53 protein-coding genes and 1 tRNA gene (1 of these 54 running past the window's edge) are annotated in these 57,671 nt (G+C 63.2%); 27 read left to right on the top strand and 27 right to left on the bottom strand.

Annotation, left to right across the window (positions count from 1 at the left end):
• The 3 genes from JW929_05250 to mutY all read left to right on the top strand — a co-directional run.
• Window positions 1–1,246 carry the 3' portion of an SMC family ATPase gene (locus JW929_05250; protein MBN1438800.1) on the top strand. The gene continues 851 nt to the left of window position 1, outside the view, so 1,246 of the gene's 2,097 nt are visible here — the last part of the coding sequence; its start codon lies off the left edge, out of view; its stop codon occupies window positions 1,244–1,246.
• A 193-nt stretch (window positions 1,247–1,439) separates the two neighbouring features.
• On the top strand, window positions 1,440–2,111 hold the full coding sequence (locus JW929_05245) for a hypothetical protein (protein MBN1438799.1): 672 nt from the start codon (window positions 1,440–1,442) through the stop codon (window positions 2,109–2,111).
• 134 nt (window positions 2,112–2,245) lie between these two features.
• Entirely contained in the window at window positions 2,246–3,364 is a 1,119-nt protein-coding gene (gene mutY, locus JW929_05240) for an A/G-specific adenine glycosylase (protein MBN1438798.1), read from the top strand.
• Window positions 3,365–3,559: 195 nt separating this feature from the next.
• On the opposite strand, the gene JW929_05235 is transcribed toward mutY, so the two are convergent.
• On the bottom strand, window positions 3,560–4,621 hold the full coding sequence (locus JW929_05235; protein ID MBN1438797.1) for a hypothetical protein: 1,062 nt from the start codon (window positions 4,619–4,621) through the stop codon (window positions 3,560–3,562).
• Between the two features lie 276 nt (window positions 4,622–4,897).
• Between JW929_05235 and JW929_05230 the strand changes: the two genes are divergently transcribed.
• The 5 genes from JW929_05230 to JW929_05210 all read left to right on the top strand — a co-directional run bounded on the left by JW929_05230 (window position 4,898) and on the right by JW929_05210 (window position 13,006).
• Window positions 4,898–5,455 carry a sigma-70 family RNA polymerase sigma factor gene (locus tag JW929_05230; protein MBN1438796.1) on the top strand — a complete coding sequence of 186 codons (558 nt, stop codon included), beginning with the start codon at window positions 4,898–4,900 and terminating at the stop codon, window positions 5,453–5,455.
• Window positions 5,452–6,036 carry a zf-HC2 domain-containing protein gene (locus tag JW929_05225; protein ID MBN1438795.1) on the top strand — a complete coding sequence of 195 codons (585 nt, stop codon included), beginning with the start codon at window positions 5,452–5,454 and terminating at the stop codon, window positions 6,034–6,036. Before JW929_05230 ends, JW929_05225 begins: the two co-directional genes overlap by 4 nt.
• On the top strand, window positions 6,033–7,100 hold the full coding sequence (locus JW929_05220) for a hypothetical protein (GenBank protein MBN1438794.1): 1,068 nt from the start codon (window positions 6,033–6,035) through the stop codon (window positions 7,098–7,100). The genes JW929_05225 and JW929_05220 overlap by 4 nt, the downstream gene beginning before the upstream one ends.
• 460 nt (window positions 7,101–7,560) lie before the next feature.
• On the top strand, window positions 7,561–10,011 hold the full coding sequence (locus tag JW929_05215) for a CSLREA domain-containing protein (GenBank protein ID MBN1438793.1): 2,451 nt from the start codon (window positions 7,561–7,563) through the stop codon (window positions 10,009–10,011).
• Window positions 10,012–10,075: 64 nt separating this feature from the next.
• Window positions 10,076–13,006, top strand: a complete 2,931-nt coding sequence (locus tag JW929_05210; GenBank protein MBN1438792.1) for a CSLREA domain-containing protein — start codon at window positions 10,076–10,078, stop codon at window positions 13,004–13,006.
• A gap of 352 nt (window positions 13,007–13,358) precedes the next feature.
• On the opposite strand, the gene alr is transcribed toward JW929_05210, so the two are convergent.
• Entirely contained in the window at window positions 13,359–14,477 is a 1,119-nt protein-coding gene (alr, locus tag JW929_05205) for an alanine racemase (protein MBN1438791.1), read from the bottom strand.
• Window positions 14,478–14,790: 313 nt separating this feature from the next.
• On the opposite strand from alr, the gene JW929_05200 reads away from it, so the two are divergent.
• The 3 genes from JW929_05200 (at window position 14,791) to JW929_05190 (ending at window position 17,736) form a co-directional block, all read left to right on the top strand.
• Window positions 14,791–14,875 (top strand) — tRNA-Leu (locus tag JW929_05200).
• 78 nt (window positions 14,876–14,953) lie between these two features.
• The gene (locus JW929_05195; protein ID MBN1438790.1) at window positions 14,954–16,228 is read left to right on the top strand and encodes a hypothetical protein; all 1,275 of its coding nucleotides are present in this window, start codon (window positions 14,954–14,956) and stop codon (window positions 16,226–16,228) included.
• Window positions 16,229–16,476: 248 nt separating this feature from the next.
• Window positions 16,477–17,736 (top strand): hypothetical protein, encoded by a 1,260-nt coding sequence (locus JW929_05190; protein ID MBN1438789.1) that lies wholly within the window; start codon window positions 16,477–16,479, stop codon window positions 17,734–17,736.
• Between the two features lie 91 nt (window positions 17,737–17,827).
• On the opposite strand, the gene trxA is transcribed toward JW929_05190, so the two are convergent.
• The 5 genes from trxA to JW929_05165 all read right to left on the bottom strand — a co-directional run bounded on the left by trxA (window position 17,828) and on the right by JW929_05165 (window position 21,756).
• Window positions 17,828–18,655 (bottom strand): thioredoxin, encoded by an 828-nt coding sequence (gene trxA, locus JW929_05185; GenBank protein ID MBN1438788.1) that lies wholly within the window; start codon window positions 18,653–18,655, stop codon window positions 17,828–17,830.
• A 34-nt stretch (window positions 18,656–18,689) separates the two neighbouring features.
• Window positions 18,690–19,115 (bottom strand): hypothetical protein, encoded by a 426-nt coding sequence (locus JW929_05180; protein ID MBN1438787.1) that lies wholly within the window; start codon window positions 19,113–19,115, stop codon window positions 18,690–18,692.
• Between the two features lie 35 nt (window positions 19,116–19,150).
• On the bottom strand, window positions 19,151–19,777 hold the full coding sequence (locus tag JW929_05175) for an HAD family phosphatase (protein MBN1438786.1): 627 nt from the start codon (window positions 19,775–19,777) through the stop codon (window positions 19,151–19,153).
• A 93-nt stretch (window positions 19,778–19,870) separates the two neighbouring features.
• A complete protein-coding gene (locus JW929_05170; protein MBN1438785.1) occupies window positions 19,871–20,992 on the bottom strand; it encodes a L,D-transpeptidase family protein in 1,122 nt (373 codons plus the stop codon).
• Entirely contained in the window at window positions 20,989–21,756 is a 768-nt protein-coding gene (locus JW929_05165; GenBank protein MBN1438784.1) for an N-acetylmuramoyl-L-alanine amidase, read from the bottom strand. Before JW929_05165 ends, JW929_05170 begins: the two co-directional genes overlap by 4 nt.
• A 231-nt stretch (window positions 21,757–21,987) precedes the next feature.
• Between JW929_05165 and JW929_05160 the strand changes: the two genes are divergently transcribed.
• The 9 genes from JW929_05160 to prmA all read left to right on the top strand — a co-directional run bounded on the left by JW929_05160 (window position 21,988) and on the right by prmA (window position 34,360).
• The gene (locus JW929_05160; GenBank protein MBN1438783.1) at window positions 21,988–24,318 is read left to right on the top strand and encodes a hypothetical protein; all 2,331 of its coding nucleotides are present in this window, start codon (window positions 21,988–21,990) and stop codon (window positions 24,316–24,318) included.
• 197 nt (window positions 24,319–24,515) lie between these two features.
• Window positions 24,516–25,046: an NUDIX hydrolase gene (locus JW929_05155; protein MBN1438782.1), complete on the top strand. Its 531-nt coding sequence runs from the start codon at window positions 24,516–24,518 to the stop codon at window positions 25,044–25,046.
• Between the two features lie 252 nt (window positions 25,047–25,298).
• Window positions 25,299–26,963, top strand: a complete 1,665-nt coding sequence (locus tag JW929_05150) for a hypothetical protein (GenBank protein ID MBN1438781.1) — start codon at window positions 25,299–25,301, stop codon at window positions 26,961–26,963.
• 14 nt (window positions 26,964–26,977) lie between these two features.
• Entirely contained in the window at window positions 26,978–27,838 is an 861-nt protein-coding gene (locus JW929_05145; GenBank protein ID MBN1438780.1) for a response regulator transcription factor, read from the top strand.
• Window positions 27,839–28,551: 713 nt separating this feature from the next.
• Window positions 28,552–29,583, top strand: coding sequence for a heat-inducible transcription repressor HrcA (gene hrcA / locus JW929_05140; GenBank protein ID MBN1438779.1), 1,032 nt, complete (start codon window positions 28,552–28,554; stop codon window positions 29,581–29,583).
• Window positions 29,584–29,614: 31 nt separating this feature from the next.
• Window positions 29,615–30,187: a nucleotide exchange factor GrpE gene (locus JW929_05135; protein MBN1438778.1), complete on the top strand. Its 573-nt coding sequence runs from the start codon at window positions 29,615–29,617 to the stop codon at window positions 30,185–30,187.
• Between the two features lie 64 nt (window positions 30,188–30,251).
• A complete protein-coding gene (dnaK, locus tag JW929_05130; GenBank protein MBN1438777.1) occupies window positions 30,252–32,171 on the top strand; it encodes a molecular chaperone DnaK in 1,920 nt (639 codons plus the stop codon).
• Between the two features lie 118 nt (window positions 32,172–32,289).
• Entirely contained in the window at window positions 32,290–33,408 is a 1,119-nt protein-coding gene (gene dnaJ / locus JW929_05125) for a molecular chaperone DnaJ (protein MBN1438776.1), read from the top strand.
• Window positions 33,401–34,360, top strand: a complete 960-nt coding sequence (prmA, locus tag JW929_05120) for a 50S ribosomal protein L11 methyltransferase (protein MBN1438775.1) — start codon at window positions 33,401–33,403, stop codon at window positions 34,358–34,360. The genes dnaJ and prmA overlap by 8 nt, the downstream gene beginning before the upstream one ends.
• 448 nt (window positions 34,361–34,808) lie before the next feature.
• Here the strand turns inward: prmA and infA are convergent, their stop codons facing one another.
• From infA to JW929_05100, 4 genes are all read right to left on the bottom strand, one after another.
• Entirely contained in the window at window positions 34,809–35,078 is a 270-nt protein-coding gene (infA, locus tag JW929_05115) for a translation initiation factor IF-1 (protein MBN1438774.1), read from the bottom strand.
• A gap of 55 nt (window positions 35,079–35,133) precedes the next feature.
• Window positions 35,134–35,337, bottom strand: coding sequence for a 30S ribosomal protein S21 (gene rpsU, locus JW929_05110; GenBank protein MBN1438773.1), 204 nt, complete (start codon window positions 35,335–35,337; stop codon window positions 35,134–35,136).
• A 767-nt stretch (window positions 35,338–36,104) separates the two neighbouring features.
• Complete coding sequence (locus JW929_05105; protein ID MBN1438772.1) at window positions 36,105–36,452, bottom strand: DUF167 domain-containing protein; 348 nt, start codon at window positions 36,450–36,452, stop codon at window positions 36,105–36,107.
• A 9-nt stretch (window positions 36,453–36,461) separates the two neighbouring features.
• Window positions 36,462–36,704, bottom strand: coding sequence for a YggT family protein (locus JW929_05100; protein ID MBN1438771.1), 243 nt, complete (start codon window positions 36,702–36,704; stop codon window positions 36,462–36,464).
• 23 nt (window positions 36,705–36,727) lie between these two features.
• On the opposite strand from JW929_05100, the gene JW929_05095 reads away from it, so the two are divergent.
• Complete coding sequence (locus JW929_05095; protein MBN1438770.1) at window positions 36,728–37,264, top strand: hypothetical protein; 537 nt, start codon at window positions 36,728–36,730, stop codon at window positions 37,262–37,264.
• A 231-nt stretch (window positions 37,265–37,495) separates the two neighbouring features.
• On the opposite strand, the gene pgeF is transcribed toward JW929_05095, so the two are convergent.
• From pgeF to JW929_05070, 5 genes are read right to left on the bottom strand one after another with little or no spacing between them, the layout of a single operon-like run.
• Complete coding sequence (gene pgeF, locus JW929_05090) at window positions 37,496–38,275, bottom strand: peptidoglycan editing factor PgeF (protein ID MBN1438769.1); 780 nt, start codon at window positions 38,273–38,275, stop codon at window positions 37,496–37,498.
• A complete protein-coding gene (locus tag JW929_05085; protein MBN1438768.1) occupies window positions 38,272–39,198 on the bottom strand; it encodes a DUF2085 domain-containing protein in 927 nt (308 codons plus the stop codon). The genes pgeF and JW929_05085 overlap by 4 nt, the downstream gene beginning before the upstream one ends.
• On the bottom strand, window positions 39,195–39,770 hold the full coding sequence (locus tag JW929_05080; protein MBN1438767.1) for a TlpA family protein disulfide reductase: 576 nt from the start codon (window positions 39,768–39,770) through the stop codon (window positions 39,195–39,197). Before JW929_05080 ends, JW929_05085 begins: the two co-directional genes overlap by 4 nt.
• 15 nt (window positions 39,771–39,785) lie before the next feature.
• Window positions 39,786–40,505 carry a hypothetical protein gene (locus tag JW929_05075; protein ID MBN1438766.1) on the bottom strand — a complete coding sequence of 240 codons (720 nt, stop codon included), beginning with the start codon at window positions 40,503–40,505 and terminating at the stop codon, window positions 39,786–39,788.
• 12 nt (window positions 40,506–40,517) lie between these two features.
• On the bottom strand, window positions 40,518–41,600 hold the full coding sequence (locus tag JW929_05070) for a L,D-transpeptidase (GenBank protein MBN1438765.1): 1,083 nt from the start codon (window positions 41,598–41,600) through the stop codon (window positions 40,518–40,520).
• A gap of 136 nt (window positions 41,601–41,736) precedes the next feature.
• Between JW929_05070 and JW929_05065 the strand changes: the two genes are divergently transcribed.
• Both JW929_05065 and JW929_05060 read left to right on the top strand, forming a co-directional pair.
• Window positions 41,737–42,156: a YjbQ family protein gene (locus JW929_05065; protein ID MBN1438764.1), complete on the top strand. Its 420-nt coding sequence runs from the start codon at window positions 41,737–41,739 to the stop codon at window positions 42,154–42,156.
• 143 nt (window positions 42,157–42,299) lie between these two features.
• Window positions 42,300–43,865, top strand: coding sequence for a mechanosensitive ion channel (locus JW929_05060; protein MBN1438763.1), 1,566 nt, complete (start codon window positions 42,300–42,302; stop codon window positions 43,863–43,865).
• A 129-nt stretch (window positions 43,866–43,994) separates the two neighbouring features.
• On the opposite strand, the gene JW929_05055 is transcribed toward JW929_05060, so the two are convergent.
• From JW929_05055 to JW929_05010, 10 genes are all read right to left on the bottom strand, one after another.
• Window positions 43,995–44,513, bottom strand: coding sequence for a nitroreductase family deazaflavin-dependent oxidoreductase (locus tag JW929_05055; protein ID MBN1438762.1), 519 nt, complete (start codon window positions 44,511–44,513; stop codon window positions 43,995–43,997).
• Window positions 44,514–44,523: 10 nt separating this feature from the next.
• A complete protein-coding gene (locus tag JW929_05050; GenBank protein ID MBN1438761.1) occupies window positions 44,524–45,114 on the bottom strand; it encodes a hypothetical protein in 591 nt (196 codons plus the stop codon).
• Window positions 45,115–45,127: 13 nt separating this feature from the next.
• Window positions 45,128–45,373, bottom strand: a complete 246-nt coding sequence (locus tag JW929_05045; GenBank protein ID MBN1438760.1) for a hypothetical protein — start codon at window positions 45,371–45,373, stop codon at window positions 45,128–45,130.
• Complete coding sequence (locus JW929_05040; GenBank protein ID MBN1438759.1) at window positions 45,373–45,540, bottom strand: hypothetical protein; 168 nt, start codon at window positions 45,538–45,540, stop codon at window positions 45,373–45,375. The genes JW929_05045 and JW929_05040 overlap by 1 nt, the downstream gene beginning before the upstream one ends.
• Before the next feature lie 136 nt (window positions 45,541–45,676).
• Entirely contained in the window at window positions 45,677–46,444 is a 768-nt protein-coding gene (locus tag JW929_05035) for a hypothetical protein (GenBank protein MBN1438758.1), read from the bottom strand.
• Between the two features lie 29 nt (window positions 46,445–46,473).
• Window positions 46,474–47,007, bottom strand: a complete 534-nt coding sequence (locus JW929_05030; protein ID MBN1438757.1) for a DinB family protein — start codon at window positions 47,005–47,007, stop codon at window positions 46,474–46,476.
• Between the two features lies 1 nt (window position 47,008).
• On the bottom strand, window positions 47,009–47,629 hold the full coding sequence (locus tag JW929_05025) for a hypothetical protein (GenBank protein MBN1438756.1): 621 nt from the start codon (window positions 47,627–47,629) through the stop codon (window positions 47,009–47,011).
• Complete coding sequence (locus JW929_05020; GenBank protein MBN1438755.1) at window positions 47,626–48,225, bottom strand: TetR/AcrR family transcriptional regulator; 600 nt, start codon at window positions 48,223–48,225, stop codon at window positions 47,626–47,628. Before JW929_05020 ends, JW929_05025 begins: the two co-directional genes overlap by 4 nt.
• Window positions 48,226–48,393: 168 nt before the next feature.
• Window positions 48,394–49,185 carry a 2-oxoacid:ferredoxin oxidoreductase subunit beta gene (locus JW929_05015; GenBank protein ID MBN1438754.1) on the bottom strand — a complete coding sequence of 264 codons (792 nt, stop codon included), beginning with the start codon at window positions 49,183–49,185 and terminating at the stop codon, window positions 48,394–48,396.
• 65 nt (window positions 49,186–49,250) lie between these two features.
• Window positions 49,251–51,059 carry a 2-oxoacid:acceptor oxidoreductase subunit alpha gene (locus tag JW929_05010; protein ID MBN1438753.1) on the bottom strand — a complete coding sequence of 603 codons (1,809 nt, stop codon included), beginning with the start codon at window positions 51,057–51,059 and terminating at the stop codon, window positions 49,251–49,253.
• A gap of 268 nt (window positions 51,060–51,327) precedes the next feature.
• Between JW929_05010 and JW929_05005 the strand changes: the two genes are divergently transcribed.
• Together JW929_05005 and JW929_05000 are read left to right on the top strand one after the other, a co-directional pair.
• Window positions 51,328–51,945: a PH domain-containing protein gene (locus tag JW929_05005; protein ID MBN1438752.1), complete on the top strand. Its 618-nt coding sequence runs from the start codon at window positions 51,328–51,330 to the stop codon at window positions 51,943–51,945.
• Window positions 51,946–52,056: 111 nt separating this feature from the next.
• On the top strand, window positions 52,057–53,154 hold the full coding sequence (locus JW929_05000; GenBank protein MBN1438751.1) for a DUF4352 domain-containing protein: 1,098 nt from the start codon (window positions 52,057–52,059) through the stop codon (window positions 53,152–53,154).
• Window positions 53,155–53,406: 252 nt separating this feature from the next.
• Here the strand turns inward: JW929_05000 and amrS are convergent, their stop codons facing one another.
• Window positions 53,407–54,516, bottom strand: coding sequence for an AmmeMemoRadiSam system radical SAM enzyme (amrS, locus tag JW929_04995; GenBank protein ID MBN1438750.1), 1,110 nt, complete (start codon window positions 54,514–54,516; stop codon window positions 53,407–53,409).
• Window positions 54,517–54,764: 248 nt separating this feature from the next.
• On the opposite strand from amrS, the gene JW929_04990 reads away from it, so the two are divergent.
• Together JW929_04990 and JW929_04985 are read left to right on the top strand one after the other, a co-directional pair.
• A complete protein-coding gene (locus JW929_04990) occupies window positions 54,765–56,720 on the top strand; it encodes a formate--tetrahydrofolate ligase (protein MBN1438749.1) in 1,956 nt (651 codons plus the stop codon).
• 55 nt (window positions 56,721–56,775) lie between these two features.
• Complete coding sequence (locus tag JW929_04985) at window positions 56,776–57,621, top strand: alpha/beta hydrolase (protein ID MBN1438748.1); 846 nt, start codon at window positions 56,776–56,778, stop codon at window positions 57,619–57,621.
• Window positions 57,622–57,671: the final 50 nt, after the last annotated feature.

The following is a 57,671-nucleotide window of genomic DNA, read 5'->3' as shown; positions in this document are numbered from 1 at the left end:
GCTCGAGCGGCGGACCGCGGAAATCCGCGCCGAACGGGAAGCCCTTGCCCTCCGGCAGTCGGAACGGGAAAAAATCCAAACCCAGATCCGCGAACTCAGCGGCCTGATGGGGACCGTGCGCGGCGAAAACGACGCCCTGGCCCCGCAGACCGAACCCCTGAAGAAGCGCCTGGAGGCGCTGGAAACCGCCACCGCACCCGAATGCCCGACCTGCGGCCAACCGCTCACCCCCGCCCACCGCAAACGCGTGATCGAGGAGCTGTTGCGGGAGATCGAATCCCGCCGGGGGAAATACAAATCCAACGCGGCGCGGCTGAAGGACCTTGCCGCCGAATTGGACGCCCTGCAAAAGGATTCCGCGGCGCTGCAAACCGCACTGTTGAATTTGCCTGCGCTGGAGCGCCGGTTGGCGGAAGCGGAAGCCGCCTGGAAGGCGGCCAAGGATTCCCAGGCACGGCTCCCCGCCGCCCAGGAGCGGGTCGCGCGATGGCGCAAAACACACTTGGAGGAAGATGCTTCGCTAAACCAACTGCGGAAACAGCTGGGCGGCGCCGGAGAGGGCCTCACCGAAACCGAAGCCCTGCGCGGCCGGCTCGGGCAAGCCCGCTTGGCCAAACGGCTTGCCGACGAACGCGTGGGCGGGGCGCGCCAGACCCTGGCCGCGTTGGAAGAGATCGCCCGCCGGCGGGAGGCTGAAGGCATGGAGTTGGAAGGCCTCCGCCGGGCGCTTTCGATCCAAGAGGAACTGCGCGACGCGTTCGGCAAACGCGGGGTGCCGACGATGGTCATCGAGACGGTCGTCCCCGAACTCGAACTGGAGGCCAACCGCCTGCTGGCGGAAATGAGCAACGGACAGATGCGGCTGCGGATGGAAACCCGGCGCGAGACCAAAGCCGGCGATGCGCGCGACACGCTGGAATTGCAGATCTCGGACGAGCTCGGCACCCGCGCCTACGAGATGTATTCCGGCGGCGAGGCGTTCCGGATCAACTTCGCGGTCCGGATCGCCCTCTCCAAGCTGCTGGCTCGGCGCGCCGGCGCACAGCTGCGGGCCCTCTTCATCGACGAGGGCTTCGGTACGCAGGATGCCGCCGGCCGCGAACGCTTGGTGGCCGCGATCCAATCCGTTCAGAACGATTTCGACCGCATCCTCGTTATCACCCATCTCGACGAACTGCGTGATTCGTTCCCCGCCCGGATCGAGGTCACCAAGACCCCCTCCGGTTCGAACGTGCGGGTGGCGTAGAAACCGCCGTTGCCGGACGGAGGATACTCCGCTTGCGCGGATGCAGGCTCCGGGGCGCGGGGATCGCCTTCTCCGTTCCCGTATACAATCGGAAACGGTAGCGGGAATCCCTTTTTCCCCTTCGCGGCGGGGCGGATTCAAAAAACCCGGTTAAAATCACCAGCCTTCGATCCAAAAAAAGGAGGAAAGCCGCATGAAGCAGGCCGAACTGCGCAAACAGCTTCTCCCCTTCCCGTTCGCTTTGTTCCTCGCCGCACTCGCCTGCGGCCCCCAGGCCTCGCTAACGCCGGGCGAACTCGCCCGAACGACGACTCCCCATTCGGCGGAGGAAACGCCGATCGCAACGTCTCCCGCGGCGACGGCGACCTTCACCCCGCTCACCCCGACCGTTACGGCGACGGCCGTCCCGCCGACGGAAACCCCGACCCTCACTTCCAGCCCGACCCTCTCCCCCTGGTTGTTCGTCTACGGAACGTGGTCCGGATGCACCGATGACCCGCAGCCGAACGTCCCGTACCAGGCTCACCCCTGTGACGACGCCTGGGGGGATTTCGTCACGCTGTACCTGAAGCCGCATTGCGTGATTGGAGAGCATTGCGGCAACTTCGTCAAGGGCACGTTCGCCAGCGAGTTCATCCTTCTCAAGCTGACTCTGATCGGCATCCAGGGGTCGGTGGTGTGGATGCATGGGGAAGCCCCCGGGATGTATTCGTGGGCCACGACAGATGTGACGATCGAGCGGGCGGGGAACGACATCCGCATTGAGGAACAGGGGGGGCAAGAATACATTTTTAACCTCCCGCCCGGTTGCGACCCGATCATCAACTCGGAAACCAGCATCGGCTGTTACGAGCACATCCCGTGAATTCCTGATCCGGCGGATAGCGCCGTCCGACTTCCCGCCGATTCCCGTCACGATCCGCACGGCCCAATCCGGATCGGTGATCCGCGCCGGACTCGGGCGGGTAGGTGCCCGGCGGCGGCCGACGAAATGGCACGATGCCTGCTTCCTCGGGAAAACTGATCGCCTGGTCGCGCCGCCTTGACCGCGCTCTCCCCTGGCGGTGGGCGCGTGATCCGTACCGCATCTGGGTCAGCGAAATCATGCTGCAACAGACGCGGACCGAGACGGCCGCCCCGTTTTTCCGGCGCTTTGTGCGGACGTTCCCGACTGTCAAGGCTCTTGCGCAAAGCAACCCTCGAGAGGTGTTGAAAGCCTGGGAGGGGCTCGGGTATTACGCGCGCGCGAGGAATCTGCACCGGGCGGCGGTGTTGATTCTCAAGACTCGGGGAGGGCGCTTTCCCCGGACGGCGGCCGAGTGGGAAACGCTTCCGGGCGTCGGCCGCTATACCGCCGCGGCTATCGCCTCGCTTGCCCGCGATGAACCCGCCGCCGCGCTGGACTCCAACGCGCAACGGATCCTGGCCCGCCTGTTCGCCTATCGCCGCCGGCTCGGTGAAGGGCGCTCGCAAAAGGATTTGGCGGCGCTGTATGCGCACGCGCGGGGTTCGGCCGCGCCGGCCGCGTTCTTTCAAGCGCTGATGGATCTCGGCCAGCTTGTCTGCTTGCCGCGAAAACCGCTCTGCGCGAAGTGTCCCGTATCTTCCCATTGCAAAGCCCGCCAACAGGGGATCGAAAACCGCCTGCCGGTCCGGGCCGGCTCCCGCCCCATCCCGCACGTCGACGTCGCCGCGGCGATTATCCGCCGCGCGGGGAGAATCTTGATTGCGCAACGACCCGAGGACAAGCTTCTGGGCGGGATGTGGGAATTCCCGGGCGGAAAGGCGGAACGGAACGAATCCCTGCCGGATTGCCTGCGGCGCGAATTAAAAGAAGAGTTGGGAATCTCCGTGCGCGTGCGGGAGAAGCTGCTCGCGGTGAAGCACGCCTTCAGCCACTTCCGCATCACCTTGCACGTGTTCCGCTGCGACGCGCCGCGCGGCAGGCCGCGGCCGATCAGCGCGGCGCAGGTGCGCTGGGTTCGGATCCGGGATCTCGGCGGATATCCGATGGGGCGGGCGGACAGGATCGTGGCCCGGAGGCTTTCGGCGCGTCGGATGCCCGCCGCGGGTGACCCGGGCATGACCTATAGCCGGATTGTCGGCGAAGCCGAGTAGCAGGTCCGCGCAAGTCCGCCGCTCAGCACCCTGCTGGAGAACAAGCGTGATTAATGTAATAGCCGCCGGAGGAGGTGCCAAACTGAACCTGACGGGGCCTGCGGGTTGGGATGTGGATCGTTGGCCGCCCCGAAAAAACCCTCCGCGCGGCGTTGGAGGGTTTTTTGAGGAATCCGCCGGCGGCTTCCGCGTGCTTCAGCGGATATCGAGCATCATCCCCAGCAGGCAGCTGAAGGCCTTTTGGTTCGCCACGGCCCATTCGTCCGATGGGGCGTAGGTGATGAATTCCAATACGCGGTCCTTGTTGGGCACGTACGCCGCTTCATAGGTGATTTTTCCCACTTGGGCGTCGACGCATTCGCCGGTGAGGGATTCCCACTGGCCGCCCATCACGCCCATGCGGTCTCCGGGTTCCATCGAGCACTGCCCGAATCCGAGCGCGGACAACCGGCTCACATCCCATTCCGCAAGCTTCTTGGCGGGATCGGCGAGGGCGTTCTCCACATAAATCAACAACCCGGTGCGCTGGTCCGCCGATTGGAACCACAAGCCCTGTTCCTCCGGCGGCATCCGGGGCTCGAGCCAGTCGTGGAGGTACATCGTGAGCAAGCCTGTCTCTTGGCTGTTGAACCGCCGCCAGATTTCCACGCTGTCGAGGACTTGCTGAAAGACGGGCTGAAGGTCTTCCCATTGGTCCGTGGGCGCAAACCACATAATCTCCAAGACATCCCCGGCGCGCGGCAGATACACGACCCGGGCGGTGATCCCGTCGCCTTCCCCGGTCTTGGTCGGGGCGGTGATTCGGGCAACCGTCACGGCGGCAGCGTCGGCGGTGGTTGAGGGCAGAAACGTTACGATACCTACGATGCCGACGGATTCCCGGCCCCAATCGGCCAACATGGCGGCCGGATCCCCCGAGAGGGCGATTCGGAACGTCACGCCGATGGGTTGATCGGGGTCCTTTACGAATTCCCCTTCGCCGAAGGTCAGCGGCGAGGACCCGTCCCACTCGCCGGGAAACCCGAAACTCAATTCGGTGCGGGTGGAAGCGGTGGTCGACCAGCCGTATGTGATTTCGGGGGTGGGTTCATCCGGAACGGCGGCCGAGGCGTCGCTCGGCAGCGGCAAAGCCGCTGGAGGGGGTTCGTCCGAAACCGGTTCCGTCACAGCGGCGCCCGGGGCGGGCGATGCTTTGCCGCAGGCAACTAACACCGCGGCGAGGATTACGAAAAAGCATGGTCGGATCGGGATTCGCATATCGGCATCTCCTTCGTCTTTTCGGTTGTCCGATCTTGACGGGATGCGTTGGCTATAATCCCGTCCGGGAGTTTGTTCTTCCCCGTTCCGTACAATCCCGGCGGCGGTCATCATCCGGGGGGGCTTCGGATTATATCTCCGTCCGCGGGTACACCCAATCGGGATTAACCGGTTGGGAGGGGCTGCGGGTTGTTCCGGAAAAACCGGATTCATCCCGGGCCGAATAAAGCGGGCTCGGGTTCCGTTTAATACATAGAAAGAGACGGCAGGCCGCGGATGGAATTCGACGACGCAATCTCGGACGAATTGGCGCTGATCCGGAACGCCCAGGCCGGCGATCGCGACGCTTTCGGCGAACTCGTCCGGCGTTATCGCCCGCTGGCGATCAACGTGGTTTACCGGATGTGCGGGGACCTGCCGCTGGCTGAAGATGCCGCGCAAACGGCGTTTCTGAGGGCTTGGGAGAAACTGGGAAGCTATCGCCCGGGCGGATCGTTCCGGGCCTGGATACTACGGATATCCGTCCATGCGGCGGTGGATGCCCTGCGCCGCCGGAAACCGGAAGGGGACTTGATGGCCGCCGGCGAGCGGCCCTCCGCCGAAAGGGTGGAGGAAGCCGTCGAAAAACGCGAACGGGACTGCAGGGTGCGGGCGGCGGTGATGTCTCTTCCGGAGGCCAGCCGGGCGGTGCTGGTGCTGAAGGAATTCCAAGACTGTTCCTACCGGGAGATCGCCGAAGCGCTCGAGATTCCGATCGGGACGGTGATGTCGAGGCTGCATTACGCGCGTTCGATCCTGGTGGAAAAGCTTCGGCCGGAAGCGGAGGCGGCATGAACGGACATCTCGGTCAATTGCTGGAAGCGTACCTGGACGGCGAGCTGGGCAACGGGGAAAGGCGCCGGGCGGAGGAGCATGTGAAGGCATGCCCGGAATGCCGCGCGGAACTCGAGCGGCGGCGCGCGCTCTCCATGCTATTGAAATCGGCGCCGGCCCCGGCCGGAGGGAAAAGCGAACAGCGTTTTGTGTCCGAGATCGCCCTGCGGCTGCAGCGGAAGGCAGCGGCCCGGCTGGCTGGCCGCCCGCACGCCATGTGGATAACGGCGCCGCCGGTGGCCCTCTTTCTGGCGTGGGCTTTCGTCCAATCCGCGGCGATCGTCGCCGAAATCCTGCAGTGGATCCCGGATTTGAACGACGCATTGCAGGCCGCCCTGTCGGCGGCTGGGCAAGGCCGGATCCCGGAAACCGGCGGCGAGTTTGCGCTGTCGGCCATCCCGACCCCGGGCATCTGGGACGCGGCCGCCCTGATGATGTTGATGATCGGGATCGGTGTGTTGTTCACCGGATGGTTCGCCGGCTGGTGCGCCGGCCAGCAGACCGCCGGATCTCCTCGGTGTAGAAGGGAGCGTATGCAATGAACCACATCCAAATTCTCAAACGGGCTTGGGGGACACTCTGGTCGTATAAGACGCTCTGGGTCTTCGGTGTTCTCATCGCGCTGACCACGGTGGAGGCCTACAACGGCGGCAACAGTGGGACTCGGGGAAGCATAACCCCCGAAATGGAAAGCTGGCGGCCGACGACGTCGGAGGAAATCCGGAACCTTCCGGATGATCTCCGCGAGGCGGTATACGAACTGGAGCGGGAGTTCGAAGCCTGGAAGCCGACGGAAAAGCAGATCGTCGATACGATTCTCACCGTGGCCGCCGTGCTGATCTGTTTGGTGCTCCTCTGGTTGGTGGTCGCCGCGGTCGTGAGCTATGTCAGCCGGACGGCGCTGATCCGGATGGTCGACCGCTATGAGGGCAGCGGGGAAAAGGTGGATTGGCGGACGGGGTTCCGGCTGGGATGGTCCCGTCCGGCCTTCCGCCTGTTTCTGATCGACCTGCTGATCTTCCTGGCGATGTCGGTCGGCGTGATACTGCTGTTGGCAGCCGCGGCTTCCCCGTTGCTGTTGTCGCTCGTGATCGGGGGATTGGCGCTGATCCCGGGCGCGGTGATGACCGCCGGAATGATGATGCTGTTGTTCTTCGCGGTCCTCGTGGCGTCGGCTCTGGCGGCCATGGCGCGGGAAGTCTTCTACCGGGAATGCGTCCTGGGAGGCAAGGGCGTCCTCGACAGCCTGCGCGACGGCGTGGCTGTCCTCCGCGCGAATCTCGCGGACGTGTTCCTGCTTTGGCTGCTGCTCCTCGCGGTCCAGATCATTTTCGCCGTGGCGCTGATCCCGGTTGCGATCCTGCTCTTCGGGTTGGGATTGGCTCTCGGACTGGGCATAGGTGCGCTGCTGTTTCTGATCCTGAAGGCCGGTTCGGTCCTGACGGCGATCCTTGCGGCAGTGATCGTGGGCTTCGTGGTTCTTTTTTTGGTGGTCGGGTTCCCGATGCTCTTCCTGCGGGGATTGAAGGAGACCTATCTCTCGACCGCTTGGACGATGGGTTATCGCGAGATCCCGGTGCGGGCCTCGGGGGAGCAACCGGCTTAATATTGGGCTTCTGACATCTCGGCGAATTGTGATCCGGGCAGGGTGAGGCGGTCTCCCCTGCCCGGAATGATTCCGGCAACGGGTCGAAAACCGCTTGACCGGGCTGTCGTGCGAATGGCGCCCCCGGCTATGCTTTCGGGCCGGGTGGTTGGCCCGAGCGGGTTGGACGGCAGGTGATATGGCTGAAGAACGCCTTCAAGGCATGCAGGAGCCGCGGAGCCGGAGTAGAGATTCACTCACAGGGGAGAAATTATCGTCGGATAACGCCGGCTGGAGTCTTTGTACTGGTTTTGTAGAGGTTTTTCCGGCTGAATACCTGTATATTAATAGCTGTAGGTTCCCCGCGCTGCGGGTTCCTTCGGACGCTGTCCGGACAGCGGGGCCGCGAGGGTCCCTCGAGGAAGACGTGGTCTAGCAAACGGATTTCTGCGGACGCACCGGGGGAAGAGGAGGAGTTCCCATGAACACGACAAACAAACGGGCGATGGCTTCTTGTTTTTTATTTTTCTGCAGTCTGCTGCTTGGTTCCTGCGTTCCTCCGTCCACGCTGACCGTCAACTCCGACAACGATGCCGACGACGGATCCTGCAATTCCGCGCATTGCAGCCTGCGCGAAGCGATCAACAAAGCCAACACTCTTTCCGGGACCATCACCATCGCCTTTAATGTCGGCGGTGGAGGGGTGCAGACCATCCGGCCGTCGTCCTTCCTCCCGGATATTTTCACCAGTATCGTGATCGACGGCACCACCCAGCCGGGATACGCCGGCGCGCCGCTGATTGAATTGGATGGATCCTTGGCCGGTGTGGCGGACGGGTTGCAGTTGCGCGGCGACAACAGCACGGTTAAAGGACTTGTGATCAACCGTTATGCGCGCGATGGAATCCGCATTCGCGCGCAGAACGTCAGTATCCAGGGGAATTTCATCGGAACCGACGTGACCGGAACCGTTGGGTTGGGCAACGGCGCCAACGGGATCGATGTCTGCTGCGAATTCGCCGCGCCCCCGCGCGCGGTGATCGGCGGGCTGACGCCGCGGGAGCGAAACATCATCTCGGCGAACGCGTCCAGCGGCATCGTTCTGGACCAGCACTATCCGGGGTTCACCCATGAGGGACGAAGCGTCATCCGGGGGAACTATATCGGAACGGATGTGACCGGACGATACGCACTCGGCAACCAGTGGAATGGAATCCTGGTCGACGGCTCCAGCGACAATATGATCGGCGGGGTCATGCCCGGATCGGGCAACGTGATTTCGGCCAACCATCTCGGCGGGGTGATGATCGACGGCGATTCGGTGGAAGGGAACATTGTAAGCGGCAACCGAATCGGTACGGATGCGGCCGGATCGGCCGCGCTGGGCAATCAGGCGGACGGGGTGAGCCTCCTTGAGGCGAAGGACGTCCTGATCGGTGGAAGTGAGAGCGGCGCCGGCAACGTGGTTTCCGCGAACCATCTGGTCGGCGTGCGCATCGACGGAAGTTCGGCCGATGTCAGGGTGCTCGGGAACTACATCGGCACGGATGCGGCCGGGAAAGCCGCGCTGAAGAACGTCAAGGCCGGCATCGTCGTCAACGGCGTAGGCCATATCATTGGGAGTCCGGACGCGAGGGATCGCAACCTGATTTCCGGGAACGGCGGGCCGGGAATCGCGGTCCTCAGCACGGCGACGGGAATCGTGATTAAAAACAATTACATCGGCACCGACGTCAGCGGAATGAGCCCGCTGGGGAACGATATGGGCATCGAAGTGGGCATGGGGGCGGGCGCCACGAGTGTGCAGATTGGAGGGGCCGGGCCCGCGCTCGCGCTCCACCAGGGTAACCTGATCTCCGGGAACCGGGAAGAGGGGGTGTTGCTCTTCAACGGGGCCAAAGTATGGGGCAATCTGATCGGCACCGACGCCACCGGAACCGGACCGCTCGGCAACGGCGGGAACGGGATCCTCGTTAAAGGTTCCGGAAACCAGATCGGCGGACCGGGGAGCGGCAACACGATTGCCTTCAACGGCCGACACGGCGTAGCGGTGATCTCGGAGAGCGGCTCGGCCGTTGAAAACGCCATTCAGGTGAACCAGATCCACGATAATGAAGGATTGGGAATCGCGATCGCGGACGATGTGGTGCTTCCCAACGACACCCTGGATGCCGATACCGGCGACAATGAGAAACAGAATTATCCGGTTCTGATTTCGGCCGTGACCGACATGGGCGCGGGAACGACCACCTTCGAGGCGGAACTGGATAGTAAACCTAACACCACGTATTCGGTGGAGTTCTTCTCGAATGCTGCCTGTGATCCATCGGGGCACGGCGAAGGGCAGTCGATGTTTAATAAGGTCATGGTGACCACCGACGACCAAGGCCATGCCGAGTTTAGCGAAATCACCTTCTCCACGAATTTCCTCTTCGGGAACAACTTCACCCTGACGGCCACCGACCCGGACGGGAACACTTCCGGATTCTCCAACTGCGTGGCGATGACGGAAGCCGCCGCCGCCGGTCCGACGGTCACGCAGACGCCCGGCAGGATGACGTTCAGCCCATTCGCCGATCCGACGGAGATCTACTGGGGGCGCTGCACGCCGGATGCGGTCCGGATTTCGGTCACGGTTGAAAACCCGCCCGAGGACATCGGCTACGTCCTGCTCTTTGCCCGGCTGATGGATCCGGCGACCGGAGATAAAACCGACTGGAGCGAGGGGCTGAGCATGATTTCCGGGGGGAAAAACGCCTTCTACTACGATCTCTCCATTTACGATCTGGCGGATTACAGCAATTTCAAAGACGGAGTGCTGCAATACCAGTTCGTCGTCTACAACAAGAACCAGGGAGTGCTGGGCCGGAGCGATGTGTACGGCGACGTCGCCGTACGAGCCTGCAGCCGGAAACCGGGATCCACGGGCTGACGCCGGGGGATTCCGCCGGTCCATTGAATTGCGGCATGGTTTCAAAATTCCAAGGAGAGCGGCGATGACATATCTTACCAAACGCATCCTAATTCTACTGGCGGCGATCCTGGTCGGCCTGAGCCTGGCGGCTTGCGGTCCGACGGCCACGCTCGTGGTGAATTCCGCAAACGACGTCGACGATGGAACCTGTGACACCGCGCATTGCAGCTTGCGCGAGGCGATCCACAAAGCCAACACGCTGAGCGGGACGGTCACCATCAAGTTCGACATCGGCGGCGGGGGCGTGCGGGCCATTCAGCCAACAACCGCTCTGCCGATCATTTCCAATCCGGTGTTTATCGACGGAACCTCGCAGCCCGGATACGTTTCCGATCCGCTGATCGTAGTCGACGGCAGCCTGATAACCGGCGGTTACGCGGACGGCCTGGTGCTCAACGGCGGCAACAGCACCGTTCAGCGGCTGGTGATCAACAACTTCAACGGGCGCGGCATCCGGTTGAACGAGCCCGGAGAAAACCGCATCCTCGGCTGCTACATCGGAACCGACGAAACCGGAACGGCCGCCAAGCCGAATATGGGCGGCGGAGTGCGGGTCCACAGCGGCCAGAAGAACGTCATCGGCGGAACCGCCGCCGACGAACGCAACATCATTTCCGGCAACCACGGCGACGGAATCCAGATCCAGGATATCAAGACCTCGGTGGTCGGCAATTACATCGGCCTTGACGTCACCGGCGCCGTCGCGTTGCCGAACGTCGGCGCCGGCGTGATGATCGAAGCCGGCCTGACGATCGTCGGGGGCGCTGCGCCGGGCGAGGGCAACGTGATCTCGGGCAACGAAGCCGTCGGAATCTCTTTCCAGACCGGCGGCACCGACGGATTCGTGACGGGCAACCTGATCGGCACCGACGCCGTCGGCAAATCCGCCATCGGCAACGGCTGGGGGATCACGATCCATGCCAACCACAACACCATCGGCGGGGATTCGGCGGCAAAACGCAACGTCATCTCCGGCAACCGCAAGGACGGGATCTTCATCAACGCCGTTTCGGAAGACAATTTTATCCAGGGAAATTACATCGGCACCGACATCGGCGGAACGGCCGCGCTGGGGAATGCGGAGAACGGGATCCAGGTGGCCGGGAACAACAACACGATCGGCGGCAAGCTGAATCTCACCGGGAACGTGATCGCGGCCAACCTCGAAAACGGCGTCACCCTCGACGGCGTGGGCAACGCGGTCCAGGGAAATCGGATCGGCGTCGACGCCGCGGGGACGGCGGCGCTCGGCAACGGGCAGAACGGCGTCGTCGCCAACGCCAACCTCAGCCTGGTGGGAGGGACGTCCGCCGGCAACGGCAACATCATTTCCGCCAATCGGGGCGACGGCGTGCGGGTCACCTCCGGCGCCGTCCTGGTGCAGGGCAACTGCATCGGCACCGACATCAACGGGATGATGGACCTCGGAAACCAGGCCAACGGGGTGTTCGTTCTCGCTGCCGGCAGCATTCAGATCGGAGGAAGCGATCTCGGCGCCCGCAACCTGATTTCCGGGAACCAATTGGTCGGGGTGAAGATCGAGGACGGGTCCGACGACGTATCGCTGTACGGCAACTTTATCGGCACCGACGCGACCGGAACGATCGCGATCAAGAACATCAAGGCCGGCGTGGCGGCGGGGGGCAACCACATCCGGATCGGCGCGTCGTTCGCCGGCGGGCGCAACCTGATTTCGGGCAACGGCGGGCCGGGGATCGCCGTGATCAGCACCGCGACGGATGTCGTCATCCAGAACAACTACGTCGGCACAAATCTCACCGGAACGGCCGCGCTGGGGAACAGAAACGGAATCGAGGCGCCGATGAACCCGGGCTCCGGATTGCTCATCGGCGGCGATCCCTTCGGGGAGGGGAATGTGATCTCGGGCAACCAGGAGATCGGCATCCTCTTGGGCAACGGCGTGACGGTGCAAGGGAACAAAATCGGCGCCGATCCGGACGGAACGGGCGCGGTGGGCAACGGGACGGACGGAATCAAAGTCAAGGGGTCCGACAACGTCATCGGCGGCACGGGGTTCTTCAACACCATCGCCTTCAACGGCGGACACGGCGTGGCGGTGATCTCGGATTTCGGCGGCGCGGCGAACAACGATCTGCGCACGAATTCGATCCACGACAACGGGAATCTGGGGATCGCACTCGACGAGGACACTCCTCTGGCCAACGATTTCCAGGACCTGGATGCCGGCGACAACGGCCGCCAAAATTACCCGATCATCACCACGGCGGTCGCGGATTCGATCGCAATGGAATCCGTCATCGGCGGCACGCTGGAGAGCGCTCCGGGAACGGTGTACACAATCGAAATCTACACCAACGCCGCCTGCGATCCGTCCGGCTATGGCGAGGGGCACCGTTTGATCCACACCCTGGCCGTCACCACCGACGTGAACGGAAAGGCGGCGTGGACCGCCCTGTTCCCCTCCACCTACATCGATCCGGCCAATTTCATCACCGCCACGGCCACCGATCCGGCCGGAAACACCTCGGGCTTCTCGCCGTGCGTTGCCATGGTGGACGCGGGCGCAGCGACTCCCACTCCCTCCGCAATGACCTTCACGCCGTACGTCGACCCGTCGGCGATCTATTACGGCCCGCGCTGCACGCCGGACACGGTCCGGATCTCGGTCGAGATCGGCAATCCGCCGGAACCGATCAGCTACGTCCTGCTCTTCGTGCGCCTGATGGACAAGAAGACCGGCGCAAAAACCGCATGGAGCGAAGGCTTGAATATGATCGGGTCGGGAAAAAATTCATACTACTATGACCTGTCGGCCTACGATGTGCCGGAATACAACTCGTTCGAGGAAGCCGTGCTGCAATACCAGTTTGTGGTCTACAACAAGAATCAGGAGAAGATCGGCTACAGCGAGGTATACGGCGACGTCGCCTTCACGCGCTGCAGTCCGAACAGACCGGCCGGCGCGAAATAGGAGCCGCCGCAGGCATCGTGGGAATGGAGAGGCGCCGTCAATCCGGATGGCGCCTCTTTTTCAGATTCTCTTGGACGGGGAATTGGAGGAAAGGCGGGGATTGCGCCGCCGCAGAAGGGTTTCGATCCGAATCGGCGGTTGTCTGACAACCCCATTGCCCGGCATTCCGAGTCGCTCCGAGCGCCTGCCCCGAGCGAAGAGGGGGGGAGAAAAGAAAAGCGAAGGTTTCGTGCGCGGGCGTCCGTTGGTTCACATGCCTGGATTCCCTCTGCGGATCCTCGCAAACGGCGCCTGTCGCCGGCCGGGCGTCACTCCCGTTCCTCCCTGTGCTTCGATGTTCAACGCCCCTCGTTCATTTCCCGTTGCGGACGTAGACCCTCGGCATGCGCGCGCTGATCCCGGTGATCACCTCGTAATTGATCGTATCCCAGCGTCCGGCGACTTCCTCGACCCGGATCTCATCATCCGCCTGCGTTCCGATCAGGACGACTTCGGTGCCCAACGAGGCGTCCTCAGGAAGCTTCACCATGCATTGGTCCATGCAGACGCGGCCGATCACCGGGGTGCGCTGGCCGTGGAGCAGGACGATGTTGGGACGATTGCGGCGCCATCCGTCGGCATATCCGACCGGGATGACGCCGACAGTCTCCTCCCCGGAGGTATGGTATTCCATCCCGTAGCTTACCCCCCAGCCGGGGGGAAGGACTTTGCAGGAAACCAGCCGCGCCTTCCAGGAGAGGGCGGGCCGGAAGGAGGGGGGCAGCGGAACCTGGGGGGACGGGTGGACGCCGTAGATCGCCAGGCCGGCGCGGACGATGTCGAAACGGGCCTGCGGGAAAGCCAGGGTCGCGGCGGAGTTGGCGGCGTGGATCCAGGCCGGGCGGATGCCGGCCGCTGTCAAACCCTCGAGCGTGGACGAAAACTCCCGCAGCTGTTTTTGGGTCGGTGCGGGATCCTTTTCGTCGGCGCAGGCCAGGTGGGTGAATACGCCTTCCAAGTGGACCGAAGGCATCGCCATGATCGCCCTCGCCAGCGACAGAGTCGGCTCTCCCGGGAGGGTTCCCAGCCGCCCCATTCCGGAATCCACCTTCAGATGCACGTTTACCGAGCGCCCCAGAGCGGACGCGCGATTGGAGTAGAGTTCCGCGGTTTCCAGGCAGTAAACCGTCAGGGAGAGGCCGGCGGCGATAGCCTCATCGGCTTCCTGAGCCGTAACCATTCCCAACACTAGGATCGGAACGGCGATCCCGGCCTCGCGCAGGACCAAGGCCTCCTCCGCACAGGAAACAGCCAGCCAGGAGGCTCCAGCCGCCAACGCCGCGCGCGACACCTCGACCGCGCCGTGCCCGTAAGCGTTGGCCTTGACCACGGCCATTACGGGCACGCCGGCGATCGAACGCAGAGCCTGGATGTTGTCTTCGACTGCGGAGAGATTGATCTCGATCCAAGTGAAGATGGGCGATTTTATCAAAGCGACTCCGAACGGCGGTTGTGGGGGTCATTTTTCCGTTTGACCGCCGGACCTTCTTATAAACGAATTCATTTCGATTTGCAACGCGGGATGGCGCCCCGTGAAAAGACCGCTCGGCGAAGCGCAAGGGGAACCGTTTTTTTTGGGTCTTAACGTCGGATCAGGCACGATTAATGCAACAGGAACCGCTAATGGAATTGGACCGTCTGGGTGATTTGGAAACGCAATCCGGCCCTTAGCCCAAGGAGCTCTGCCGGCCTGCCGATCTCGCGCCTAAAAAGAATCCCCGTTATATAATAGGGCGGTGTTTCTTGGGGCGGTGGCGGAACTGGCAGACGCAGGGGACTTAAAATCCCCCGGGGCAGCCCCCCTTGTGGGTTCAATTCCCACCCGCCCCACAAGGCTGGGAACAGTCCACCCGGAGGATCCCCGGTTCCGTGAGGGGCGGACGGTCTCCGGATAAAAGGAGAGATGCTATGAAAAAGACATTCCGCAATCGTGTGGCTGCGTCGTGCGCGATGGCCGGCCTGCTGGCCGGGTGCGCCTTGCCGATGACGGCATCCACGCCGACGCAATTCGTGTTCCCCACGCCCAACCTGACGATGACGGCGCTGTTCCAGATTCCACCGACGCAGACCGCCGCGCCGCAGGCGACCGCGACCCCGACCTCCAGCACGCCGTCGGCCACCCTCTCGCCGACCGCGCCGAACTGCACCAACTTGGCGCAGTTTGTCAGCGAAACTTATCCGGACCTGACCTATGTCGCGCCGGGTACGGCCTTCACCAAGACCTGGACCCTGAAGAATGTGGGCACCTGCACGTGGGGGGCCGGATACTCGCTGGTCTTCGACAGCGGGGATCAGATGGGCGGCCCGGCCGCGGTGCCGATGACCGCCAGCGTCCCCCCTAGCGCGGTTTACAACTTCAGCGTCAAGCTTACCGCGCCGACCACCGCCGGCCAGTACAAGGGCTTATGGAAGCTTCAGACCCCGCAAGGCGTGCGTTTCGGGATCGACGCCACCGGCAAGGCCTTCTGGGTGCAAATCACCACCGCCCCGCTGGCCCCGCCGTGCACCGCCCAGAACAAACGGCCGGATGCCTACGGCGGCGTGATCGAGGCCTACTTCACCGTCACCCCGCCGACGATCGACGGAGACCTGAGCGATTGGGACGATCCGCTGATCGACGATGTGCCCTACACGGTCTACAAGTCCGTCGACAACAGCGCGCGCTTCACCTTGAAGTGGGACCACGACTACCTCTACCTCGCGGTTAAGGTCGCCGACGACAATTTCTACCAGTCGACCGACGGACGCGAATCGATGTACAAGGGCGACAGCGTGGAGATCCTCCTGGACAAGGACCTCAAGGGCGATTACTGCAGCACGCTGATGACGGCCGACGATTACCAGCTGGGCATATCCCCCGGGGATCTGATCGGCACGCAGGCGCCGACGGCCTGGCTGTGGTATCCGCTCGACAAGAAGGGCGAAAAGATCATCTCTATCGCCTCGCTTGCGACCGTCGCCCCCGATCCGCTCGGCTACATCATCGAAACTGCGCTCCCCTGGAGCATCTTCGGCGGCGCTCCGGCCGGCAGCGAATATTACGGGTTTGCTTTCTCGGTCTCCGACAACGACCATCCCGGCCAACAGCAGGAAGGGATGATCTCCACCGCGCCCAAACGGACCTCTCCGACAAATCCGTTCTATTGGGGCACCCTGCAGATCGAGATCCAAACCGGCCCGTAATCCATCGGCGCGTCTCAGCCTGAGGCGGACTCCGGTCCGCCTCTTTTTTTCTCCCGGAAGGGCCGCGGGATGGACGCAAAAAGGGACGCCGCGGGAAGACTTCCCCGTCTCGATCCGCCCGGCGGCCGGCGGCCCGGGGTGAGGTCCGGGGAGAGGCGTTATACTTGGTTGGGAACGACTCGCCGCTGTCGCGGCTTATACTCCTTATCCTGAGCCCGAACGGCTGGGATGCTTCAAGGGAGGCGTTAATGCGAAAAAAAACCTGGCTCCACATCGGAGCGGCGGGCGCGCTGGCGGTTATGCTCTCGGCATGCGATCTGCTGCCGTCCACGCCGACCCCGTTCCAGTTTCCCACCCCCAACTGGACCATGTCGAAACTCTTCGAAGTGCCGACCGCGAAACCGAAGGGGACCGATCCGGCGGGAACGCCGCAATTCACCGCGACGATTTCCCCCACCGCCCCCGACTGCACCAACCTCGGCCAACTCGTCGGCAGTTCGATACCCGACATGACCAAAGTTGCCCCGGGGACGGCCTTCATGCAGACCTGGACGATCAAGAACATCGGCACCTGCCAGTGGGGGAAGGGATACTCTTTGGTATTCGACCACGGCGACAGGATGGACGGGCCCCAAACCGTCCCGCTGACCGCCAGCGTCCCCGCCGGCGCAGTCTACGTATTTGCGGTTAATCTTGTCGCGCCGTCCCTGGAAGGCGAATATCAGGGCTTTTGGAAAATTCAGACGCCCCAGGGTGTGCGCTTCGGCGTGGAGCCGGAGGGCGAGACGGCCTTGGGCGTGAAGATCCAAGTCGCCGGGTCCTCGCCGTGCGAAGGTCAGAATCAGCGTCCGGACGAAAACGGAGAACCGGTGCAGGCGGTCTACGCCGTCTACCCTCCGGTCATCGACGGCAAACTCGAGGATTGGGAGGATCCTCTCTCCTTTTCAATTTCGGCCGTCGTGTCCGGCAACACGGAGAACAAGGCCAGGTTCGGTTTGCGCTGGGACAACTCCTACATGTACATCGCCGTGAAGGTGTCGGACGGCGAGGTCGTCCAGGAGACCAGCGGTGGCGCCAATCTCTTCAAGGGCGACAGCCTGGAAATTCTGCTGGACGCGAATCTGGGGGGCGATTTCTGCGATATCGGCATGAGTTCGGACGACTTTCAATTGGGGATTTCCCCGGGCTACCTGCAGGACCCCAGCCTCCAAGGCCCGTCGGCGTACTTGTGGTATCCAACCGGGAGGAAGGGCGGCCAGATTTTTAAAATCTCAGCCAGCCTGACTCCGGCGTCCGGCCCGAAGGGATGGATTCTCGAAGCCCGGATCCCCTGGCTGCTGTTCGGGGTTGCGCCGACGGGCGGCGAATCCTACGGGTTCGCCGTCTCGGTGACCGACAACGATCATTATGGAACCACGCAGTTGGATGGAATGATTTCGTCCGCGCCGCGGCGGGTCACCCCGTCGAACCCCATGCTGTGGGGGACTCTCCAGATCATCGGACGCTGAGGTTCGCGCCGGAAACCGATTAACCTAAAAAGGCGGACGGTTCGTCCGCCTTTTTGGATTGGCCGGTGCAACAATGCGGAAATGCGCGGTTTTAAAAGAGGACCGACGCCAATTCGTCGCGGTAGGGCCGCGTGAGCGGATCGTCTTCGCCGAGCATTTCCAACGCGGCGACGAAAACCTTCCGCGCCTCGTCGTTGCGGTAGCGCTTATCCGCACGCAGGAGCTCCAACAAACCGTCGAGCGCCGCGGGGTAATTGCCCCGCGCCAGGAGCCGGGCGGCCTGCAGGTAGCCGGCTTCCATGGCATCGGCCGGAGAATCGGCGCTGGAATCCGCCTCGGCCAGAAGAGAAGCCAGCGGCCGGAGCCTCTCCGCTGCGCCGGATTCGGCGCCCGCCGGGAAGCGGTCGAGAGTCTCCAGGGCGGCGGAGCCTTTTCCCTGGCGCAGCATCGCTTTAACCAAAACAAGTGCCGCGGCGCTGTTGCCCGCCTCCAACTCCAGCGCGCGGCGGGCGGCCTGCTCGGAATCGCCCCAACGGCGTGCGGTAAGCAATCCCTGCGCCTCGGCCAGAGTCTGCTCGGCCGGTCCGGGCGCCAACTCGCGCAGGAATTTGCGAATCTCGCCCTCCGGACGGGCGCCCACCAAAGTGGATAGCACCTTCCCATCGCGGAAGGTTTTCAGCATCGGGATGCTTTGTACGCCGAAGCGGGCCGAGAGTCCGGGATTCTCGTCGATGTTGACCTTCGCCAGCCGGAAGGTTCCCGCCGCCTCGGCCGCCAACCGCTCCAACATCGGACCGAGCATCCGGCAGGGGGCGCACCAGGGCGCCCAGAAATCCACCACCACCGGCGTGGACATTGAATACCGGACGACTTCCTGGTCGAAATCGATTTCCGCCACTTCGAGAATATCCGCATTCATCGTTCTACCTCTTCGGTCGGACGGCCCTCGGCGGTCATCCTTCGCCCTCCTCGGGGGCGCGCGCCGGCTGATCCACCCGCAGCAATTCCCCGCGCACATTGACGACCGCCCGGAAACCCATCATCCCCATCCACATCCGCGTGCTTTCCGGCAACCCGTGGCGGAAGATTTCCTCGACATGGGTTTCCGGGTGGGCCAGGGCGCTCTGAAGGGCCGCCCGCGAAAAAATGTCCTCCTGCCCCGTCATGCGCGCCGCCTGCTCGGCCAACTCCTTTTCGTGGCCGCGGATCTGCTCCCACAGCCAGCGCAGGACGGCTTCGTCCACGTCGCGGGCGCGGATGTGGCGCAGGAATCCGGCATCGTTGAGGACGTAGAAAGGTTCGCCGCCCACCTGCGCCGCGGTCAGGGGTATTTCATCCTCGGAAAAAACCAAGCCCAAAAACAACGGTTCGGCCGCCATGGCCAAAGAATATCATACCTCCGATTAACGGAACGTCAGAGCAAGCCCCGCCTGACGAATTCCTCCTCCAAGCGTTCCGCGGAAACGAAGCGGACGGCGTCCCATCCCAGATTCCGGGCGGCGGAAAGATTGGCCTCCGAATCGTCGATGAGGAGAAGGCGTTCCGGGCGCAATCCGGTCAGCGTTACAAAGCGGTTAAAGATTTTCGAATCCGGTTTAATCAGGCCGACCTCGCCGGAAAGCAGGATGTCGGCAAACAGCCCGGTGATCTCGGGATGCCTGCGATGCAGGAGGGGGAATTTTTCCCCGGACAAGTTGCTCAAGCCATACAGGCCGATATCCCGGTGCCGCAGGCGGCGGAGGATATCCTCCATCCCGGGCGTCGGCCCGTTGATGGTTTCCTCCCAGCGCTCATCGAAAGCCCGGATGAGATGTGCGTAACGGGGGAACCGCGAACTCCGCTCGGCTACCGCTTCGGCGAACGGCCGGCCGCGGTCCAAGTCCGCGTTCCAGTTTTGGAAATCGATTTCGGTCAGGAACCGCTCCAGCCCTTCGGAATCGCCGTCGAAGAAATGCCGGAAAAGATGCCGCGGATCCCAATCGAACAACACGCCCCCGAAATCGAACACCGGGATCGGCGCGGAGGAATTTTTGCCCGCCATTAGGCGGAAATTCTATCACGGCGACAGGCGGGTGCCGCGGCGGCGGGCGGAACGGCGAAAAATCAAAGGCGGGGCCTGGCTGTAGCTCGCGGGTCACCAATGGATGTTCACCAAGGTCCCGATGGAAGAGAAATAAAACATGTATTCGGCGTCCGGGGTGCGCATGTTGATGCAGCCGTGACTCATCGGGGTGCCGAAATTGTTGTGCCAATACGTGCCGTGGATCGCGTACCCCTGGTAATAATACATCGTGTACGGCACGTTCGGCAGGTAGTACCCGGGGCCGGACATGGCGTCGTAGCGCAGTTTGGCGTAGATCCGGTAGCGTCCGAGGAGGGTCGGGTGGGCGGCGGTCCCGGTCGAGACGATGAAGGTCCGGATCGGCGTACTGCCCTCGTAGGCTGTCAGCGATTGGGAGGAGATGTCGACGTCGATCCAGCGCTCGCCGCCCGCGCCCGGAATGATGTAGGCATCCGGGATCGGCGTGTTGGTCGGCGGCAGGGTGTTGGTCGCCGTGTAGGTCGGCGTGGGGGTGAAGGTGGGGGTGTAGGTCGGCGTGAACGAAGGGGTGATGGAAGGCGTGAAGGACGGCGTGAAGGAAGGAGGGATTGGGCTTTGCTCGCGGACTACGCGCGCCACAACCGGCGCTTCCTGGGCATAGGCGGCTGCGCCGGCAAAGGCCGTGACCGAAAACGCCAGAAGGCAGGAAATCGACACCAGGACGGCGGTCCAGCGGATCCCTCTGCCGCCGATGGAATCCTTGCCGGACGTGCCGGCAGAGGGTTTTCCGTTCGGAGCTTTGGATGGCTTGCCGTCCGAAGGCCCCCCGGATTTGTCCGGCGCTTGCGGACCGTCGGCCGGCGCGGATCCCGAACCCGGGGCCGGGGGGATCTGCGCCAGGATTTCTTCCGGCGAGGGAAGGTTCGGCGCGCCGACGGCGGATGACCGGGCAAGAGGGGGCTTCAATTCGGCGAGCGCCTGCCGCGCGCTGTCACTTTGCGGATGGAGCTTCAGCAGATGCTTCAGGTAGCGGGCCCTGTTCTGCGGAGGGGCGGCCGCCGCCAGCAGGAGCCAAGCCTCCTCCGCCGCCGGGTCCATCCGCACGGCGGCCAGTGCGAATTCGGCCGCTTCAGCGGATTTTCCCTGCGCCAGCGCGTCTATCCCGCGGCTGAGCGCCCGGGTGAAATCGGAGCGGGATAAGCCGGGCTGGGTCATGGCGCGGATGTCCCGCTTGCGTCCGGCGATTCACCGCGCGTGAAGCAGAGGATGCCTTCGGCGATCCCCTGGGCCGCGATGTCGGCGTGCTGGGTCAGGAAGTATCGGTCCAGGTAGAGGAAGCCCATCTCGATGATCGCCGCGGGCGTCTCCGGGTGGACTTCGGTAAAGCTGTGATAGCCGGTCATGTCCCAGGTGACGCTGCCCGGATGGTTTTTCAATCCGGTGCGGGCGGCATAGCGGCTTACCAGGCAGGCGGCCAGAGTCCGCGAAGCTTCGGCCGAACTACCGGCTTGGGAAGCGGCGACTTTAAACCCGGTGGCATTGTCGTCGATAAATTGGCATGAATCCGCGTGCAGGGACACCAAGGCCATGGCTTTGTATCCCTCAAGGCGGGAATCGTATTCTTCGAGCAGATCCACCACGTAGCCCTGCCGTTCCAGCAGGGCCTTCACCCGGACGGCGATATCTTCGTTGATCGATACTTCGGTCAGGCCGTCGTCGCAGGTTGCGCCGGAGTCGTTGCCGGAATGTCCGGCGACGATGCCGATCGGCAGTTTGAAGGGCGATATCGGCCCCAATCCGCCCGGCGTGGGATTGATCACCCCGGCAAAGGACGACCGGATCGCATCCGGCGAAAGCGCCGAAGGGGCGAAGGTGATGAAGGCCGTGGCCAGCGCAGCGCCCAAACCGACCGTCCAATAATAAAAGCGCGTTCGGCTGTGCCGGGAAGCGGCGGCCTTGCGTGAAATCTTCATGGTCATATATTATCCGAATTCATGCCCTTGGCAAGACAATCGCCCTTTCCGCCGTTTTCCGTTTCGGTTGCCAGAATCCTGCCAGCTTCCTCCGATCCGCCCCCAATCCCCGGAGAGGGGGGCGGCGGTGCGGGGCGGCGCTCGGGCCGATTGCCGACGCGTGATTTTGGTATAGTAAGAGTCTCGCCGGGATGCGGTTCTGTTCGGGCGCCCGGCATTCCACAGCGGAGGCCGATCGTGAATCTTCCCGAGAATACATTTTACCTGGGCAAATTGTTCGATCTCAAAACCTCGAAAATCACCGACAAGCCCGTGTTCTACGATCCGTCGGACCTTACCACGCACGGCGTGATCGTGGGCATGACCGGGTCCGGAAAAACCGGGCTGGGCGTCGGTTTCCTGGAAGAAGCCGCGCTGTCCGGGATTCCGGCGTTGATCATCGATCCCAAGGGGGATTTGACGAACTTGTTGCTGCATTTTCCCGAACTCGAACCTGCCGACTTCGAACCCTGGGTGGATGCCGAAGGCGCGCGGCGCGAGGGCAAGACCGCCGCGCAGGCTGCATCTGAGGCCGCGGCCTCCTGGAGGAAGGGCCTTGCCGAATGGGGGATTCCTCCGGAGCGGATGAAGGCGCTGCAAGGCTCCGTGGAATACGCGGTCTACACGCCCGGATCGGAATCCGGACTGCCGGTGAGCATCCTTGCCTCCCTGGAAGCCCCCGGAGTGCCGTGGGAGGCCAACCGCGAAGTGTTGCGCGAAAAGATCTCCGGGACGGTGACTGCGATCCTCGGCCTGGTCGGGGTGACGGAGATCGATCCGCTGCGCTCGCGGGAGCACATTCTGCTCTCCAACATTTTGGAAAACGCCTGGTCCAGCGGGCAGGGGCTGAATTTCGAATCGCTGATCCTTCAGGTCCAGACCCCGCCGATCGCCAAACTCGGCGTGTTCGATGTCGAATCCTTCTTCCCGACCAAGGAGCGCCAGGCGCTGGCCATGCGCCTTAACAGCGTTCTGGCCGCGCCGTCGTTCCAAACCTGGGTCGAGGGACAGCCGCTGGATATCAAATCCCTGCTGTACGCGGAAGGCGGCCGCCCGCGCCACAGCGTTTTCTACATCGCTCACCTCTCCGACACCGAGCGGATGTTCTTCGTCACCCTGCTGCTTTCCGCCGCCGAACTGTGGATGCGCACCCGCAAGGGCGCCTCGGGATTGCGCGCCCTGATCTACTTCGACGAGGTCTTCGGATACCTGCCTCCGGTGGCGAACCCCCCGGCCAAGCCGGCGATCATCCGGATGCTCAAACAGGCGCGCGCCTTCGGCGTGGGCCTGCTGCTGGCGACCCAAAACCCGGTCGACATCGACTACAAGGCGCTCTCCAACGCCGGCACCTGGTGCATCGGTAAATTGCAGACCGATCAGGACAAGCAGCGCCTGCTTGACGGGCTGGATTCGCCGGGCGTGAACCGCTCCGCCTTCGACAAAATGATCTCCCAACTCGGCAAGCGCGTGTTCCTGCTGCACAACACGCACGCCAAGGCGCCGGCGGTGTTTCAAACCCGATGGGCGATGAATTACCTGGCCGGTCCGCTGACTCGGGCCCAGATCCCTGCGCTAAATAAACTCGTCGGGGCAGCGGCGGCAAAAACTCCTGCGCGGGGGCGGAAATCCGCCGCCGCCCCGCCTTCGAGCGCAGCGGCGTCAACCGCACCCGCCGGATCCAAGCGCCCGCGTGTGCCCAACGGGGTCGGCGAATTCTTCCTGCCGCAAACCTTGACCCCGCAGCAGGCCGCACAAATCGCCGGGCGCGGCGCACCGGCCGGAGCGAAACTCCTCTACCGAGCGGCGTTGCTTGCGCAGGCCAGGGTGCGCTTTTTGGAACGCAAGTACGGCGTGGACCAAACCGTCACCCGGACCGCCTTGGTCCTTCATCCCGATCCGCGGGGGGTCATCCGCTGGCAGGAGTTCCCCTGTGCGGCGATAGACGGAGCGGTGTTGCCGAAAGGCCCCGCGGCGGGCGCCGAGTTCGCCGCGCTCGAAGCGCCGCTGTCCGACGCCAAACTGCTTAAGGCGCTGGAAAAAGATTTCCAGGATTGGGCCTACCACGAGAGCTCGCTCAAGGTGACTCCGCCTCCGAAAGCCTCGGGGCCTCAGGCGGCGATCGACCGCAAGCTGGAATCCCTGCGCATGAAGCTGCAGCGAGAGGAGCTCGAACTGCAGCAGGATAAATCCGAGATGACCCAGCGGACGATCGAGGAGGTGGGTACTGCGGCCGACACCATCTTCGGCTTGCTCACCGGCCGCAGCCGGCGCCTGACCACGTCGCTGACCAAGCGCAGGCTGACCTCAAACGCCGCCGCCGACGTCGAGGAATCCAAGCAGACGATTGAATCGCTTAAAAAACAGATCCAGGACCTTGAACGGCAGAAGACGGCCGCGGCGCCCGCCGAAACCGCGGAGGTAACCCTGAGGCCCGCGAAGAAGGACATATACGTGGATCTGTTCGGCGTCGCCTGGGTGCCGCAATACCGCTTGTCCGACGGAGCGGAACTTTCGGGATACTCCTCGTAACGGGCGGTGGAAGACGGCATGGATGCGGGTTGACTTGCCCCGGAACAGCGCCGGGACCGGGCCAATCAGCGGAGAGTCGGTTTGCTCCTCCGGCCGGGCTTGTCCCTTGCGAGGCGGGGGAGGAGGCCGGGGTTGCTCGCGCGCAGAGCGAGGGCTGGGGCGTTTCTTCCCCGGCCTCGGCATTCTGTGGAGGCCGTATGACGATTAAAGTCGTCTCCTCCGAAAAACGGTTTTCCGGCCGGGCGCTGGGCGTCCGGGTGGACCGCATCCGACTGGAAGACGGCCGCGAAACGTCGCTGGAAATCGTCGATCACCCGGACTCGGTGGTGATGGTCCCGGTAGATGCCGACGGGGGAATCTGGTTCGTGCGCCAGTACCGGCACGCCGCCGGACGCGAGATCCTCGAATTACCGGCCGGGACTCTGAATCCCGGCGAGGCGCCGGAAGCCTGCGCCGGCCGTGAACTGCGCGAAGAAATCGGATTGCACGCGGAGCGGTTGACCCGCATCGGCGGATTCTTCCTGGCGCCCGGGTACGCGACCGAGTTCATGCACGCCTATTTGGCGGAAGGATTGCTTCCGGACCGGATCCCCGGCGACGAGGATGAAGCGCTTTTCCCGGAAAAGCATCCCCGGGATGACGTCCGGCGCATGCTTGGGTCGGGAGGCTTCGAGGATGCCAAAACGATTGCGGCGCTGAGCCTGGCGTTTCAGAAAAAGAATCCGTAATCCGCGCCGGCGGCGCTCCAAGAAGGCAAGGCGGAAGCGCTTCCTGTTCGCTTGCGGCCGGCCGCGAGTTTTTCCAACCGGCCCCCCGATTTTGCCGGCCGGGATTCGTGGTTTTCGAAAGCGGGTTCTGGTAATATCCCCGCGAGCCGCTATCATGCCGGAGGGAAGGTTGGTGTGGGATCCAAAACCGGCAATCCACGGAACCGCCCGTCGATATTGCTTATCGCTTCCGGAAGAAGGCGCGCTCCGCGCGTGCGGTCGGTCCTGGAAGACGCCGGCTTCCGCGTGGAGGACGCCAAGCCGAAGCCGTTGCTGGGCAGAGGGAGAATGGCCGGAGGTCCGGTCTCTTCGCGCAAGAAATCCGCGCCGCCGTTGGCTGCGCCGGAGGACATCCCCGCTTCGCAATTGCAGCAGGATCTGCGCAAGTATTCCGAAACCGTTTCCGCGGTGCTGAAAATCCTCGCCGGCCTCTCGCCGGGAATCCAACTGGCTGGGTTGGGGTTGTACGATCCTGCCCATGCGTCGTGCGTCCGTCACCTGTGTTTCGGGCCGCTTGCCCGCCGAATTCCCGAGGCCATGCCCTGGGACCGCTTTCCGCTGCTCCGGATCGCGTATCAAAAAGGGAGCGCGGTCTACCTGTCGGATGCGGCCGCGGAATCGGATCTCTTCCCACTCAACGGGGGGCATTGCGGCGGCTGTCTGATTTTACCGGTCCCGGCGCAGGACCCGGTGGGGATTCTGTTCTTCGCGCACGACCAGGCGGAACCCTTGGACGCAGCGACGTACGGGGTCGTGTTATCCTTGGCGCAGGCGCTGGAAACGGCGATGGAAAACGCCGTGTTGCACAGCCGGCTGGCCGTCTCGGAGGCGCGCTACCGAAGCATTCTGTTCGCGGCGCCGTTCCTGATCGCCTTGCTCGATTCCCAGGGAACGGTGTTGGAAATCAATCCCAAGGCGGTGCGGGAATTCAAGCGCCAGGGAATTCCGGCGAAACGGGTGATCGGACTGAATCTCCTGCAGTATGCGGGCGTCCCGGACGAGATGCGTCGCCTGATCTTGGATGCCCTGGAAAGCAGCGCGGCGGTCAGCCGCGAGAAGATCAGCATCGTCCTGCCGCGCGGGGTGGAGGTTTTCCGCGTCCATGCCTTCCCCATGCGTGGGCGGAATCCCGCCTCCAAGGAATTGCTGGTCATCGGTGAGATGATCACCCACTACCAGCAGTTCATGGACGACGCCGAACGGACTGAGCGGCTGGCGGCGATCGGCCGCGTGGCGGCCTCGCTGGCGCACGAGGTCAACAATCCGCTACAATCGTTGCGATCGCATCTGGAGCTCATCCGCTCCTATCCGCTGAACGAGGAGGAGCGCGAGCAGTCGTTCCGGATCCTCGAGCGCGAGGTGGAGCGGCTGGATGAAACCACCCGCCGGGTTCTGGGCTTCGCCCGTCCGGCGCCGGACATCCTCCAGCCGGTTTCCATCAGCGGAATTCTCGAGCAGGCGCTCGCGCTGAGCAAGAATTACCTGCGCAACCAACGGGTGGAGATTCGGACGACCTTGCCGGAGGATCTACCGCCCGTGCTGGCCGCCGCCGGACAGCTGATCCAGGTGTTTCTGAACATCATCCTGAACGCTGTGCATGCAATGAAAGGCGAAGGGCATCTGGAGATTAGGATCCGGTCGCTGGGGGATCGGGTGGAAGTGGTTTTCGCCAACGACGGGCCGCCGATTCCCTCAGAATACCTGCGCCGGATATTCGATCCGTTCTTCACCACTCGCCCGGAGGGGACCGGATTGGGGTTGAGCATCTCGCACGCCATCCTGCAGCGGCATCACGGCACCATTCATGCGGCGAATCTGCCGCATCGCAGGGGAGTGGAGTTCGTCATCACCCTTCCGTTCGCCTCTCCCCACGCCTAGATCGGGGGAACCTCATGGATTCTTCCGCGACACCTCCGCTTCTTCCCGAAGCCCGGATCCTGATCGTCGACGACGACGCGCATGTGTTGCTGGCACTCAGCCGATCTTTAAAATTAAAGGGGTACCCCTACGTTGACGAAGCCCGCAGCGGGCCGGAAGCGGTGGAAAAGATCACCCGGATGCCCTACGACCTGATGATGCTCGATATCCGCATGCCGGAAATGGACGGCATGGCGGTGCTGCAGAAGGCCCAGCAGCTCCGCCCGAACTTGCTGGTGATCATCCTGACCGGCCACGCCGCCATGGAAAGCGCGCTGGCGGCGCTGAAATCCGGTATGGTGGTGGATTACCTGCTGAAGCCGGCTTCGCTTGAACAGGTGGAGGCCGCCATCCGCAAAGCGCTCCGCAAGCGGCTGACCGAACTGCAGCAGCGCCATTCCCTAGAAACGGCCATTGCCGCCCTCGAGCAGCTGAAAACCGATGCGCCCATGGCGCCGGGCTCCGGCACTCCGCTTTCGCTGGAGCGCTTCCTGCACGCCGGACCGGTTTCGCTGGACCGGGAAAACCGGCAAGCGACTCTGCAATGGGAGGGCAAAGTCCATTCGACCGCCCTCACCGCCAGCGAGGAAAACATTCTGGCCTTGTTGATGGCCCGGCCGGGGGATGTTTTCTCCTCCCGACGCATTGCGCGCGAGGCGCTAAACTACGAATTGAACGAGAACGAGGCCAAGAGCATCGTGCATCCGCACATCGTCCGCCTGCGACGGAAAATCGAACAAGATTCCAAGCACCCGGGATTGATCCGGACGGTGCGCGGGAAGGGGTACACGCTATCCTTGGAGGAACGCCCGGCGAAAGGCGAGGCCGAAGCCTGATCCGCAGTCCGGGTTGGGGGATCCGGCCGGCGGACTACCTCCGCACTTGGAAAAGGGTAAAAGAGCAGTTGAGTCCGCCCCGCCCGGCCCAGAACGAGGCTCGGCTGACATCCCCTTGCTTTCCCTCGCTTTCCCTCGCTTTTCCTCGCTTCGCTCGGGACAGGCGCTCGGGACAAGCGCTCGGGACAGTTGCTCCATGATAGGTTCGGGCACCTTTCCCGTAAACGCGCCGGGACCGGCTTCCCAGCCCAACATTTGCGAATGAAGATTTGAATTGGTCTGAAGCCATCTAGCTTTGGAGAAGGACTGGAAGATAGTATCCCGGAACGCCTGTCCCGTGCGGAGCGTGGGACAGTGGAGGGAGGATGGGATGAGGGATAACTGAAGAGATCCGATTTTCCCTTTAACACATCGCCTTCTGATTGTGTCGTCATTCCCAAGTTTTTTGGGGAATCCAGGAATTAGGAAGCGTGAATGCCCGCTGGATACACCCCGCTGCACTGAGCGGGCGCGGGCAAGCCTCTTCAGATATCCAACGAATTCACGAACCAGGATACAAGCCGGGCTGAGAGGCTAGCCTTATAAAGGTTTTTTTCCAATAAACCAATAATTTTCCTTCCTTTTCTATTTTCTTGACTCGCTTCTGATCCCATGGTATTATGCTTTTCATTCGATTAGCACTCTAAGCGGTAGAGTGCTAAAGGAGCAATTAGGTGCTAAAGCTGACTGACCGGCAGGAATTCCTGCTGGGTCTGATCGTCCGGGAATACGTGGAAACGGTCCAGCCCGTCGGATCGAAGACTCTGGTGGACCGGTACCATTTGAATTTCAGTTCAGCCACGACCCGCAACGATATGATGACCCTAACCGAGCAGGGATTTGTACGCCAGCCGCATACGTCGGCCGGCCGGGTACCGACCGAGGAAGGGTATCGGTACTTTGTGCAGCGGCTGCTCGGCGACACCGAACTGCCGGCCGCGGAGAAACGAACAATCAGCCATCAGTTCTTTCAGGCGCGGGGGGATGTCGACCAATGGATGCGGCTTGCCGCGGCGATCCTGGCGCACCATTCCAGCGCGGCGTCGTTGGTGACCGCCCCGACGGCGGACAAGGCGGTTTTCCGGCAGCTTCAACTCGTCTCCATCAAAGGCCAGCAGGTGCTGCTGGTCCTCGTGCTGCAGGGCGGAAAGGTTCAACAGCAGTTCCTCACGCTCGAGGAGCCGCTCGCCCAGGAGGATCTCTCGCGCGAAGCGGCTCAGATCAACCAGCGGTATGCCGGCGCGGACGTGGAAAAGATCGAAGCGGCCTTGGAGAAAACGCCTCCGCTGGCGCGGGGGATCCTGGCGGTGGTGGTGGAATTGATGCGCCGGGCGGATTTTGTGGCGGCCGCCGAGATGGTGCACGACGGATTGACCAACGTCCTGAAGACGCCGGAGTTCGCGGATCCCGAATTGGTCAGCCGGACCCTGCGCATTCTGGAAGAACAAAGCCTGCTCGGCGGATTCCTCGCCCGCGCGCTGGGCTCGGACGTGGGCGGGGTGCAGGTGGTCATCGGCGGCGAAGGGAATTGGGAGGACCTGCGCGACTGCTCGATGGTCATCGCCCGCTACGGGGCGCCCGGGTTGGCCACCGGAGCGCTCGGCGTGATTGGACCGATGCGGATGGCCTACGGCCGGACGATCTCGGCCGTGCGTTATGTCTCCTCCCTGATGAGCGATTTGGTCTCGGAAACGCTTAGCGGATAAGGGTGCGGATTGGAATGCCATGGAAAAGGACATGAGCGACATCGAAAAAAACGATCTTGAGGAAACGAAAGCCGGCGAGGCTGCGCCGGGCGCGGCGCCGGCGGAAACGGCCGGGCCGGATCCGGAGGCCTTGCGCGCCGAGCTCGAGCGGGCCAAGGCGCAGGCCGAGGAATACCTGGACGGATGGAAACGCGCCCAGGCTGAGCTTGTGAATTACCGCAAACGCGTGGAGCGCGACGCCGGCGAGGCGCGCCGGTCGGCCGCGGGCCGGGCCGCCGCCCGCTGGTTTCCGGTATTGGACGATTTTGAACGCGCGCTCAAAGAACGGACATCTTCCGCGAACCTCGAGCAGTGGGCCGGCGGCATCGAGTTGATCTACCGCAAGGGGATGGCGGCGCTGGAGGCGGAAGGTATCACTGCGATCGAGCCGGCGGCGGGGGAGCCCTTCGATCCCATCATGCACGAAGCCGTCACCCGGGAAGTCTGTGCGGACCGGGAGGACGGAGAAATCCTGGAAGTGGTTCTGCGCGGATACCGGATGGGCGACCAGTTGCTGCGGCCGGCGAAAGTCCGGGTGGCCTGCAAACCCGAACCGCAGGAGTGAATCGCGGCAGGCCGCGCCCGTCCTTGATCCGCATATTGGAAGGAATGCCAAAGGAGAAAAAGCCATGGGAAAAATCATCGGCATCGATCTGGGAACAACCAACTCCGTCATCGCCGTAATGGAAGCCGGGTCTCCGAAGGTCATCCCCGCGTCGGAGGGATCCCCTCTGGTGCCGTCGGTGGTGGCTGTCAACCCGAAGACGGGGGAACGCCTGGTCGGCCAGCTGGCGCGCCGGCAGGCGGTGGTCAACCCGGAGAACACTATCTTCTCGATCAAGCGCTTTATGGGCCGCAAGTTCAACGACCCTGAAGTTCAGCGCGCGATCAAGCTCGTCCCCTTTAAGGTCTCGGCCGCCCCCAACGGCGACGTCCAGGTTCAGATGGGCGGCAAGGATTACTCCCCGCCGGAGGTCTCGGCGATGATCCTTAGCAAGCTCAAAGCCGACGCCGAAGCCTATCTCGGCCAGTCCGTCACCCAGGCGGTGATCACGGTGCCGGCCTACTTTAACGACTCGCAGCGCCAGGCGACCAAGGACGCCGGACAAATCGCCGGATTGGAAGTGATGCGGATCATTAACGAGCCGACGGCGAGTTCGCTGGCCTACGGCCTCGACAAGAAAAAGGACGAAACCATCGCCGTGTACGACCTCGGCGGCGGGACCTTCGACATTTCGATCCTCGACGTCGGCGACGGGGTGTTCGAGGTTAAATCCACCAACGGCGACACCTTCCTCGGCGGCGACGACTTCGACCAGCGGGTGATCACCTGGATCGCCGACGAGTTCCTTAAGGCCGAAGGGATCGATTTGCGCAAGGACCGCCAGGCGCTGCAGCGGCTCAAGGAAGCCGCCGAAAAAGCCAAGATCGAGCTCTCGACGGTGATGCAAAGCGAGATCAACCTGCCGTTTATCACCGCCGACGCCTCGGGCCCCAAACACATGACGATGACACTCACCCGCGCCAAGCTCGAACAGCTCACCGGAGACCTGATCGAACGCTCGATCCGTCCGGTGACCCAGGCGCTCGAGGACGCGCACCTCAAGCCGTCCGACATCGACGAGGTCGTCCTGGTGGGCGGGATGATCCGAATGCCCGCGGTCCAGGAGGCGGTGAAAAAGATCTTCCAGAAGGATCCCAACAAGAGCGTCAATCCCGACGAGGTCGTGGCGATCGGCGCGGCGATCCAGGCCGGCGTGCTCGGCGGCGAAGTGAAGGACATCCTCCTGCTCGACGTCACCCCGCTGACCCTGAGCGTCGAAACCCTCGGCGGCGTGGCCACCCCGCTGATCGAACGCAACACCACCATCCCGGCCCGCAAGAGCCAGGTCTTCTCCACCGCGGCCGATATGCAGACCAGCGTGGAGATCCACGTGGTCCAAGGCGAACGTCCGATGGCGCTGGACAACAAGTCCCTGGGCAAGTTCATCCTCGACGGCATTCCGCCCGCGCCGCGCGGCATCCCGCAGATCGAGGTCACGTTCGACATCGACGCCGACGGGATTCTCAAGGTGACCGCGCAGGACAAGGCCACCGGCCGCTCGCAGCACATCACCATCCAGCCTTCCTCCGGCTTGGCCAAGGAGGAGGTCGAGCGCATGACCCGCGAAGCCGACTCGCACCGCGACGAGGATCGCAAGCGCAAGGAGGAAATCGAGGTCCGCAATGCCGCCGACAGCGCGATCTACTCCGCCGAAAAGCATCTGCGCGAGTTGGGCGACAAGGTGCCCGCGGGCGTGCGCGACGACGTGAACGGCAAGGTCGCCGCCCTGCGCAGCGCTCTCCAAGGCAAGGATACCTCCGCCATTCAACGGGCGTCCGAGGATCTGGCTCGCGCCCTGCAGGCGATCGGGTCCGCGATGTACGGCGGCGGCGCCCCGGGCGGCGGACCGCAACAGCCGCCTCCGGGTGAGACCCCCGGCGGGGAAGGATCCGGCGGAACGGGCGGAAGCGGAGACGTGGTGGAAGGGGATTTCAAGCAGGTATAAGGACGCAATCTGGCGGGCTTTTTCCCAACCGACTGACATCCCTATGGTCCCCCCAAATCCCTTCCGGATTTGGGGGGACAGCGTGCTTCAGGGGGGTTGAGGAGCATCCCGAAACAAAATGCCGACAAACCGCGACTATTACGAAATTCTGGGCGTGCCGCGCAGCGCCGATGGCGATGCCGTCCGCAACGCATACCGCAGGCTGGCCAAGCAGCTGCATCCGGATGTCAACAGGGATCCGGCCGCCGAGGAGCGCTTCAAGGAAATCAACGAGGCCTACGGGGTGCTTTCCAACGAACAACGCCGCGCCGCCTACGACCGGTTCGGGCACGCCGGCTTGAACGGAATGCCGTTCGGAAACATGGCCGGCATGGGGGACCTGGGCGACATCTTCGACGAATTCTTCCGCGGCTTCGGAATGGGCGGCCGACGGTCCGGCCGTTCTCCGCGGCGGGGAGCGGATTTGCAGATGGAAGTCCGTCTGACCTTCGAAGAAGCGATCAGCGGCATAAAGAAGGATTTGGAGGTCACCCGCTCGGAGGTTTGCTCCGCCTGCCGCGGTTCACGGTCGGAACCCGGCACCTCGCCGGTCCGTTGCAGCGTTTGCGGCGGGAGCGGAGAGGAGCGGCGCGTCCGTCAGACCTTCCTGGGATCCATGGTGAACGTCACCGTCTGCTCCAAGTGCGGAGGGACGGGCGAGGTCGTTTCCAACCCGTGCAAGACCTGCCGCGGGACGGGCCTGGAGAAGAAAACCCGGACTCTCCAGGTGCCCATTCCAGCGGGCGTGGACGACGGCATGCAGATCCGATTGGCCGGGGAGGGCGAGCCGGGGGTTTTCGGAGGACCCCATGGAAATCTGTTCCTCCTGATCCGGGTCCAGGAGCATAAATTCTTCCGGCGCAAAAACAGCGATCTGTGGATGGAGGTCGGCATTAATTTTCATCAGGCGGCCCTGGGCGCGCAAATCCGTGTCCCCACAGCCGCCGGCGAGTCGACCTTGCACATTCCCGCCGGAACCCAGCCCGGGCAGGTTTTTCGACTGCGCGGAAGGGGGATGCCGCACCTGCAGCAAAGCGGCCGGGGGGATTTTTTCGTCGTGGTGAACGTCGTCATCCCCGCGGCCCTCTCCGGCGAGCAGAAGAAGCTGCTCGCCCAACTTGGGATTCCTCTCGACGAGTCCGCGAAACCCCAGGAACGGACTCTGCTCGATTCCCTGAAAGAATTCAGAAATGATTGATCGGAACGCCCCGACGGCCTGGCTGGAGGCTTCGATCCGGGTGGACGAGGAGCTTTCGGAGTCGGTCGCCGACCTGATGGCGCGCTTCGCGCCAAGAGGCGTTACGATCAGTTGCGATTCGATCGAGCCGGACCCGGACGGCACGGGCAGGCCGCGCGGCCCGCTGACAGTGCGGGTGTACCTCCCCTGCGACGCCGGGTTGGATGAGCGCCGGGCGGGGTTGGAGGAAGCCCTTTGGCACCTCGGCCGGATACGCCCCATTCCGGATCCTGTCTTCCGGGAGGTGGTGGATACGGATTGGGCGTTGGAGTGGAAAAAGCATTTCCACCCCTTGCGGGTGGGGCGGCGTTTGGTGATCGTTCCTTCCTGGACCGAGTGGCGGGCGGCCGACGGGGATGTGGTTTTACGGCTCGATCCGGGGATGGCCTTCGGGACCGGGATGCATCCGACCACGCAGTTGTGTCTGGAAGCGCTCGAACGGCGGGTGGCCCCGGATACGGAGTTGATCGATCTGGGATGCGGTTCGGGGATTTTGGCGATCGCCGCGCTTCGCTTGGGAGCCGCCCGAGCGGAAGGCTGGGATATCGACCCGGAAGCGGTGCGGGCTGCGCGGGAGAACGCGGCCGCCAACGGTGTCGCCGACCGGTTTGAGGTGAATCCGGGCTCCCTTCAGGATCTGCTGGACGGAAGGCGGACGGCTTCAATCCTAGCGGCAAACATCCTGGCGGGGGTTCTGCGGGATATGCTCCGCGCATCCCTGGCGGAGGCTGTCCGGCCGGGGGGAATCCTGATTATTTCCGGAATTCTCGCGGAGCAATCGGCGGTGGTGGAAGCCGGCTTGGCGGAAAACGGCCTGCGGTTGTCGGAGAAGCGCACCCGCGAAGATTGGGTGGCATTGGTTGCGGAAAAGAAATCGGGCGGTTCGGCGGGATTTTCGGGAAATCACGGATAAAAAAGGGGTTGTGTCTGCTCCGCGCATTCAATATTGAAAAGGAATTCTTTGTCTGCTTATCCCGATGCGGGAATTATATTACCGGCTGAAAAACCCGTTTTCATCTCCCCCTCATCCCATCGTTCTCCCAACCAATCCCTGAAGATTGATGGCTCCGAATAATCCCACCCATTTTTCCTCGGTTTTTAGGTTGGGAAGCCGGCTCCAGTGAAATACCGGGACAGGGTTTAACCTTGTCCCGAGCGCCTGTCCTGAGCGAAGCGAGGGAAAGCGAGGGAAAGCGACCGAGCGGCGGAGGAGGGAAGGGCTGAGAAAATATGGGGATTTTTTCGGAGTGCTGGATGGGCTCGAATCTCGGCGAGCCCTGTGGAATTCCGTGCGCTGAAGTGGAAGCACAAGAAATCCGCGGAAAAAAGAACCGCCCCGCAACCTGCGGGGCGGTTCGTATTTAAGTGGTGGTTGCGGCTTCCCCGGTGGGTTCGCTTTCTCCGGAGGATTTCTTGAAGCGATAGGTGATCCGGCCGCGGTCGAGGTCGTAGGGCGAGAGCTCCACTTTAACGCGGTCTCCCAGAAGGATGCGGATATAATTTTTCCTCATCTTCCCGGAGAGATAAGCGAGCACGGAGTGGCCGCTGGACAGCGAAACTCGAAACATCGTCCCGGGCAGCGCTTCCACGATCTGGCCTTCCATTTCGATTTTTTCTTCCTGCTTTGCCATGCCCAACTCCCGGCCGGCCATGCCGGCCGCTTCCTGCCGCGCGGGACGGAGGAAATTAATCCCCGCTGTCCACCTTGCGTTCGCGCCGCTTAAGCCTGCGGATGGATTTTTTCTTTTGGATCCGGCGCAGTTCGCTTTTGGAGACGAACCAGCGCTTTCTGCGGACCGTGCTCAAGATGCCCGAACGGGTGACCTTTTTTCGGAATCGTTTAAGCAAACTGTCCTGACTCTCGTTCGGACGAAGAACGACCGTTGCCATGTTGTTCACCTCCTTTCCGCGCCAGGGGCTGCCTCGGCCGGAGAGACAAAAACTCGACGCTAGCAAATCACGCCGAGTTCGGGATCAAAAGATGAGGCTTGGAAAGAGAGGATCGGGGTCGAGGATCTCCTCCGCAAGCAATCCTTTAATCCTGCAGCCTATACAGACAGCACCCTGCGTATGGGCTTCAGGTTCAGCCGGGCCGGTATACCACCGGACAAGGATCATCAACCTGAAAACCGGAGGGATTATACAGCCCATCCTTGGGGTTGTCAATTTAAAGAGGTTTTCGAGGTGGGGGGGCGGATCCATTGTATAGAGCAAAGCCTGAAGCTTGGTTCCAGCTCCCGGCCGGGGGATGCCTCTTACGCGGAATGCCCCGGCCTAGTTTCCCGCCCGTTTTTCAAGGCTCTGCGTGGAGTTGCGCTGATCGAAAATGGGCGGTTTCTGCGTGCCCTTCCATCGAAGAGCAGCCTCCTCCCGGCCGGATCCGCCGAAAGAATAAGGGTTTTTGTAATAAGGGGCTCAAGTTCGTCGTCCTGGGCTTTCCCTCGCTTGGATTCCTACAGACTCGGGGGTAAAAGTTAGGGACGGGCGCACGCGCGTGACCTCTGCATCGACTCCGGAAGGGGATACCTTTAGCCAGGGTCTTTGGAGTCTGTTCCATTACGAAGCGGGAGGAGTTTGTAGATTCTTTTCTTGAAAAAAGGCAGGTCAAGCCGGGGCCCTTGGGTGGCATGCCCTGCGGATTTCCGGGACGTTCCGGTTCACCGCGGGGCGGATAACTTTCCCTCGCTTTCCGATTTCCGGCCTTTCAGGTACTTCTTCATACGTTCTTCCACGGTGTGGGCGTCCAGATCGACAACCGATACGATTTTATCCTTCCCCTTTTCCCCGGCGATGATCTCCAGTGAGGAGGGGCGTACGCCGAGGATGTGAGCCAGCAGTTCCAGCAGGGCCTTGTTGGCCGAACCCTCCACCGGGGGCGCGGTCAGCCGGACCCGCAGGGTGCCGTCCGGGGAGATTCCCGTCAATTCGTTCTTCCGGGAGCGGGGGGTCACATGCACCGCCATCGCCGATCCAGTCCGTCCGTCATGAAATCGGAACCGACGCATGATTTCCTCCTAAGGGAGCAATCCCGTCAGGATCGTCGCCACGACCTGGACCAGGATGAGAAAAACAAAAGGGCTGAAGTCGAGCATCCCAACCGGAGGGATAACGCGGCGGATGGGAGCCAGCATCGGTTCAACGATCGAGGCCAGGGTCCTGCGGAATGCGTGGTACGGTGGAAACACCCAGGTGGAAAGGATATAAATGAACACCAGCAAAGTCAGCAACAAAGCCAGCAGGTTGATGAAATTTTCCATTTGCCTCTCCGGGATATCCGCCCTTGCCGGACGATTATATCATCGGCGCCGGGGGGGGGCGCGCTTCCCGCATCCGTCCGGAGGCCGAACAGCCCCCGCCCGATCCGGAGCAGGGCGGCGCTTTCCTCAACGGCGGGATCGAAATCGTCCGACACCCCCACGGAGAGTTCCTCTCCGAAACGATCCGGCAGCTCGGCCCGGGCGGCATCCCGGCGGAGGAGCGGCTTGCGGAAGAAAGGGCGTGCCGGCTCGGGATTGTCGGAGGACGAAGCCATCGTCCTCAATCCGATCACGGAGGCCGGGAAGCGATAGAACGCCCGTCTTTCGCGGAAAAGGGTTTCCCAAACCGCGGGGTCGTCCGCCGGCAAGCCATATTTCGCGGATCCGGCGGATGCTTCGCATCCGGGCAGGATGCGGAGGGTCCGCCGCGCTACGCGGCGAAGCGCGCCGGCCGGACGGCCAACCGGTTGTTGGCGACGGAATGGGTCCAGGGGAACAGTTCCGCCGTCGACCGGGCTTTGCGGCTTTGGACATGGCCGATACTGTGCCGGGCGGTCTAAGGAGGAAGTGCGCGGATTTTCGGTTCGGCTCCCTTCCGGGAATTTTCGCCGAACTCCCGCACGCCGCAGGCGAAAGCTTTGGGGACAGCTTGGAGCAGCTGACTTTTGGAAACCGCAATCAGACAAATGCCGGCGGGATCGCAGTTCCTCCGCGCCGACGCGGCGGCGATCCGTACGCGGAGGGATCGCAGCCTACCTTCAAATTGGGGTGTTCATTTATATCCGATGGTTCTATTCAAGCCACATCATCGCGCCGAAACGCCCGGTGCGGCCGTGCTCGGCGCGGTGGGAGAACCAATCTTCCGGGTGGCAGGCGGTGCAGACGCCGGCCAGTTCGATATGCTTCACGCCCGCCCGGCGGAGGGTGAATTCGTTCGCCTGCCATAAATCCAAATGCAGCGACCCGCCGCGCCGCGAAAACCAGCATTCGCAATCCGCGCCGAACGCGGAGCGGAACGCGCCGGCGACATCCTCGCCGACCGCATAATGGTCCGGCCCGATGGAAGGTCCGATGCCGGCGCGGATGTCCTCCGGCCGGGAGCCGAAATGCAAAGCCAGCGCCTCGACTGCGGATTCGGCGATCCGGGCGGCGGTGCCCTTCCATCCGGCGTGCGCGATCCCTCCCGCCCGGCGGACGGGATCGAACAGAAGGATCGGGACGCAATCGGCGAAGCGCAGGCACAGCGTGAGCTTCGGCGAGTCGGTCACCATCCCGTCGGCCTGTGGAATCGGCTCCCCGGCGGCGCGCAAACGGGCCACAAGGATCCGGCGAGAATGGACTTGGGAGAGTTCGGGGGCCAGCCCGGGATCGCGCCCGAAGAGGGCGAATGCCCGACGGCGGTTTTCCGCGACCGCCTGCGGATCGTCGCCGATCACGGCCCCGAGGTTGAGCGATTCGTACGGAGCGAGGCTGACGCCCCCGCGGCGGGTCAACACGGCGTGCGCCGCGCCGGCGGCCGACAGCCAGGGGAAGCGGAAATAGCGCAGACCGTCCTGTTCGAAGAAGGTCATGCCCGGGGAGCGGGTTTGGCGGGGAGGTCTTCGTCCACGCTTTCCTGCACGTACGGATAGGCGAACCAGGCGCTGGTCAGACCGAACATCGCGCCGGTCACAACCCGCAGCAGCGGCGTGCTCTCGCGAAACGGGAAATGCAGAATCGGGATGTACGAGAGGAGCTGGGTGCCGCCGTCGAGTCCGATGGGGAAGATGCCCAGCAGAATCCACAGCGACCAATGCAGCGGCTTCACCTTGCCCCGCAGGAAATGAAAGGCGATCCCCGCCAGCAGCAGGGCGGAATAGATCGCCACGTCCCGCTGGCACAGCGCCACTTTGTATCCCAGGCGGGCATTCCCGACAAAGTCGCGCGAGGCCCAAAGGTCATCCGGATTGATCCCGGTGACCTCTTCAAAATCGGCGCGCAGGTAATACGGCTGCTCCCCGAACAGGTAAAAAGAACGGAATCCCAGTTGGTGACAGGAAAACCGGTAAACGTTGTAGATCCACGAAGCAGGGGTGACGGCCCCGACCTTCATCAATACCGGGGCGAGGAACGCCACGCCGAGATACGCGCCGAGGAAAACGTTGAACACCGCCAGCCAATGCCGGGAAAACCAACCCGCGCATCCGTCGGCGGCGGAAGAAAGCGCCCGGACCGGGCGCGGGACGCGGGTTTCCCGCTGGTATTCCCCGATCGCGCGCCCAACGGCCAGCGCGCTTTTCAACTCCGGAAAGGTGAGGGGTGCGGCCAGCCGCCGGCCGTTTACCTCGGCTGCCGGGACCTCCCCGCCGAACGCGCGCTTCCATTCCGGGCGGGAATCGACCTCGCGGATTTCCAAGGTATGCGGATACTCTTTCTGCAGGGAATCGGACCATTCCTGGGCGGCGGCGCAGGCCGGATCCTCCATGCGAAGGTAAAGCACCAGATGCAGGGTCAAGATTTTGCTCCTAGCGAATCCAAGGTGGTTTCCACGATTGAAAAATCCAGCGCGCCGATTTTAATCCGACGAATGACCCCCTCTGAATCTATGAAAAAGGTGGTGGGCAGGCCGCGCACCAGGTATTGGCCGCGGACCTCGCCGGCCGGATCCAGCAGGAAACGGACGGCGCCCGTCTCCAGCGCGTCGACGAAGGGGCGGACGCTTTCCTCCGGCTCGCCGGCGTTGATCCCAAGCACCGCCAGCGATTCCGGACGGTCCGCGGCGATGCGGTCGAGCAGAGGAAGTTCCCCCAGGCACGGTTCGCACCACGTCGCCCAAAAAGCCAGGATCACCGTTTGCCCGCGCAATGCCGAAAGGCGGATCGGTTCGCCGTCCATCCCGGGCAGGGAAAATTCGGGGGCGGGCGAGTCGACCATGGGGGCGGGCGCGGCGGTGAGCGGCGTCGTGTGCGGGAAGGCGCCGCCGGGATCCGGGACGGCATCGCCCGGCGTGTACCAGAACGCCGCGCCCGCCCCCGCGCCGAGAAGGATTCCCAATCCAAGCACCCCGAACAGCTTCACGCCCCGCATGACGGATTTCCCGTTCTACAATCCGATCTCCCAGCCGGGCAGCCAGCCCGCGAGGAGCGGTAATTTATCGATGGCGAAGAATACCCCGAAAACCGCGATCGCCAACCCGGAGGCGGCGGAGATGTACCGGCAAAGCTTGGTCAGCCGCCTCAACCCGCTCCCAATCCGGTCCAGCAGAAATGCGACGAGCAGGAAGGGTGCGCCAAAGCCCGCGGCGTACACGGCCAGCATCAGAATTCCCTTGCCCGGCGAGGCTTCGTAAGCCGCCAGCGTAAGCACCGATCCGAGCACCAACCCGATGCAGGGAGTCCATCCGCTGGCATAGACCAAGCCCATTAGCGCGGAGGACGCCAGCCCCCAGCGCGGATCCGGATGCGCGTCGGGGCGGGGGCCGTACTCCAGAAAGGGGATTCGCAAAATGCCGGCCATCTGCGCCCCGAAAACCACCATCCCAATGCCGCCGATCCGTGCGATCCACCAGCGGTAGGATAACAGCAATCGGCCCAGGACCGAAGCGGTCGCCCCCAGGGCGATGAACATCAGGCTGAAGCCGAGCACGAACGCCGCACCGTGGACCAGCACCCGCCAACGCGCGACCTTCGCGGGGTCGCATCCGACGGCGCGCCCGGCCAAATACGCCAGATACCCGGGCAGGATCGGCAACGCGCACGGCGAGAGAAAGGATACCACTCCCGCCAGCCAGATCCACCCCAAGGAATATTCCGGGACGGTCAACCGCGGATTTCCTCAGGCGACGACTTTAACCCGGGTGCCGCCGGGCATGCCGATTTCCCGGTCGCCGAGCGGGTAATCCACCGCGGGGGCGGTCCAGCGGAAAATCCATTTGGCGTCCTCGGGCCGGGCGTTCACGCATCCGTGGGATTTGGGGATGCCGAAATCGTTGTGCCAGTGGGTGGAATGGATCGCCTCGCCGTGGCCGGAAAACAGGCAGGTCCAGCCCACGCCCACCAGGTCGAATCCGGATTCGCTGTCGCCGCCGCCCATGCGCATGCCGATCCGCTTGCGCCAGATCGGATGCTCGCCCAGGGGAGTCGTCCAGTTTCCGGTCTCCGGATTCTTCCCGCCCGAAGAGATTACCGCAAAATACACCTCTTTTCCGTTTTCCAGCGCCGAAAGGGTTTGCACGGTGCGTTCCAAGCGGACGACGATCAGCTTGTCTTCGACTTCGGGGGAGATCGGAGCCAGTTCTTCGGCGGGGATCACCCGCAGCCCCTCGGCGCGGGCGTACATCGGCGCCTCGAGCTCGTCCAGAAAATACCAGATCTTTCCCGTATCGTCGGTAACGCTCTTCGTCGCGGGATAAATGGAGGCGCCATACAGGATGGTGGGTCGGTCGCCGGGTTGGAGCAGGAAATTCGGAGCGTATTCATTCGGCGCCGTCCGACCCTGGACCCAGGGCACGGTCACCTCGACCCACACCTTTCCGTCGGGGATCTCCGCCAAGGGGGTTTGGATCCGAAAATCCATCGGGAACACGTATGGAGCCCATAGGTAGCCTTCGGGGGTTTCGAACCAGCGGTGATTGTGCGGATCCATCGCCGGGCCGCGGCCGACGACTTCGCGGAGAATTTCGACCACCGCATCCTGATATTTTTTTCCCACTTCGGCCGAGTCCGCGTCGGGCCGGCTGCGCAGCGTGAGGGTGGCCAGCACACGGCCCAAACGGGTGCCGGGGGTAAATTTTTCCTTCCAGGTATCGATCGGGTCAACCGGGATTTGCTGCCACGCTCCGGGGAAGGCCTTTTCTAAAAGCGGAGAACCCGCTCCGAGCGCGGCGAGTTGGAGAAATTTCCTGCGTGAGATCGGCATCTTGAGCCTCGGCGGAAGGATAACGGCTTGCGGGTTTTTAGACAAGGGCGGTGGGAATTCCTGCCCTTTCCTTCCCACGGTTATCCGTAGGAAAATAGAAGGACTGAGGGGGGCGGAAAAAAGGAGGAATGCCTCTATGCTTTCCTATCGCAAGGAACTCTGGTTCAATGTGCCGTCGCGCCGCGCCTTCATTAACATAACCGAGCAGGTGGCGCAAGCACTCGGGGAGAGCAAGATCCGCGAGGGGCTGGCGCTGGTGAACGCGATGCACATCACCGCGTCGGTTTTCATCAACGACGATGAATCCGGCCTGCATGCGGATTACGAGGATTGGCTGGAGGGACTCGCGCCGCACGAGCCGCTTTCGCGTTACCGCCACAACCGCACGGGCGAAGACAACGGCGACGCGCATCTCAAGCGGCAGGTGATGGGGCGCGAGGTGGTTGTGGCGGTCAGCGGGGGCAAGCTGGATTTTGGACCCTGGGAGCAAATTTTCTACGGGGAATTCGACGGCGGCCGGCGCAAGCGGGTGCTGATAAAAATCATCGGCGAGTGACGGGGTTTGGGGACGGCGCTTAAGACCTTGGGCGGCCCGACGGGCGCACGGAGATACAATAGGGGAGCGGACCGGGAACCTGCAAACCGGATCCCCTATAATGGTGGGTTGTCCGCGGCGGAATCGGCCTGGGGAAAGGACGGATGCGCATGGAACCGTTTTCCATTTGGCAAGACCTTTTGGATAATCCTTGGATCTCCCTGGGCTTGGCTGCTGTCCTGCTCTTTCTGGCATGGATGTTGGGCGGCTTGCTCTCCCGCCTGGTTGTTCGCCTGGCGAATAGGATTTCGTTCCCGGAGCGTCTGGCCCGCGTCATCCGCCTTCCCGATCCGCAGGGGGTTTCGTCGCGCATTAAACTGTTGATCCGCTGGATCGTCGTCCTGTTGGCGGCCTGGTGGGCGTACCGGCTGCTGGCTTCCAACCGGGAGATCGTCTCCTTCGCGGACAGCCTCCGAAACGCCGTGCGCGGAGCATTCCAGCTTCCGGCGGTGATGTTCCTGTTCGAAGTGGCGCTGATTCTCCTGGCAACGATCCTCCTGACGCGGATCATCGGCTGGCTCCGGAGGCGTTTTTCGGACCTGGCACGGATCCTCGAAACCGAGCGCGGCAGGCGGTTGACGGGATGGAGGATCCAGAAATTGCAGCTGCTTTCCGCCGGTCAGGTCACCGACTTCCTTCAGCTGGCGGCTCGCTATGCCCGGTACGCGATCAACCTGCTATTGGTACTGGTCTACCTGATGGGGGTCTTCAGCATCTTTCCGCAGACGCGCGGGATCGTCGCGGAAGGGATCAATGCCTTGGCGGAGATCCTGGCCACGGGGTGGAAAAACTTCGTGGACTACCTCCCCAATTTATTCTCCCTGATCGTCGTGGTGGTGGTGACGTACTTCGGCTTGCGGGTGATCCACTTCCTCTTCCGCGAAGTCGAAAAGGGGACGATCGCGCTGGCCGGTTTCCAGCCCGAATGGGCGATGCCGACCTACAGCATCATCCGCATCCTTGCCGTCGCCCTGGCGCTGATCCTCGCCTTTCCCTACCTGCCGGGCTCCTCCTCGCCCGCCTTCCAAGGGGTGTCCATATTCCTCGGCGCGCTGATTTCGCTCGGCTCCACATCGGTCGTCGGGAACATCGTCGCCGGGATCATTCTGACCTATGCGATGGCCTTCCGCGTCGGCGACCGGGTGCGGATCGCGGACACCGAGGGCGACGTGATCGACAAGGGGCTGATCGCGACCCGCATCCGCACGATCAAGAACGAGGATATCACCATCCCCAACGGGATCGTGTTGGCCAACCACATCATCAACTACAGCGCGGTGGCGCAGGAACACGGGTTGATCCTCCACACCACGGTCACCATCGGGTACGACGCCCCCTGGCGGCTGGTGCACGAAACCCTGATCCGCGCGGCGCTTTCCACCCCCGATATCCTTGCCAATCCGAAGCCGTTCGTTTTCCAGACCAGCCTGGACGACAGTTACGTCAGCTACGAGATCAACGCCTACACCCAGGAACCGGTGAAGATGGCGGTCACCTATTCCAACCTGCATCAGAACATCCAGGACAAATTCAACGAGGCCGGCCTGGAAATCCTCTCCCCCAGATTCAGCGCCGTGCGCGACGGCAACACTTCCACCATGCCGCCGGGAAGCCGTCCGAAGGGATACCGGGCTCCATCCTTCCGGGTGAAAATCGAAAAGCGTGAATAGCGTCCGGAGCCTCCGCTCCGGCAGATGCCGACCGCTGCCCGCCCTTGACGGAGGGCTCTGTATGGAAAACGCGCCGCTGATCCGGCGCGTTTTCCATACGTGGGAAGGCGGAGGGATCCCGGACGGGCCTCACGCGGTGCGGACCGGAGAGGGCTTGTCCGTCGGTTGATCTTCCGGATGGAATGCGACCATCGACAGCAACCGTCCGAAGGCGCGGATGTCCTCCGGGTTCTCGCCGACGCGGTAGCCCATGATGCCGACCAGTCCGCGCAGCGCCGCCGGATGGCGGCGGCCGTAGTCCAGCATTTCCTCTCCAGCCCGATCCGGAGTCAGGAATTCGGCCCGCATGTTCCAGCGGCGGCGGCCGGATTGGACGAACGCCTGCGGACGGGAACGGAGATTTTGGTACCAATCGGATTGCGGTCCGAAGCCGGCGGCGACGACGAAGACGCTTTTCTCCTTGTCGTGCCGCACCACTTCCAGAACCGTCCTCCTTTCGCGTCCGGTCTTCCGGCCGGAGTGGATCAGCAGCAGAAAGCGTGTGCCGAGCAGGCCGCCCAACCCCAAGCGAAACAATCCGATCGGAAGGCGGAAGGCGAGGCGCGCCAGCCCGCGCGGGGGGCGGACGTCACGGATTTTTTCGACCATGGATCCTCCTTCATACGCTCCGCTTGGGCCAGAAGGCTCCGGTGCGCCTGCAATACTCGGCGTAGGCCTCGCCGTAGCGAAGCAACAGATCCTGTTCCTCGGCATAGCGCATCATGGCCAGAATTGGGAAATACACAAGGGAAAAGAGAGTCAGGAATGGCGAATGGAGCAGCAGGCCGATCACCGGGTATAGGAAGACCTCCCCGACAGCCTGCGGATGACGGATCTTGGCGTAGATTCCCCCGTACATCGCGTGGTCCTTCTTCGGGCGAATGGTCTCCCCGCCGGCGTCGCGGACCCCAACCAGCATCAGGGTTGCGGCCGGAATGCCGATTGCGGCGGCAATGACGATTGAGATCCACCACGGCCAGGGAAAATGATCGGGGAGGGGAGTGGCGAGCGGGAAAAATCGATACAGAATGTAGTTGCCCGTAATGACCAATTCCAGCACGGAGGCGACGACCCGGTAATAATAGCAGCGCCGATAGGCGCCGGGACCGATGATTTTCTCCTGGCCCGCCGGCCTGGCGCTGAGCACATAAAAGTACAACAGCAGAATGGAAGCTACGAGCAGGATGGCGAAGTTGATCCAGGCGGCCATTTCGATGCCTTTCTTATGGAAGGATGGGCTTGCGGCCCGGGCGTCCGGCAGGCAACGCGACGACGAGGAACAGGCAGGCGAGCATATCCAACCCGCCCAACGGCAGGAAGAACATCGCCCAGATCACGGTGGCCCAGGACAGGAACAGAGTCGGCCAGAAACCCCGCATCCGGTTGCGCAGCACACCGACGGCGGCGGCGATCCGGCCGCAGGCGAAAAACGCACAGACCGGGAACAGGGCAACGGGCTGGGCGTTCATCAACTTCTCCGCCTCGGCGAGAATCCACACCGGGTGGAGGTTCGGCAACCAGCCCGCATGAAAAGCGGCAGGTAGAACGTGTCGCCGATTTCCATCCCTCCGTACAGCAATTCGGCCAAGCCGGCGGCCACCAGGGAATGGTTCCTTCTCACCAGTGGATCGACCATAATGTCCCTTTCGCGGGTGGTGTCCGTCCCCGGACGGATAAGCGGCGGTCCCGCGGCAGCGCTTTGGCGGCTTCCGCCGGATTGAGCTGTTTCTGCGGCTCGGCTTGCAGTACGAACACGACCGCGTTTATCACGCCTACTTTTCCATGAACAACAGCAAACGCAGGAACCTCCCCGGGTGCCGGAACGGGAACAGTGCGGAGGTTTGACGGATGTACTCCCGGTGCGAATCGCCGTACCTGCTGATCAGCTCCCGATCCTCCACGTATCCGGCGGCGACCGAGGGCAGCAGCGCGATGATGGCGGCCAGGAGCGCGCCGGGGGAGTTGCGGAAAAAAGCCAGCACGAAGGTCATGCAGATCAGCGTGAAATACAACGGATGCCGGATCAGGCCGTAGATCGACCCGTGCACCGCCGGGGTTTCCTCGGGGAACACGGAGTAGATGTCCATCCCGTGGGTCAGCATGTGAAATCCGGCTTTTTCGATGTGGATCGAACTCAGCAGGGCCGGGATCAGCGCCAGGATCCCCAGACCGAAGGCCAGCCACGTCGGCAGCAGGGGCGCACCTCCGATGAAGAGCGGGTGAAAACAGCACGCGTACCAGGCGATCAGAATCGGAAGCATCAGATGGTAGAAGTGAGCCTGGTACGCCAGGGATCCGTATTTCCTCCGATAAGCGCCCGCCGAGCGGATGTGAAGCCAATCGAGGAAAACCGTGACGGCGGCCATCAGCAATTGGCCGAGCAGAGGCGCGCAGCCCCCGATCCGATGGAAAGGGAGGAATAAAAAGATGCAGGCCGCGATCAGGACGAGGAGGTAGAGGATCGTCAACAGAACCGCGCCGGGGCTCCGAAGAGCCGGAACTTTTTGGAGGAACACCGCCAATTCCTTTTTACGGAACATCTCCGCCTACGTCTCCGTGAAATATTCCCTCACCGGTGCGCCGCCGCGCGTGGAAGCGCCCGGCGGATCTGCGCGGCGTGCGAATCAAAATGCCGTTTGACGTATCCGAACAAATATTCCATCGATACCTCGCCCGTCAACAGCGGATCCCAATCCGGATACGGCAGGCGCTTGGCGAGGTCCATCTCGGAAAGCGAATCCAGGACCGTGGTGACGGCGGTGTGGGCCCGGTCGTATTCCGCGGCGAGGAATTGGCGCGAGGGATTGCCCGCGCCCCAGCGGGTCAGGCGGGCGTTGAGCCAATCGAACAACCGCCGGGGGATCAGTTTCGGGACCAGGCGGTAGATCCAGCGCTGTCCGCCGATCATCTGGACATCGAGGACCATGAAGCGCGGGGCAAGGCTCATGTGATACAGCACCTGTCCGATCGTCCAGGCAGGGTTGCCGCTGGGAAGCGAGAACGACTGATCGGGGATCGAATCCAGCAGGCGGTGGAACGCCAGGCGCGTATCCTCCATTTCCCGGCCGAGCCGGTTGCGGGCGCCGGTTTCGGCGGCGGTCATGTCACTTCGTTCCTTTCCAGCCCCACGCCCGGGCGAAGCGCGGATTGCGGGCGAAAAACAACTCCCGCACCGGTCGTTCCACCAGGTTAAGGGGACAGGCGAAGTTTATGCAGTGCGAACACATGATCCGCCGCATCAGCGTTCCCAACCCAGCGGCCGACGCGGCGAACAGGGCCAGCAGGAGCCATTGCGACCCGGCGATCAGGACAACCGCCGGGTAGCCCGCGATCGGCACCAACCCGCTGAAGAAGACAGCGGTTTCGGCGCGCGACATCCGCCCCGGCCGATATTTCCACAACTTCGGGGCGCCGTAATTGGCCCAGCATTGCAGTGTGCGGGTGCCCGGCTCGGCGTAGTGCGGGCAGTGCGAGCACATCACGCGGATCTCGACCAGCAGGAAATAGACAAGGCAAACGCCGATCCAGGGCAGGAGCAGCCAGCCGTTGATGCGGGCGATCCCGATTCCGCCGAGGATGAAGAGCGGCAGGGCGAAAACGAAGAAGCGCACGAGGCCGCGGAAGCCAAAATGGCACTCCAGGCGTCCGTGCACCGGGCAGCCCTGGCAGTCATGTGCAGAGCAGGTGGAGAGGGGTTTGTGGGGGTCGAGGAACAAGCGGTTCATTTGCGCACCAATCCTTCGAGCGTCAGCGCCATCGTTCCCCGCAGCTGACGTTCGGGGTCGAACAGCTTCGGCGCGTAGGCCCACAGCAGCATGGTTCCTTCCAGCGCGGCGCCGACGGCGATCGCTTTTTCCCGCGGGTCGCCGCGGACGAACTCGCCGCTGTCCATCCCGCGCCGGATGACCGGCTCCATGAAGGCCAGGAAGCGCCGCAGGTAGCGCTGCATCACCCTCCGCACCATGGCGTTGCGGAAGGCCAGCGCGTAAAATTCGTAGATCACGGGGGCGACCTTTTGGATCCCGCGCAGGTCTTGGATGAACAGGTCGAGGAATTTTTCGAGGCATTCGCGCGCGGAGCCGCCTTCGGACGAGAGGACCTCCATCGTGCGGAACTCCGCGCCGAACAGCAGGTCGGAGATGGCGATGATAATCTCTTCCTTGCTTTTAAAATACCAATACAGCAGGCCCTTGCTGAGGCCGGATTCGGCGGCCACGTCGTCCATCCGGGCGTCGGCGAAACCCTTGCGGGTGAAGACCTTGATCGCCGAGTCGATGATCTGGGACCTGCGTTCCTCGCTGACGTCGGGTCGGGGCGCCATCCGGCCTCCAAGATAATTGACTGACTGGTCAGTATATTAGCATCGTTTCCGCGGATGTCAACCCGGACCGGCCGAGGAATCGGAAATCGGCTCCCTGGAGTGCGGGGCAAAGGTCCGGAAAGCTTTTTTTCGGGAAGGAGAGGGGAATCGGAACGGGGAAAAACCGGATTACGAAAACTCGTCCATCAGCGCCGCCCATTCCTCGTCCGTCAGCCCGATCCGGCTGCGGACCAGCGGCCCGCCCTGCAGCGACGGCTCTTCCTCGGCGAAGGTCGGCTCGTCGATCTCATACAGCACCCCGATCGGCAGCTTGTCCTCGCGCAGGGCCTGGCGCAAGGCCGCGTCGCGGTCGGAGGGATCGTGCCGATCCTGGTCCAGCTTGACGATCAGCGGACGGTAATAATCGTAGGAAAAAGACTTGTTCCAGGTGACGCAAGGGGAGAGCACGTCGACCAGGGAGAAGCCCTTGTGGGCGATGGCGCGTTTCATCGTTTCGGCCAGATGGATCGGCTCGCCGGAAAAGCCCCGCCCGACGAACGTCGCTCCGCCCGCTACCGCCAACGCCAGCGGATTCAACGCGCATTCCGGATTCCCTGCCGGGGTGGATTTGGTTTTATGCCCTTTGTAGGAAGTCGGCGAAGCCTGCCCGGTGGTCAGCCCGTAGATGCGGTTGTCCATCACAATGTAGGTGAGGTCGAGGTTGCGCCGCATGGCGTGCAGGAAGTGCCCGGCCCCGATCCCGTAGCCGTCGCCGTCGCCGCCGGTGACCACCACCGTCAGCTCCTTGTTGGCCATCTTGATCCCCTGCGCCACCGGCAGGGCCCGGCCGTGGAGGGTGTGAATCCCATACACGTTCAAGAAGTGCGGCAGGTCCGAGGAGCAGCCGATCCCGGAGACGACGACCAAATTCCGGCGATCGAGGTCGAGCGCCGCGAAGGCGTTTTGCAATGCGTTTAGCACCCCGAAATCGCCGCAGCCGGGGCACCAAGTTCGACGCACATGAGATCGGTAATCTGACGCTTGGCTCATTCGTAGGTCACCGGAAGATCCAACTCGGCGGAGATGAGCGTCTGCACCGCCGGAGCTTTGGGACGCAGGCAGATTTCCAGCGCCTGCACCAGCGGGCCGGCCGAGAACGGCTCGCCGTCGTACTTGCGGACGGCAAACGGGATCGAAAACCCCGTCTCTTGGCGGACCAGGCGAGCCAGCTGCCCGCTCTGGTTGTTCTCCACGCACACGCAGCGTTTAGCGGCTTGCAGAATCGGGAGCGCGCCGGCCGCCGGGAACGGCCACAGGGTCCGGAACTGGATCAGCTGGGCGGAATGCCCGGAATCGGTCAGCGCCCGGCGGGCTTCCTCGAGGACATGGTACGTGGATCCCCAGCCGACGATGGTGAGATCCGCGTCCTCCGGCCCCTCGCACAGGAAGGCGCCCTCCGCCGTATCGCGGCGGACGCCGTTCATCTTGCGCATCCGTTTTTCCACCATCCGGGTGCGCATGGTCGGGTTGGTGTACCAGTCGGAGATCAGAACGCCCATTTCGTTGTGCTCGTCGGACGCGGCGATGTGCATGCCGCCCGGCGTGCCGGGCAGCGCGCGCGGGGAAACGCCGCTGACCGTGTCGCGGTAGCGCAAATATTCCCCTTCAGCCGCCTCACGCACGGTTTCCCCGCGTTCGATGGGCACGCGGGCATTAAAGTTCTCCGGATCGACGACGACGTTCCGTTCGGAGAGGTACAGGTCCGACATCACGATCACCGGCATCTGGTATTTCTCGGCCAGGTTGTGGGCTTCGATCACCGCGTAATAGGCGTCGACGGGGTCGAGCGCGGCCAGGACCGCCTTGGGATATTCGCCCTGCGAGGCGCCCAGCGCCTGAAACAGGTCCCCCTGCTCGGTCTTGGTCGCCAGTCCGGTCGAGGGGCCTGCGCGCTGGGAGAGCACCGCCACCACCGGGGCCTCGATCATCCCGGCCAGGCCGATCGCCTCGGTCATCAGTGCGAATCCGCCGCCGGAGGTGCCGACCATCGCCCGGACCCCGGCGTAGCCGGCGCCGACCGCCATGTTGATCGCGGCCAATTCGTCCTCGGCCTGCTTCATCAGCATCCCGTAGCGGGCGGCGCGCGGGGCGAGCCAGTGCATGATCGAGGAGGCCGGGGTCATCGGGTAGGCCGAGTAGAACTTGCATCCGCCGGCGACCGCCCCCAGACCGATGGCCTGGTTGCCGGTGATCACCATCCGCCGTTTTCCGTCGCCCTCCAGGGCGATGGGACCGGGGAGGGACAGTTTCTTCTCCGCATGGTCCCAGCCCCGGCGGGCGACGGCCACATTCAGGTCGGCCAACTGCGGTTTGCGTTTGCCGAACTGGTTGCGGATCGAGCCTACGAAAATATCCCACGGAATGCCCAGCAGGCGCATCAGCGCGGCCAAAAGAATCGTGTTTTGCATCACGGGGCTGTTGGAAAGATCCCGGGTGAGCTCGCCGACGGGGATTCCGTGCAGGGATGCGGCGGCGGAGGTTTCCGGCGGCTTGACCGAATCGGCGTTGAACAGCGCGGCGGCCGACGGGCGGGCGGCGGGAAGATAATGATTCAGCACGTTTTGATTCAGGGCAAGGAGGAAATCCCACTTTCCGCCCTGGGAGAGGACGGGGTGCGCGCCGACGCGGATTTGCAGGACTACTTCCCCGCCGCGGATCACGGACTGGTAGGAGTTGTGGGCGAACGCGCCGAGCCCGCAACGCGCGGCGGTCTTCATAAAGATGTCGCCGGCCGAGGCGATCCCTTCCCCTGCCTCGCCGCCGATCCAGATTACGGCTTCCCGTCGAGCATCCATAGAATGAACCGGGTTTAAAGATTCGGAGATCCGACGTAAGTATTGTATCCGGTTTTCCCGAAATTTGCCCGTTTTGTAGCCGACCGCTCCTGCCCGGCTTTTGCGCCATTTTTCCATGGAAGGAACCGCCGTCGATCCGTATCGGCGGCGGAGTAGGTCCTCCATGGAGCCGAGGGTTGCCCTCGATCATTGCGTTATCGGATATACTCAGAAGGCCAGCAGTTCGCCCCGATCCAAGGACAATAATCCGTTTCACCGGGAGGATTCCATGACCGACGCCTACCTCGACAGCCTGCTTGGGAAAAACGAGGCCATCTTGCTCGTCGCCCGCCAGCACTGGCTTGTCCTGCTGGTGGAGACCATCAGCGAAATTCTCCTCACGCTGGTGGTGCTTGTCTTGACCGTTATTCTGGCGGTGGTCGTCGGCCCGCTCGCATTGCTGGGGCTCTTGATCCTCATCGCTCCGGCGATCAGCACCACCCGCGATTTCCTGTATTGGTACAACCGAAAATACGTCATCACCTCGCGCCGCGTGATCCAGATTTCCGGCGTGATCAGCAAGAACGTCGCCGATTCGTCGCTGGAAAAGGTGAACGACGTCAAACTCGCGCAGTCGTTCTTCGGCCGTCTGCTCGGATACGGCGATATCGAGATCCTCACCGCCAGCGAACTGGGCGTAAACAAAATCCAGCGCATCGGCAATCCGATCCTCTACAAGACCACCATGGTCAACGCCAAGGCCCAACTCGAATCCGGCGAGGGGATCCGGACGGAGGGCGGCGACGTGCCGGCGCTGATTTCCCAATTGGATTCCCTGCGCCAGAAGGGGGTGATCACGGATCAGGAGTTTCAGGAGAAAAAGGCAAAGCTGCTTTCGAAGCTGTAAGCCGAAGCCGTTCCCCGCCGGGAATCGAGGAGCGCAGAGGAACGCCCGCGCATGGGATTCTTCGGCGCCCGGCAGAGCGGAGTTTGTGCGCGGACGCGAAAGGGGATAACCATGAACCCATCCTCGGGAAGAACGCCGTCGATACCGTCTATGTGGATCGGCGCCTCGGCGCTTTTCTTTTTGCTCGCGTGTTCCGCCGCAGACCGGCTCGTCGCCACGGCAACCCGCAAAGCCGAGGAAACCGCAACCCTTCGCCAAGCATCTCCCACCGGCACGACCGTGCCCTCCCGCAACCCCACCGCCACCCGCACGCCTGCGGCGACGCCGATCCGCGCCGGAACCCCTGGAATCGGCGTGCCGTTCCTGATCTGCGATACCGCGGTTACGGTGCTTGGCTGGGAGGATGTCCCGCCCGGCGAGTATTTCAAGCCCGAACCCGGCAATCGATTCGTCGCCGTGGAAGTCGTGCTGGTCAACCTGGGGTCCGTGCCGGTGGACACGGGTTACTTCTTCTTTTTCCTCTTGGATGGGCATGATGAGGAAATGCCCTTGGGGTTGTTTTCCATCACCAAGGCGCACGGGACGGTTCTGTTCGGAGGTTTGGCGCCGGGGGAACGGATCCGCGGGAAGGTGGGCTACGAGACGCCGGAAGAGGAACAGGCATTCTCGTGGAAGGTCTCGTGCTACAACGTGGATCAGCTCGAATACGAGGAATGGATCGTCGACCTGGGATCCCAGCCCCGGTCGGCGCCGCCTCCCGGCCGGTTTGAAGGGGAAACCTTCGCCGAGCCCCTGCCGGTGGGAGAGACCGCACTCGTCCGATCTGTGGAGATCACCCTGAACCAGGCGCTTCCGTATCCGGAGGACTTGTTGGATCCCGATAGCCGCCGGCCGGTGTCTCCGCCTTATGATTGGATGAAGTATCTCATCATCGATCTGACATTGGCAAACCGGGGCGAGGCGAAGGCGGAGTTAACCAGCTTCATGGATTTCTACGTTCGGGACTTCGAAGGGTGGAGGTATGGAGTCATCCACTGGGCCGACCGGGCGGTGGAGGATCCTTTCGAGGATTACTTTACCCTTGGGTGGGGTGAAAGAATCACCGGCCAGCTGGTTTTCCAGGTTCCCGCCGACCCCCGAGATTTATACTTCGTTTTCGAACAGGGATACGGCAGGGAAAGCCAACGCGCGTATTTTCTTCTGCCATAAGGGGTCGGGTGCGCCGGCCAGTGCGTCTTCGCGCAGGCGGATCGGCCGCCCTTAACGGACGGATCAAAATCTCTCACGGATTAAGTAGTTGGGCCCGCTAGCGCGGGCCCAACTACAACCACCTTGGAGGGAGAGGGAGGGAGGAGAGAATTTCAGAGTGCATTTCGCACTCCGACTACGATGATACTACTTTTTCCAGTTTGCGTCCTAGTGACGTTTGTCATGTTCCGCGTTACACATCCGCCGCGGAGTTCATCCGTCCACCGGATGCGGAGCGCGGTTTTTTGGGATTTCCCCCTTTGAAGCGCGCCAGATTCCCGCAAGGATTTCGCCACAATCCGGGCAGGCTCCGTCATCTCGGATTCGGTACTCCGAAATCGCATATCCTCGGCGGCGGATCAGCGTATGGCGGCATTTTGGGCACAGCGTATCCTCGAGTTCTTTGACCATCCCGGGCAGGTTCCCGGCGTACACGTAGCGCAGACCAGCCTCCTGCCCGATCTCGGCGGCTTTAGTCAGGTCAGCGGCATTCGTCGGGCGCGCGGAATCGTACTTGTAGTCCGGATGGTAGGCGGTCACGTGCCAAGGGATGTCGGGTGAGACGCCGGCCAGAAAACGCGCCGCCTCCCACAATTCCGCCGGGTCGTCGTTCAGACCGGGGATTAGCAGGGTGACCACCTCGACCCACAATCCCGCCTCGCGGGCGGATCGGATGGTGTCGAGCGTGGTTTTCAGCATGCCCCCGAGCGAGCGGTAGGTGGAGTCGCGCATCGCCTTGAGGTCGATTTTGATGCCGTCCAGGTGCGGGCGCAGGTAAGCCAGTGCTTCGGGGGTGGCGTAGCCGTTGGAGACGATCGCCGTCTTGCAGCCGCGTTCGCGGGCCTGGCGGAAGACCGCCGCCGCCCATTCGGCCGTGATCAGCGGCTCGTTATAGGAGGATACGACCACCTCGGCCCGCGAGCGGACCGCCGCATCGGCGATGCCCTCCGGGGCCGCCCGCCGGATCGACAGCCCCATCGCCTCCGACATCGGATCGCGCAGGGCTTGCGAGGAAATCCAGTTCTGGCAGAAGGAGCAGTGGAAATTGCAGCCGAGCATCCCGAAGGTGAGCGCGACCGCGCCCGGGAGCAGGTGGTAGAAAGGCTTCTTCTCCACCGGATCCGCCTGCAATCCGGCCACGTATCCCCACGGCATGAACAATTTTCCGCCGCGATTAAACCGCACGCGGCAAACGCCGCGTTTGCCGAGCCGGACCAGACAGCGGTGGCCGCAAGCGAGGCAGCGCACGGCTCCTCCCTCCTGCGGCTGCGCCAGCCCGGCTTCGGTGGAGAAGCTATCCAGCGTTTCCTGCAGGGTCGCCATACTATAGATTATACGGCGTGAGGCAAGGAGTTTATGAGCGCTCGTCCCGCTTGAATGCGCCTAACGGTCATCCGGGAGAGCTCGTCATGCCCGAGCGGACGGATCGGGCATCCAGTCCGAGCCGCGGGACGGATGCCGGAACCGCCCGCCCTCGCCGCGCATAAGCCGCGTTTGGTTTCCGCCGGATTCGGATTGTGCCATAATGGAGAGGCGCTTTCGACGGAAAGAAAAGGCAGACGACTTTTCCTATGCCCGATCCGCGCAGAAAATCCCCCCCAAAATCCGGCGGCCGAAAACGTCCGTCGAACCCTCGAACAGCGAGGTCCTTGGCAAGGAACGTCCGCAAGCCGTCGGATCCCGTCCTGTGCGATTTGGAAATCGCGCAGCGGGCGTCGCTCCGGCCGATCGCCCGCATCGCCCGCGAGGTTGGAATCCGGCCGGAGGAGCTGATGGCGTACGGGGAATACAAGGCCAAGGTCCGGCTGGAGATTCTGGAGCGCCTGCGGGACCGCCCGCTGGGAAAATACATCGACGTTACGGCGATCACGCCGACGCCGCTGGGGGAGGGCAAGACCACCCTGACGATCGGATTGGCGCAGGCGCTCGGCGCGCACCTGGGGAAGCGGGCGTTTGCCTGCATCCGCCAGCCCTCGCTCGGGCCGACGTTCGGGGTGAAGGGCGGGGCGGCCGGCGGCGGATACAGCCAGATCGTCCCGATGGAGGACGTCAACCTGCACCTGACCGGCGACACCCATGCCGTCACCGCGGCCAACAACCTGTTGGCCGCGGCGGTCGATGCCCGCTTGCTCCACGAACTGGATACCTTCGACGACGAAAAGCTCGCCGCGCGGCTCGCCCCCGGAGGGGTGTTCAGCCGCTCGCAACGCAAGCGGATGGAACGGCTGGGGATCGACGCCGAAACCGCGGCCGGGCTGTCCCGCGACGACCGGCGCCGGCTGTTCCGGCTCGACCTCGATCCGGACCGGATCGCGGTCAACCGCGTGATCGACACCAACGACCGGATGCTGCGCCGGATCCGGATCGGGCTTGGGGAAGAGGAAAGCGGCCACGACCGCCCGGCCGGGTTCGACATTTCCACCGCCAGCGAGGTGATGGCGATCCTCGCCTTGGCCTCCTCACCGGCCGACCTGCGCGAGCGGCTGGGGCGGATGCTCGCAGGCTGGAGCCGTGCCGACGAGCCGGTGACCGCGGAGGACCTGGGGGCGGCGGGGGCGATGGCGGTCCTGCTTAAAGACGCGCTTTTGCCGAACCTGCTGCAAACCCTCGAAGGAACCCCGGCCTTCGTCCATGCCGGGCCGTTCGGCAACATCGCCCACGGAAATTCCTCCATCCTGGCCGACCGGATCGCGCTTCGCCTGGGCGAGTATGCGGTGACCGAATCCGGCTTTGGCGCGGACATGGGAATGGAGAAATTCTTCCACATTAAGTGCCGCGCGTCGGGGTTGGCTCCCGACGCGGTCGTTTTGGTGGCGACGGTGCGCGCGTTGAAAATGCACGGCGGCGGGCCCGCCGTGCCGGTCGGGCGCCCCCTGGACCGCGCCTACCGGGAACCGAATCCGGCGCTGGTCGAGGCGGGATGCGCCAACTTGGCCGCGCACATCGGGATCGTGCGGCGCTTCGGCGTACCGGTGCTGGTGGCGGTCAATTGCTTCTCCTCGGATTCCGAGGAGGAGCTGGGGATCGTCCGCCGCGCGGCCGAACAAGCCGGAGCCGAAGGGGCTTTTTACTGCAGGAACTGGGCGCTCGGCGGCCGCGGCGCGCTGGAGCTCGCGGAAGCGGTCGCGGCAACGGCCGCGCGCCCGTCGCGGATGCGGTTCCTCTATCCGGAGGACGCGTCGATCCGCAGAAAGATCGAGATCCTCGCCGAGCAGGTCTACGGCGCCGACGGGGCGGATTTTCTTCCGGCGGCCGAGTCGAAGATCGGCCTGTACGAGGGATTGGGATACGGACACCTGCCGGTCTGCATGGCCAAGACCCACCTCAGCCTGAGCCACGATCCGAAGCTGAAAGGCGCGCCCAAGGGCTGGCGCCTGCCGATCCGCGACCTGCGCGCTTCGCTTGGTGCCGGATTCCTTTACCCGCTCTGCGGGGCGATGAAAACCATGCCGGGCCTGCCGACCCGGCCGGCGATGATGGACATCGATCTGGATCCGGAAACCGGGAAGGTGGTCGGGCTGTCGTGACCCCAAGCGGAGAGGAAGGAGGGGGCAGTACGCGGCCATGATTACGCATGCCCTGATGGCGAAAGCCGAATTCGGCGACGACGGATTCGTTGAAATCGATTCGCGATGGATTCATTACGTGGAAGCCGGAACGGGATTCCCGTTGATTCTGATTCCGGGATCCTACTCGACCTACCGGGTTTGGAATTCCGTCCTGGCGATCCTCGCCGAGCGCTTCCGCCTGTTCGCGCTGGATCCCCTCGGCGCGGGGGATTCCGACAAGCCGGCCGCGGGTTTCCGGTATACCATCGGCGAACAGGCGGATGCGATCGCGAAAGGGATTCGGTCCCTGCGCCTGGGAAAGGCGCATGTCGTCGGCGCATCCTACGGGGGCACGATCGCTTTCAACCTGGCCGCCCGCTATCCGGACCGGATCGGGAAAATCGTCAGCATCGAAGGCGGAATCGTCCGGCCGAAATCGCTTCCGGGCAGCCCGCTGGAAAAAATCCTGAAGTATCCCGTCCTCGGCGACGCGCTGATCGGCGCGATCCGCGCCGGATGGCTCAACGAAATCGCTTTGGACACGATCGCCGAAGGCTGGCCCATGACCAAGGCCGAGCGGGGCAGGATGCGGAAGGAGATCTCCTTCAACGCCCGCTCCGCTAAGCGGGCCGCCTGGTATTGGATCGGGCGCTCGCACGAAACCCTGACTCCCTTCGAAGAAGAGGCCAAACGGATCGCGGCGCCGGTCCTGTATTTGCGCGGCGGACGGTCAGAATTCTGGGAGATGGCCGCGGAGACGGTCCGCTTTCTGGAGCAGTACCTGCCGCAAGCCAGGATCCAGACCGTTGAAGATGGCATCCACGACCTGCCGTCGCAGAAACCGTACGCGGTGGCGGAAGCGATTCTCAACTTTCTATAATTGCTGTATCTGCTCAGCCTCAGTAATATTGAAATGAAATCCTGCTTTTT

Source organism: Anaerolineales bacterium, assembly GCA_016928575.1.
Lineage (GTDB): Bacteria > Chloroflexota > Anaerolineae > Anaerolineales > RBG-16-64-43 > JAFGKK01.
This window is presented reverse-complemented; position numbering and strand designations above follow the sequence as displayed.

Coding starts and splice junctions, on each gene's coding strand:
- JW929_05245 (MBN1438799.1), top strand. CDS start 1,440: ATGAAGCAGGCCGAACTGCGCAAACAGCTTCTCCCCTTCCCGTTCGCT.
- mutY (MBN1438798.1), top strand. CDS start 2,246: ATGCCTGCTTCCTCGGGAAAACTGATCGCCTGGTCGCGCCGCCTTGAC.
- JW929_05235 (MBN1438797.1), bottom strand. CDS start 4,621: ATGCGAATCCCGATCCGACCATGCTTTTTCGTAATCCTCGCCGCGGTG.
- JW929_05230 (MBN1438796.1), top strand. CDS start 4,898: ATGGAATTCGACGACGCAATCTCGGACGAATTGGCGCTGATCCGGAAC.
- JW929_05225 (MBN1438795.1), top strand. CDS start 5,452: ATGAACGGACATCTCGGTCAATTGCTGGAAGCGTACCTGGACGGCGAG.
- JW929_05220 (MBN1438794.1), top strand. CDS start 6,033: ATGAACCACATCCAAATTCTCAAACGGGCTTGGGGGACACTCTGGTCG.
- JW929_05215 (MBN1438793.1), top strand. CDS start 7,561: ATGAACACGACAAACAAACGGGCGATGGCTTCTTGTTTTTTATTTTTC.
- JW929_05210 (MBN1438792.1), top strand. CDS start 10,076: ATGACATATCTTACCAAACGCATCCTAATTCTACTGGCGGCGATCCTG.
- JW929_05195 (MBN1438790.1), top strand. CDS start 14,954: ATGAAAAAGACATTCCGCAATCGTGTGGCTGCGTCGTGCGCGATGGCC.
- JW929_05190 (MBN1438789.1), top strand. CDS start 16,477: ATGCGAAAAAAAACCTGGCTCCACATCGGAGCGGCGGGCGCGCTGGCG.
- trxA (MBN1438788.1), bottom strand. CDS start 18,655: ATGAATGCGGATATTCTCGAAGTGGCGGAAATCGATTTCGACCAGGAA.
- JW929_05180 (MBN1438787.1), bottom strand. CDS start 19,115: ATGGCGGCCGAACCGTTGTTTTTGGGCTTGGTTTTTTCCGAGGATGAA.
- JW929_05175 (MBN1438786.1), bottom strand. CDS start 19,777: ATGGCGGGCAAAAATTCCTCCGCGCCGATCCCGGTGTTCGATTTCGGG.
- JW929_05170 (MBN1438785.1), bottom strand. CDS start 20,992: ATGACCCAGCCCGGCTTATCCCGCTCCGATTTCACCCGGGCGCTCAGC.
- JW929_05165 (MBN1438784.1), bottom strand. CDS start 21,756: ATGACCATGAAGATTTCACGCAAGGCCGCCGCTTCCCGGCACAGCCGA.
- JW929_05155 (MBN1438782.1), top strand. CDS start 24,516: ATGACGATTAAAGTCGTCTCCTCCGAAAAACGGTTTTCCGGCCGGGCG.
- JW929_05145 (MBN1438780.1), top strand. CDS start 26,978: ATGGATTCTTCCGCGACACCTCCGCTTCTTCCCGAAGCCCGGATCCTG.
- JW929_05135 (MBN1438778.1), top strand. CDS start 29,615: ATGAGCGACATCGAAAAAAACGATCTTGAGGAAACGAAAGCCGGCGAG.
- dnaK (MBN1438777.1), top strand. CDS start 30,252: ATGGGAAAAATCATCGGCATCGATCTGGGAACAACCAACTCCGTCATC.
- dnaJ (MBN1438776.1), top strand. CDS start 32,290: ATGCCGACAAACCGCGACTATTACGAAATTCTGGGCGTGCCGCGCAGC.
- prmA (MBN1438775.1), top strand. CDS start 33,401: ATGATTGATCGGAACGCCCCGACGGCCTGGCTGGAGGCTTCGATCCGG.
- infA (MBN1438774.1), bottom strand. CDS start 35,078: ATGGCAAAGCAGGAAGAAAAAATCGAAATGGAAGGCCAGATCGTGGAA.
- rpsU (MBN1438773.1), bottom strand. CDS start 35,337: ATGGCAACGGTCGTTCTTCGTCCGAACGAGAGTCAGGACAGTTTGCTT.
- JW929_05105 (MBN1438772.1), bottom strand. CDS start 36,452: ATGCGTCGGTTCCGATTTCATGACGGACGGACTGGATCGGCGATGGCG.
- JW929_05100 (MBN1438771.1), bottom strand. CDS start 36,704: ATGGAAAATTTCATCAACCTGCTGGCTTTGTTGCTGACTTTGCTGGTG.
- pgeF (MBN1438769.1), bottom strand. CDS start 38,275: ATGACCTTCTTCGAACAGGACGGTCTGCGCTATTTCCGCTTCCCCTGG.
- JW929_05080 (MBN1438767.1), bottom strand. CDS start 39,770: ATGCGGGGCGTGAAGCTGTTCGGGGTGCTTGGATTGGGAATCCTTCTC.
- JW929_05070 (MBN1438765.1), bottom strand. CDS start 41,600: ATGCCGATCTCACGCAGGAAATTTCTCCAACTCGCCGCGCTCGGAGCG.
- JW929_05065 (MBN1438764.1), top strand. CDS start 41,737: ATGCTTTCCTATCGCAAGGAACTCTGGTTCAATGTGCCGTCGCGCCGC.
- JW929_05060 (MBN1438763.1), top strand. CDS start 42,300: ATGCGCATGGAACCGTTTTCCATTTGGCAAGACCTTTTGGATAATCCT.
- JW929_05055 (MBN1438762.1), bottom strand. CDS start 44,513: ATGGTCGAAAAAATCCGTGACGTCCGCCCCCCGCGCGGGCTGGCGCGC.
- JW929_05050 (MBN1438761.1), bottom strand. CDS start 45,114: ATGGCCGCCTGGATCAACTTCGCCATCCTGCTCGTAGCTTCCATTCTG.
- JW929_05045 (MBN1438760.1), bottom strand. CDS start 45,373: ATGAACGCCCAGCCCGTTGCCCTGTTCCCGGTCTGTGCGTTTTTCGCC.
- JW929_05040 (MBN1438759.1), bottom strand. CDS start 45,540: ATGGTCGATCCACTGGTGAGAAGGAACCATTCCCTGGTGGCCGCCGGC.
- JW929_05035 (MBN1438758.1), bottom strand. CDS start 46,444: ATGTTCCGTAAAAAGGAATTGGCGGTGTTCCTCCAAAAAGTTCCGGCT.
- JW929_05030 (MBN1438757.1), bottom strand. CDS start 47,007: ATGACCGCCGCCGAAACCGGCGCCCGCAACCGGCTCGGCCGGGAAATG.
- JW929_05025 (MBN1438756.1), bottom strand. CDS start 47,629: ATGAACCGCTTGTTCCTCGACCCCCACAAACCCCTCTCCACCTGCTCT.
- JW929_05020 (MBN1438755.1), bottom strand. CDS start 48,225: ATGGCGCCCCGACCCGACGTCAGCGAGGAACGCAGGTCCCAGATCATC.
- JW929_05010 (MBN1438753.1), bottom strand. CDS start 51,059: ATGGATGCTCGACGGGAAGCCGTAATCTGGATCGGCGGCGAGGCAGGG.
- JW929_05005 (MBN1438752.1), top strand. CDS start 51,328: ATGACCGACGCCTACCTCGACAGCCTGCTTGGGAAAAACGAGGCCATC.
- JW929_05000 (MBN1438751.1), top strand. CDS start 52,057: ATGAACCCATCCTCGGGAAGAACGCCGTCGATACCGTCTATGTGGATC.
- amrS (MBN1438750.1), bottom strand. CDS start 54,516: ATGGCGACCCTGCAGGAAACGCTGGATAGCTTCTCCACCGAAGCCGGG.
- JW929_04990 (MBN1438749.1), top strand. CDS start 54,765: ATGCCCGATCCGCGCAGAAAATCCCCCCCAAAATCCGGCGGCCGAAAA.
- JW929_04985 (MBN1438748.1), top strand. CDS start 56,776: ATGGCGAAAGCCGAATTCGGCGACGACGGATTCGTTGAAATCGATTCG.